General features: G+C 55.6%; 20 protein-coding genes (1 of these 20 running past the window's edge). 7 read left to right on the top strand and 13 right to left on the bottom strand.

What is annotated here, in order from left to right; all coding sequences use genetic code 11:
- The 6 genes from purH to ACUHMQ_RS04940 all read left to right on the top strand — a co-directional run.
- A protein-coding gene (purH, locus tag ACUHMQ_RS04965; RefSeq protein ID WP_445294341.1) for a bifunctional phosphoribosylaminoimidazolecarboxamide formyltransferase/IMP cyclohydrolase crosses the window boundary here: on the top strand, window positions 1–1,334 show its 3' portion. It extends 229 nt beyond the left edge of the window; 1,334 of the gene's 1,563 nt are visible here — the last part of the coding sequence; the start codon falls outside the window, past its left edge; its stop codon occupies window positions 1,332–1,334.
- 185 nt (window positions 1,335–1,519) lie between these two features.
- A complete protein-coding gene (gene purD / locus ACUHMQ_RS04960) occupies window positions 1,520–2,809 on the top strand; it encodes a phosphoribosylamine--glycine ligase (RefSeq protein WP_445294340.1) in 1,290 nt (429 codons plus the stop codon).
- A 143-nt stretch (window positions 2,810–2,952) separates the two neighbouring features.
- A complete protein-coding gene (locus tag ACUHMQ_RS04955) occupies window positions 2,953–3,753 on the top strand; it encodes a transporter substrate-binding domain-containing protein (RefSeq protein ID WP_445294339.1) in 801 nt (266 codons plus the stop codon).
- Window positions 3,754–3,893: 140 nt separating this feature from the next.
- Window positions 3,894–5,147 (top strand): glutamyl-tRNA reductase, encoded by a 1,254-nt coding sequence (gene hemA / locus ACUHMQ_RS04950; RefSeq protein ID WP_445294338.1) that lies wholly within the window; start codon window positions 3,894–3,896, stop codon window positions 5,145–5,147.
- Between the two features lie 122 nt (window positions 5,148–5,269).
- Window positions 5,270–6,352 carry a peptide chain release factor 1 gene (gene prfA, locus ACUHMQ_RS04945; protein ID WP_445294337.1) on the top strand — a complete coding sequence of 361 codons (1,083 nt, stop codon included), beginning with the start codon at window positions 5,270–5,272 and terminating at the stop codon, window positions 6,350–6,352.
- A gap of 420 nt (window positions 6,353–6,772) precedes the next feature.
- A complete protein-coding gene (locus ACUHMQ_RS04940; protein WP_445294336.1) occupies window positions 6,773–9,205 on the top strand; it encodes a putative bifunctional diguanylate cyclase/phosphodiesterase in 2,433 nt (810 codons plus the stop codon).
- Between the two features lie 225 nt (window positions 9,206–9,430).
- Here ACUHMQ_RS04940 and ACUHMQ_RS04935 read toward each other — a convergent pair whose 3' ends face one another.
- The 12 genes from ACUHMQ_RS04935 to ACUHMQ_RS04880 all read right to left on the bottom strand — a co-directional run bounded on the left by ACUHMQ_RS04935 (window position 9,431) and on the right by ACUHMQ_RS04880 (window position 56,338).
- Window positions 9,431–10,285 carry a PA4780 family RIO1-like protein kinase gene (locus ACUHMQ_RS04935; RefSeq protein WP_445294335.1) on the bottom strand — a complete coding sequence of 285 codons (855 nt, stop codon included), beginning with the start codon at window positions 10,283–10,285 and terminating at the stop codon, window positions 9,431–9,433.
- A 100-nt stretch (window positions 10,286–10,385) separates the two neighbouring features.
- On the bottom strand, window positions 10,386–12,356 hold the full coding sequence (locus tag ACUHMQ_RS04930; protein ID WP_445294334.1) for a helicase-related protein: 1,971 nt from the start codon (window positions 12,354–12,356) through the stop codon (window positions 10,386–10,388).
- 698 nt (window positions 12,357–13,054) lie between these two features.
- Window positions 13,055–13,690 carry a hypothetical protein gene (locus ACUHMQ_RS04925; protein ID WP_445294333.1) on the bottom strand — a complete coding sequence of 212 codons (636 nt, stop codon included), beginning with the start codon at window positions 13,688–13,690 and terminating at the stop codon, window positions 13,055–13,057.
- Window positions 13,691–13,836: 146 nt separating this feature from the next.
- Entirely contained in the window at window positions 13,837–15,270 is a 1,434-nt protein-coding gene (locus tag ACUHMQ_RS04920) for a polysaccharide pyruvyl transferase family protein (protein WP_445294332.1), read from the bottom strand.
- Window positions 15,270–15,980: a 4'-phosphopantetheinyl transferase family protein gene (locus ACUHMQ_RS04915; protein ID WP_445294331.1), complete on the bottom strand. Its 711-nt coding sequence runs from the start codon at window positions 15,978–15,980 to the stop codon at window positions 15,270–15,272. Before ACUHMQ_RS04915 ends, ACUHMQ_RS04920 begins: the two co-directional genes overlap by 1 nt.
- Complete coding sequence (locus tag ACUHMQ_RS04910; protein ID WP_445294330.1) at window positions 15,980–16,702, bottom strand: thioesterase II family protein; 723 nt, start codon at window positions 16,700–16,702, stop codon at window positions 15,980–15,982. The genes ACUHMQ_RS04915 and ACUHMQ_RS04910 overlap by 1 nt, the downstream gene beginning before the upstream one ends.
- An 88-nt stretch (window positions 16,703–16,790) precedes the next feature.
- Window positions 16,791–18,503: a PfaD family polyunsaturated fatty acid/polyketide biosynthesis protein gene (locus ACUHMQ_RS04905; protein ID WP_445294329.1), complete on the bottom strand. Its 1,713-nt coding sequence runs from the start codon at window positions 18,501–18,503 to the stop codon at window positions 16,791–16,793.
- Window positions 18,500–23,881, bottom strand: a complete 5,382-nt coding sequence (locus ACUHMQ_RS04900) for a beta-ketoacyl synthase N-terminal-like domain-containing protein (protein ID WP_445294328.1) — start codon at window positions 23,879–23,881, stop codon at window positions 18,500–18,502. Before ACUHMQ_RS04900 ends, ACUHMQ_RS04905 begins: the two co-directional genes overlap by 4 nt.
- Window positions 23,882–24,010: 129 nt before the next feature.
- Complete coding sequence (locus ACUHMQ_RS04895; protein ID WP_445294327.1) at window positions 24,011–30,235, bottom strand: SDR family NAD(P)-dependent oxidoreductase; 6,225 nt, start codon at window positions 30,233–30,235, stop codon at window positions 24,011–24,013.
- A 77-nt stretch (window positions 30,236–30,312) separates the two neighbouring features.
- Window positions 30,313–37,341, bottom strand: coding sequence for a non-ribosomal peptide synthetase (locus tag ACUHMQ_RS04890; protein ID WP_445294326.1), 7,029 nt, complete (start codon window positions 37,339–37,341; stop codon window positions 30,313–30,315).
- Window positions 37,338–47,948: a non-ribosomal peptide synthetase gene (locus ACUHMQ_RS04885; RefSeq protein WP_445294325.1), complete on the bottom strand. Its 10,611-nt coding sequence runs from the start codon at window positions 47,946–47,948 to the stop codon at window positions 37,338–37,340. The genes ACUHMQ_RS04890 and ACUHMQ_RS04885 overlap by 4 nt, the downstream gene beginning before the upstream one ends.
- Window positions 47,945–56,338, bottom strand: coding sequence for a hybrid non-ribosomal peptide synthetase/type I polyketide synthase (locus ACUHMQ_RS04880; protein WP_445294324.1), 8,394 nt, complete (start codon window positions 56,336–56,338; stop codon window positions 47,945–47,947). The genes ACUHMQ_RS04885 and ACUHMQ_RS04880 overlap by 4 nt, the downstream gene beginning before the upstream one ends.
- A gap of 781 nt (window positions 56,339–57,119) precedes the next feature.
- On the opposite strand from ACUHMQ_RS04880, the gene ACUHMQ_RS04875 reads away from it, so the two are divergent.
- A complete protein-coding gene (locus ACUHMQ_RS04875) occupies window positions 57,120–57,347 on the top strand; it encodes a hypothetical protein (protein WP_445294323.1) in 228 nt (75 codons plus the stop codon).
- A 55-nt stretch (window positions 57,348–57,402) separates the two neighbouring features.
- Here ACUHMQ_RS04875 and ACUHMQ_RS04870 read toward each other — a convergent pair.
- Window positions 57,403–57,671, bottom strand: a 269-nt coding sequence (locus tag ACUHMQ_RS04870; protein ID WP_445294322.1) for a DUF2695 domain-containing protein, incomplete at its 5' end; no start/stop codon positions are given.

The following is a 57,671-nucleotide window of genomic DNA, read 5'->3' as shown; positions in this document are numbered from 1 at the left end:
TCGGCAGGCGTGACCTCCCTGAGCATGTAGCCACGATGCAAGAGCACAATATTGGCACCATCGATTTGGTTTGCGTGAATCTTTATCCATTCGAAGCCACCATTGCCAAACCCGGCTGCAACTTTGCAGATGCGATTGAGAACATCGATATCGGTGGCCCGGCAATGGTGCGCTCAAGCGCGAAAAACCATGCTTTTGTCGCTATCGTTACTGATGCCGCTGATTACAAGAACCTGATAGCGGAAATGAAGGCTGCAAACGGCAGCCTCGGACCAATTACCCGCCGCAAACTGGCACAAAAAGCCTTCAGCCATACTGCCGCTTACGATGGCGCCATAAGCAACTACCTGACCGGCTTGACTGATGAAGGCGAAAAACTGGCCTACCCCCAAAGACTGAACTTACAGTTCGAAAAAGTGCAGGACATGCGCTATGGCGAAAATCCACACCAAAGCGCGGCGTTCTACCGAGATCTGGCTCCAGCCATTGGGAGCTTGGCGAACTACCGTCAGCTGCAAGGTAAAGAGCTCAGTTACAACAACATCGCTGACTCAGATGCCGCTTGGGAAGCCGTCAAAGCATTCGATGAGCCCGCCTGCGTCATCGTCAAGCACGCAAACCCTTGCGGCGTAGCAATTGCAGCAGATACCCTGACCGCCTATAAATTAGCCTTTACCACGGACACCACGTCAGCGTTCGGCGGCATCATTGCTTTCAACCGTGAAGTCGATGCACCAACTGTTGAAGCCGTAACCGGACAGTTCCTGGAAGTACTGATCGCCCCCGCGTTCAGTGAAGAGGCCAAAGCCATCATCGCAGCCAAAAAGAATGTGCGCGTACTGGAGATTCCACTTCAGACAGGAGCCAATCTATTTGATTTGAAGCGTGTAGGTGGCGGCCTGCTCGTACAGACACCAGATATCCACCGCATTACTGAAGCGGACTTCAAAAGTGTGACGAAGAAAGCACCCACCGCACAGCAACTTAAAGACTTGCTGTTTGCGTGGCGTGTAGCCCAATTTGTTAAGTCGAACGCAATCGTCTTCTGTGGCAACGGTCAAACACTTGGCGTAGGTGCTGGTCAGATGAGCCGAGTCGACTCAACCAAGATTGCAGCTATCAAAGCCAAGAATGCCGGGTTGGCGTTGAAGGGCTCAGTTTGTGCCTCTGATGCCTTCTTCCCCTTCCGCGATGGTGTGGATGTGATTGCAGAAAATGGCGTTTCCGCAATTATCCAACCGGGCGGTTCAATGCGCGATGAAGAAGTTATCGCGGCAGCCGATGAGCATGGTATTGCCATGGTGGTGACCGGTATTCGCCATTTCAGGCACTAAAATCCAATACGGAGCCGGAACGGCACTAACGCTAGCGTATCGTCAGTATCGTTGTTGGTTATAGCGACTCCAAGTACGAGCTGTATGGCCAAGTACAGCTAGGTTTCACATGAAACAGCGAGGTGCAGGATGCAAGAGATACAAGCTACTTACATCGCATCCTCCACCCCAATCGAGGTAAAGCAATGAACATTCTCCTAATCGGTTCCGGTGGTCGTGAGCACGCACTGGCCTGGAAAATTGCCCAATCGCCACGTGTTGGCAAAGTCTTTGTGGCACCAGGCAACCCCGGTACGGCACGTGAGGTAGGACTGACTAACGTCCCCATCACAGACATTGCCAAACTGATTGAATTTGCCAAGCAGGAAAATGTCGCCCTGACCGTTGTAGGCCCTGAAGCCCCCTTGGCGGCAGGTATCGTCGATGCTTTTCGCAATGCGGGCCTGAAAATCTTTGGACCAACCAAAGCTGCAGCTCAGCTTGAATCATCGAAGGATTTTGCCAAGGCCTTCATGGCACGACACAACATACCTACGGCAAAGTACCAGACCTTTTCCGATGCGACACAAGCTCATGCCTATGTGAATGACCGCAGCGCTCCCATAGTGATCAAGGCCGATGGCTTGGCTGCGGGCAAAGGTGTGGTGGTAGCAATGACCTTGGATGAAGCGCATGCTTCGATCGACAGCATGTTGCTCGACAACAAAATGGGCGACGCAGGTGCCCGTGTAGTTATTGAAGACTTCCTAAAAGGCGAGGAAGCCAGCTTTATCGTCATGGTTGACGGTAAAAACGTATTGCCATTGGCCAGCAGCCAAGACCACAAGCGTCTCCTGGACAATGATATGGGACCGAATACTGGCGGTATGGGTGCTTATTCCCCAGCTCCAGTGGTAACACCTGCTATTCATGCCAAAGCCATGCGTGAGGTGATCTTGCCGACCATCTCCGCCATGGCCAAGGATGGCCTGCCCTACACCGGCTTCTTGTATGCAGGCCTCATGGTGTCAGACGATGGGGCCGTCAATGTTGTCGAATTCAATTGCCGCATGGGTGACCCGGAAACACAACCTATCATGGCACGGTTGAAATCCGACTTGGTGGGGCTGCTGGAACATGCAGTGAATGGCACGCTTGATACAGCCGAAGCAGAATGGGACCGCCGAGTAGCACTGGGCGTCGTACTTGCTGCTGGTGGCTACCCGGATGCACCTCAGAAAGGCGACGCCATCCACGGGCTACCCACACAGCACGCAGATGATGTCTTTGTTTTCCATGCTGGTACCGCACAAGAGGGGGACGGAATAGTCACCAGTGGCGGTAGAGTCCTTTGCGTAACGGCATTAGGCGATAGTGTCAGGCAGGCACAAAAGCTTGCTTATGATGTCATCAGCCAGATCCATTTCAATAGTATGCAGTTCCGGCGAGATATTGGTTTCCGTGCACTGGCCCGCAAGCCTGGCAGTAGCAATTAGGCAACACCATAAGGCCCCTATAACAGTAGGGGCCTTATTCATTATGGCTTCGTGGTGAAAAGAATCATGCTGAGGGCATAGTGCCCATGCCTATAATGCCCTCAGCGTTTTACTGCCCATCTCTACCCCCTGGAGAATTAACCGTGAAACTGAATTTTTTGTTATCTGCCTTTCTTGGCCTTTCTTTAATCGGCTCAGCATTCGCCGATGATCTGGATGAAATTAAGAAACGCGGCACACTGGTCGTCGGTGTAACTTCCGACCCACCTTTTGCCCAGCTTGATACCAAAAAACAGTCTTACACGGGCTATGACGTGGACTTTGCTGTCGCCATCGCCAAGCAGTTGGGTGTAAAGGTAGTAATCAAGGACATCACAACAGCAGACCGTATTCCTAAATTGCAATCGAAGGATGTCGATATCCTCATCGCTACGCTGACCAAGAACGCGGAGCGCGAAAAAATCATCGACTTCAGCTACGGCTATTTTGTCACCGGCCAAAAATTCATCGTCCGCAAAGGTAAGGTCAAAGCCATTGAAGACCTTACCACCGCCACCATTGGTACCATCAATGGCTCAACTTCTGAGAAACAGCTCCGCCGTGAAATGCCCAAAGCCAAAGTGATGTTATTCCCCGAAGCTGATGCAGGCTTTGTTGCCCTGGATAAAGGCCAGATTGATGCCTTCAGTACCGATGAACCGATTCTTGCTTCGCTCTATAACAAGATGCCGAACAAGAGCCAATTCGAGATCCCAAATATCTCTATTTCCCTGGAGGTATATGGCATCGGTATGCGGAAGGGTGAGAAACGCCTTCAGGAAACTATCGACAAAACTATCGTAGCCATGGAGCAATCGGGCGAAGCCAAGCAGATTTTCGACCGCTGGTTTGGGCCTAACAGCACCATTCCACTTACCCGTTTATTCACAATCAGCGCGAAATAAATATTCAATTAACGAATAAAAGCCCGGCCAAGTCGGGCTTTTGCTTATTGGGAGCCAAGTACTTGTCGAATAAGCCTTTCTGGCTGAACAGGCCTGCACTGGGGTAAAATTCAGCCCTTTCCTCTGGCTCGCTTCCCTGCATGGCGCTGTTTACCCTCGGCCTCAACTATGAGACCGCACCGATTTCTGTGCGGGAAAAGCTTGCCTTTGCGCAGCACGAGCTAGGTACTGCCGTCGCTGAACTGGTGACTATTCATGGTATTGGCGAAGCAGCCATCGTTTCTACATGCAACCGTACTGAGTTGTATGCCACCGTTAAAGACGAGACTTCCTTACTGAGTTGGCTGGCAAAATCCCGTCAGCTTCAGCCGGAAGAAATCACACCTTATCTTTATCGCTTACCTGATCGCGACGCTGCCCGGCATGTATTCCGTGTAGCAGCGGGCCTGGACTCCATGGTACTCGGTGAGACCCAGATACTCGGGCAACTCAAGGATGCTGTGCGGGAAGCCCAGGATGCTGGTGGACTTGGTCCTTCATTGAATGGGTTATTCCAAAAAGCGTTTTCGGTAGCAAAGGAAGTTCGCAGCCAAACTGCTATCGGTGCCAATTCCGTTTCTTTAGCGGCTGCAGCCGTTAAATTAGCGGAACGCCTTTTTCCCGATATTGCTGATTTGAACGTTCTGTTTATCGGTGCTGGCGAAATGATCGAGCTTTGCGCCACCCATTTTGCTGGACGTAAACCTCGCCGCATGACCGTAGCAAACCGTACCTTGGAAAGAGGCCAAGCACTCGCAGCCCAAATTGGTGGCGATACTTTCGCTCTTTCCGAGCTGCCGAACCGGCTGGCCCAGTACGATATCGTCGTCACAAGCACGGCCAGCCAACTCCCCATCATTGGCCTCGGCGCAGTCGAGCGTGCCATCAAAGCCCGTAAGCACAGACCGATCTTCATGGTCGATCTGGCTGTACCTCGTGATGTGGAACCGGAAGTTGGGGCACTGCCAGACGTCTATCTCTACACCGTCGATGATTTGGCCGAAGTGGTACGCCAGGGCCGTGCCGAAAGACAACAGGCGGTGGAGGAAGCCGATGCCATCATCGAGCGATGTACCGATGAATTCATGCAGTGGCTGGGTAACCGTGCCCTAGTTCCAACCATACGTGCTTTGAAGGACCAGGCTGAACGGTTACGGCGGCATGAGCTGGAGCGTGCCAACAAACTGCTAGCCAAGGGTGAAGACCCTGCAGCAGTGCTCGAGTCACTTTCGCTCAGCCTTAGCAACAAGCTCTTACATGCGCCTTTGGCTGCATTGAACCAAGCCAATTCGGGGCACCATGCCAATCTGATCGACACCGTACGTCATCTATATCATCTGCATGACGAAGAATAGCGACAATCACTACGCTATTGGGAGGGTGAGAATCGAGATTGACCTCCTGCCTATACGTCCAGCCGCTCTCAACGCATGTACATAGCGGCATAATTCCAAATATCCATCCGTAGCGCACAATAATGAAACCCAGCATCGCAAACAAACTCGCCCAATTAGCCGACCGGCTCGAAGAAGTCGGACATCTGCTCGCCAGCGAGGAGGCCACCCGCGATATGGATAGCTTCCGTAAGCTGAGCCGAGAGCACGCCGAACTGACTCCGGTAGTCGAGCTCTATCAGCGCTTCCAACAAACCGAAGCAGATTTGGCCACCGCGCGTGAATTGCTTACCGACCCGGACATGAAAGAACTGGCCGAAGCGGAACTAGCAGAGGGCGCCGAGCGTATCGAGGTGCTGGAAACCGAGTTGCAGAAAGCATTGTTGCCGCGTGATCCGAACGATGAGCGCAATATCTATCTGGAAATCCGTGCAGGCACGGGTGGAGATGAATCCGCACTATTTGCAGCCGATCTGTTTCGCATGTATAGCCGTTTTGCGGAACGTAACCGCTGGCAGGTGGAAATTGTTTCAGCTTCCGAAAGTGACCTGGGTGGTTTTAAGGAAGTCATTGCCCGTATCGTTGGCCAGAGTGCCTATTCCAAGCTCAAGTTTGAAAGCGGCGGGCATCGCGTACAACGTGTACCGGCTACCGAGACCCAAGGCCGGATTCATACCTCTGCATGTACGGTTGCCGTCATGCCAGAAGCCGACGAATTGGAAGAGGTGAATATCAACCCTACGGATATCCGTATCGATACTTTCCGTGCAAGCGGCGCCGGCGGGCAACATATCAACAAAACGGATTCCGCAATCCGGATTACCCATTTTCCTACAGGCTTGGTAGTGGAATGCCAGGATGGTCGTTCCCAGCATCAGAACAAAGCACGTGCCATGCAGGTATTGGCTGCACGTATCAAAGACAAACAGGAACGGGAAGCTCACGCCAAAGAAGCGGCAATGCGTAAATCCCTGGTTGGTTCTGGCGACCGCAGTGAACGGATTCGTACCTACAACTTTCCACAAGGTCGGATCACCGACCATCGCATCAACCTTACGCTCTACAAGCTTGATTACGTCATGGATGGCGACTTGTTCGAGTTGACCAATGCGCTATTGGCGGAACACCAAGCTGAACTGTTGGCAGCCATGGCAGAGCAGGGTTAAGCGTCTATTCAAAGACTTTTACGCATTAATGGTACTGCGTTGAAAGCCCCCTCGGAATGCTCACTTACCACTTCTAAACGCCGCTTCTGCTACCGCTCTCAATTGACTTCACACTGGCTTACAAGAATTTGACCAGGTTCTGAAGGTATATCGACCTTAGAGCTTGTTAAACGTCTCGCGAGCTAGAGCAAGGCAAGGTGAAAACAGCCGAGGAAGTGGAGTTTACGTGTGGTAAATGCGCATTCCGAGGCTGTTTTTAACGCCGTACTGCTGACGCGTAGCAGACTTCGAACAGGTTCTTAAACCCTCTCTCTTGATTTCTTGAAAATCCAGGGATACCAGCGCAACACAGCCCCCTTGTGGACTTATCTCATGCGCCTAGTTTTTACGCTTCGCTGCGTATGTCTTCTGCTATTCACCGTGTTAGCTCTGTTTGCCCATTCGGCAGAGGGTTCAATCCAATACCGGTGCCAACCTGGCCAAGTTGATTGGAAGAGTCTTAAGAACGGTGACAAGTTCTACATGCTGGAGAGGGACCTCACAACAAAGCTGCATTGTGAAGTGCACGTCAAGCTCAGCGGTAATTACAGCCAGCAATGGCTGACTTTAAAAGGCATAGTGCAATCCAGCGCTGCCAGCCTTTCACCTCAGCCGGGTCAATCACCCGCACCTGTTGTATGGCGAAGTTCCCGCAGCATTGCGCTAGTACCCAATGCTCAAGGAGAAGCACGGGTCCAACTCCAAGCCCATCTCCCGATACGCAGCGAGATTCAGGTACAACTATCAGCACCGATCGCTTTTCTTAGCGACGATGCGATTGAAGCCCAATTTCGCACGGGCCTTCTTCTATTGTTGTTTTCCATGGGCGTAGTAAGCGGCCTGTTTGCCTATGCCATGCGCGATAGCACAATTGCCTGGTATAGCGGTTTCACGCTTGCTGTAGCTGTTTTCTGGGCGATGCTGACCGGCAATGCCATCAGCCCAACTGGCATCGCATTGCACTACCCCTTATTCAGTCAAAACCTGTTACTCGCCAGCTACGGGTTCAGCCTGTTCTGCGGACTCTGCTTTTCAATACAATTTTGTAATCTGGCCCAGATCAGTCCATGGCTATACCGTTGCCAATTCGTATTAAGTGTGGTGATTCTGGCTTTCACCTTGCTTGGCTTTGTGCCGGCGTTATTCCCGTTGATCATCAATTATTTCAACTGGGTAGCACTGATTACATTACTGGTGACCTTCCTGCCTGGCATCGTATGCCTGGTCCGGCGGGATTGGCGCACAGGAGGGGTATATCTTGCAGGCTGGTCACCCGTCATTCTGACCTGGGTCAGTTTGCTGCTACTGTCTGTTCCCCGCATGGCTGGCAGTCCGGTTTGGCTGGAACAGGTTATCAACCATCTTCAAGCCATCGGCTTCTTTCCAGACTGGTTAAGGTCGCCGCTTAGCCGACAGACCGCCCTGGTGACCCAAGCCTGCATTTTCGCTCTGGCAGTGGCCTACCGTACTGCCCAATCACGGAAGAAGCGTGAACAACAAGCGCTGACCGACAAAGCAACCAACTTACCTAACCGTGCTCATTTTCTATTACGTGGAAATCAGATACTGGCAAAACATCGCCAGCAACGCCATGCACTGTTGATGTTTGAAATCACGGACTTCTCCACCATCAATGGCACCCTGGGTTACGACAGCGGGGATCAGGTACTTTATGAAGCTGGCCAACACCTGAAAGAAAAACTGGGTAAAGCAGTTTTGCTTGCACGGGTTGGGAATAAGCAATTTGCCGCTCTTCTCAACGAACAACCTGATGAATACGACTTGACCCTGCTGGCCAACGATTTGGCAAGAAAGTCCTTCTGTGTTGCAGGCCAGCCTTTGGACATTCGCCTGCGCTGCGCTGGGACGCATAATTCACCACACAATACCGACTTGGAAGCCCTAATGCGCCAGGCAGAAATTGCACTGGAAGCAACGCAACAGGGAAATCAGACTGCTCGGCTTTATCATCCTGGTTTAGAGCAAGCTCAGTTTTTTCAGCTGAGTTTATTCTCCGCCATACGCACTGCTATTACCGAGCAGCAGCTGATCATTTTTCTACAGCCAAAGGCTTACAGCCAAACCGGCAAGATCAGTGGTGCAGAGATATTGTTACGCTGGCAACACCCTGAATATGGGTTGATTTCACCCAATCAATTCCTGCCTTTTGCTGAAAAAACCGGTTTGATTGTTGAGTTGACCCGCTGGATGCTTTTAGAAGCGTTGAAATTGGCCAAACGCTGGCAAGAACAAGGTATCGATCTGCATCTGTCTCTGAATTTGTCAGCTGCCGATCTGGCAGATCCGAATCTGCCAGCCTATATGGCTGAGTTTCTGAACACTACTCGTGCCGACTCACACTTACTGACGTTGGAAATAACGGAAAGCGAAGTAATGCAGAATCCCAAACTGGCTATCAACAGCATGCAGGCGTTGAATATCCTGGGTTTTAAATTATCGCTTGATGACTTTGGCACAGGTAACTGCACGCTGGCCTATTTACAGGATATGCCAGTAAGCGAACTCAAAATCGATCGGTCATTTGTGGTCAATGCCAATCGAAGCAAACAAGGCAAAGTACTGCTCAAATCAATTATTACGCTGGCAAAAACGTTAAAACTGCACACGGTGGCAGAAGGTGTGGAAACAACGATTGAGTGGCAGATGCTATATGAGGCCGGATGTGATGAAATCCAGGGTTACCTGCTGGCAGCACCAATGCCAATAGCAGATTTCGAAGCCTGGTTACCCAGGCACGTATTTATCACCCCGCCTTCGCCAGAGCCTCTTCACAACCTCGCTACACAGATGTAACCGGGCTGTTTTCTGTTCATAAACAGGTTTTAGCCCAAGCTCCCTGACTAATCTCGCAACATCTACTTGCGAGCCAAGTCGGCGGTACTGGATAGCTTATGCACACGTTATCCACAGGCAAAATGTGCCTAAGCCATACTGACCTGTTAGCAGCTCAGGTAAGCAGCTATCTTACCCAGCAAGCATTCACAAAATACTTTGCCTCGTAAATAGCCCTTAAAGCCCTTACACGTCTCTCGACTCTGCTTGGTAGCGACGGCGCTCTTCTTCTTCTTTACGCACGGTTTCCACCTCGTTCAGCACTGCACGGACATCAACCGGCCGGTTGTCTCGTTTCACTCGACCCGTCAGGACCACTTCCGGGGTTAAAACGCCAGCCTGATACAAACCCCAGATTTCTTTTCCGTACTCGCTTTTAGCCAGCGAAGGCGCAAATTGGCTGAAGTAAATGCGTAAGTTATCCACATCCCGTTGCAACATTTTGCCGGCGCTGTTATTCCCGGCAGCATCCACTGCTTGTGGCAAATCGATAATCACCGGCCCATCAGCATCAACCAGGATGTTGTACTCAGACAAATCACCATGAACAACACCTGCGCATAGCATCAGCACAACTTGCTGTAACAGCTGCTGGTGGTAATCGAGCGCCAGGGCTTCGCTCATTTCAACATCGTTCAAACGGGGAGCAACGTCGCCACTCGCGTCCGTTACCAGCTCCATCAGCAGTACGCCTTCAAAGCAGATATATGGCTCGGGTACACGTACACCGGCATGTGCTAACCGATACAGCGCATCCACCTCTGCTGTTTGCCATGCTTCTTCCTGTACTTCCCGACCATATTTGCTGCCTTTGGCAATGGCTCGTGCCTGGCGACTGTTTTTGACCCGACGACCTTCCGTATAGGCTGACGCTTGCTTAAAGCTTCGTTGATTTGCTTCCTTGTATACCTTGGCGCAGCGTATTTCATCGCCACAACGCACGACATACACCTTGGCCTCTTTGCCGCTCATTAGCTGACGCAGTACTTCGTCTACTAAGCCATCTTCTATCAGCGGTTCTAGTCTTTTTGGCGTCTTCATGCAGGCCTGGCTGGGTAAAAAGGAAAGATTTGGAATCTACTCACAGTGTTGCTACGCAATTGCAAACAAATTCCGATTGAATCAGCTTACTAAACCGATGCTAACTTCGACGGCTAAATTTGCTGCCTTTGCGTCGAACTTGCTTTGCATGCTTGCTTTGCCGTTGACGGGTGTTTTGCACTTGCAACAGTTTGTCGATTTTGTCTGAGGTCGATTGCATCATCATTTGTGCCATATCGCCATCGGGGAAAGTATCCGGCATGCGATAAGCCAACCAGGCATAAGCCGCATAGCGTTTACAACTGTCTTCGTAAAATTGCAGCTCATTACGGCCAGCATAGCCATCAAGCTGCAATACATTGGCTGCCCGCTTATGAGCCCTACATTTCGCCCAATCTTGTAACGCTTGTTCCAACAACGGAATTTTGGTGGAAATTGGGCACAGGCTTAACGTAAAGCGGTCTGCCAACGTTAATGGCAATGAATCAAGCCACCGTGCTTTTTCCATTTGATCGGACAAATTCGACGGCAGAAAGAATTCGTCGTGCACGTTGATGTGCTTTGCAAACAGCTCCAATAGCGCATGTAGACGGTTTTCACCGGTGGCTTTAGCGATTTGTTGCAGGTAATCCAGATTTGGCGCAACAAAGAACCCGCTATCTGGCAAAGGTTCTGGTTTTTGCCTTAGCAATGCAGCAATGGTTTTATGGGTGTAACTGTCCAAACCTGCGACATAACCTGCTGCGTGTTCACCAAAACGCCCAGCACGGCCTGCAATCTGTTTGGCCAGTGGTGCAGCGATCATGCCTTCGGTGTAACCATCCCACTTGTTTGAAGTTGTGAAGATCACTCGACGAGCAGGGGTATTCAATCCCATGCCTATTGCGTCAGTGCCTACAACAATTTGAGTTTCGCCATTGATAAACCGCTCGGCTTGAGCTTGGCGGACTTCTGGCGAGAGACTGCCGTAAATTGCAGAAACGCTAAAACCTGCTGCGATGACTTGATCGCGCCAGTTCAATACTTCCCTACGTGAAAAAGCGATCAGTACATCGCCAGGCTTCAGGTTTTTCAACGAGCCAAGTGGCTGCTTATCCATTTCCAATGGGGACTTTCGCTGTAATTCGCGAGTTTCCAAAGTCCCGCCAACACGTTTTACTAGTGATTCGATCGCTTCTTTTGCTTCCAATGCACCCAATAAATACACAGTGTTGGCTGGTACACCGCATACCGCTGCGGTCCAAGCTGCACCACGGTCTGGATCATCCAGTAATTGAATTTCGTCGATTACTGCAACGTCAATTACCCGGTTTGGATTAAGCATTTCCACAGTACTGGCTACATGCGTAGCTTCTGGGTGCAATTTGCGTTGTTCACCGGTTATCAAGCTGACTGCTACACCAGCATTCTGCAGTCGAGTGTAGTTTTCCAAGGCAAGTAATCGTAATGGTGCGAGATAAGCACCTGATTTTGCACGTGCCAAATGTTCCATTGCCGCATGGGTTTTACCTGAATTGGTTGGTCCTAACACAGCGATGAAATGCCGCTTCATACCTTGGGCGACAGTGAATGATTCTGGGTAAAGCGAGAGATTTACTGCACTACGCGTTTTTTCTGCTCTTTGTGTTTCAGCACGATTGCCTTTCGCTGCGTTGATTCGATCAATCGCCAAGGTGCAACGAAAGCGTGCAAGTTCGTATTTGGCAACCAATGCATGTAATGCGCTGCTCGGATCCAGTTCGAATTCATGCGCGGTAGTGACAACAACTTCAGCGCACTTTTGCAGTTGTGTTTCCAGTTTGGATTTAGCTGCTTCGTTCCAACGTTCTTGTAGTAAGGCGAAACGCTCACCGATATCCAATTTGCGCCATTTGCTCGTTTTCCCAAGAAAACCTTCGTCTGGCACGAGGTGGTAAGGCACAACACGTTTGCCAACGAGAATCTCACCATGCACTGACACTGCATAACTGCCATCAGTTGTGACCAGGGTCGCGTTATGGGCTTCCAGATAGCTGGTCAGCAAAGCGGCTTCAGTTTGGTTTTCTACGGTCGCGGTGCTGCTGTTGGTCATAGGTTTTCGTTCAAGTATTGCTTTGTCTGAACCTGTTCATGGTCTTACTGCACAGCAGCAGTCAGAACTTCATGTGCTACTCGAATCTGACTTCTGTGTTGTGCTTCACTCTGCTGAGCATTGTGCGTGGCAGGTCGTAAACAGGTTCTAAAAGGATGAAAAATCGCGATTTTATGCTTTGTAAGGGGCTGCATTATCCATGTACTTGTTTCTGAGCATGGTGTTGTTCTGCTCAATGGCAATTAATTTGTTGATGAGATAGGTACTTCCATAGCTGATTTGTCGTTTTCTTTAGGGTTGAGCAGCTGTTTCTACAACGCGTTAAATGGGTAGTTCTGTGTTTGTAGAGAGAAGTAGCGATTTTGGTGCGAAGCCGTTTAGTGATGTGTGATGAACAGTGATTGGAGGGAAATTTATATCAGTGAATTTAATAAGTAATGTTTGGTAGTAGATAAATAAGGGCTACACAATGCTGTGGATAACTGAAATTCCTAAATTGGAACAACAAGTTGTGAAAATTCAGCCTTGTGGATAGTACGAAACAGGGCCTGTGCATAGTTTGTGACCGCTTTTTTTCCTCTGGTTTGGAACCCTAGTTGTCCACACTGTTAATGAATCTATACATCAGGCTGTGTAGTACTGATTTTCCGCTTACGTAGTTCTTGGTTAAGCAATAAATATTTATTTATTTCAATGAGTTAAGAAATAGACTCGTTGCTTGGGAAATCGCATGTGGACTGGGTTGAATTACTGTGGGTTTCGCCAAATAGTGCGTAGTTCAGTTGTGAGAAGAAACAGGTGTAGATGGCGCCATCATGTATGGTTGTGGTGCGGGAATCGCCATTGGTATCCCATACTGTTATATCGAAACGTGCACGCACGAGAGGCACATCGGCTGGTTTGCCTGGCCGGATAGAAACAAATGCCCGGATACTTTCGTGGTCGGGTTTGCCTTTTAGTGGGATGCCTTTGGCTTTCAACATGGCACGGATAGCCATACGCCAACGTATGCTCACCACCTTGTTGCGTTCCCCCTCGATTTGCTGAAGATCCGTGTCCGCTTTGACCGGAGCAAAGCCCATCTTGCTTAGCGCTACCACGCTTGCATTGACCACATCAAGCTCGCTGGCCGATATGATATGGCGATCTTGTACCTTGGCGAGGGCTTGGCGTTCTTCCTGGGTTAGATCGACCGTTACCTGATGGGAACTGACCCTTAGAAGGCGATTACCGCCATTGCCTGTTACGCGCTCATTGGGGTTCTTGTGCGCGCAAGCAACGGTCAGGGTGGCAATGGCTAAATGGGTAAATAGCCGTTGTATGGTTGGCTGCATCCGATGTAATCCTTCGCATGTCTCCTGTTTCCTGTACAGCATGGAGCGCAGTGGTTTCAAATGGCTACAGAGAATCCGCCCACAACACATCGCACCGAGCAGTTGAATACCCGGTGACTATGCAGACAATGTCGGGCTAGAGCCTGTCAGCCGTAACGTGTGATGAGTTCCGCCTGTCTGATGCTTAAGGGAGGCAAATATCGATCCCATTCGCTATGGGCTACGGGAAGGGGCATATCCGGGTGAAATTGCCGTACTTCATCAGCAAAGCGCTTGCCCATTTCCGCCATGGCAAGCAGGTTTCTGGCAACCTTGGCTTGTGTTTGCTGTGAGATTGTTTTGCGCTCCGTTTCGACGAATCTCAGCGCTTCAACCAGCTGAACAGCAAGATCAGGTGCATCGACCTTCAATAGGCAATGACCTGCATTGTCGTGCCCCAGGAGATTTGCGATCCGTTCGTCCATGCTGACGCCAATTGCAGGCACACCCGCTTCCATACTGGCCACTATGGCGTGAAAACGTGAGCTGATCATCAAATCGGCGCTGCGTAGCAAACCTACGATAGCTGTGGGTGGTACATCACCACTGACGACGATAGACGCTGGCAGAACCAGGCGTTTCGCCAAATCATTGCAAGCTGTTCTGTCTACTTTATCCATGCCAATGACGACAACACTGCCGTTATTCGCTTTTTGCCATGTATTGGCAGCACTGGCCAAGCCATCGAGATAATGGTGATAACGCTGCTGGATGGATGCATCGTCTGGATGAAAGAGAATGCTGCCGAAATGTAGTTCCTGGTGGGCACCGGTCTGCTGCATCTCCATTGCTTTCGCCAAGTCGGGACGCACCGGCCACCAGAATGGGTTCATGGGACATACAACCAGAATTGGATGCTTATCCACACCCAATGCGGCAAGGCGTTGTTGGGTATCAGCTAGCGGCTCGGCTTGATAAGTCCAGGCTGTATCTGCACCATCGGCAACACGCATACCCATGGGTTCAAGCACAGCACGGGATTCCACATTACGGCACAGAATAAGCGGCTGCTTGCCCAGGCTGGCGATAAATGCTTTCAAGTCGGGCTCCATCCGGCCAGCCTCTGCACCATAGCCAATGGCCAGCTTGCCTGCGGCCGCGGCCATTCCCAGTGCGCCACCCATCATGGCGGAGAGCATGCAGCAAAGGTTGGATTTGAACATTGAACCATCGCAGGCGATCACGCCGTCATACCGGTCTATGGTTCGCGCCAGGAATTCTGGGAAGTAATCGAGCACCACTTCCAGTTCAATATCATCCTGCAGATCGGGCGGCAGTGCGTCCCCACTCACCACAAGGCCGATGCGGACTTGTTCGCGACCCAGAACAGCGCGAACCTGGCGGATCATCTCCGCAACACGAATATCTGCGCCGGTATTGCCGCCACCTGCGTAACCAACGAACAGCAGCCTGAGCGGTTCACCGGGTGTACGCGTATGCCGAGGTTTTGCTGCAGCCGCGTCTATCAAGGTTTGAAGTTGGCGATAGAGCACTGGGTAGGCGGCATTGGCCAGCATGAATTCTTCAAGCAATTTGGACATCACTTTTCCTCGATCAATTGAAACGTGTCGGCAGTGTTTTGCAAGCACCACTGGCGAATGGTGCGGGGTGGTCCATCGTGAGCAATGGCTACTGGGTGATTACCGGCAACGCTGAAAGTGTGTAGCTGCCAAACGAGGTGCGTTGTGGATAACAAGCGAGGTTTGCCCTGCGTGTCGATAGTCAGCTCAACCGATTCCAATGCCGAAAGACCACTGCCAATTGCTTTGAGTACGGCTTCTTTTGCTGTCCAGAGCTGTAAGAAACAGGCTGCACCATCGTGGGCGGAATCTATTAGGCGGCGCTCAGCCGGGCTGAAATAGCTTTCTGCGATGCCGCGCCAATCGAATTTGCGCCGGCAGTGTTCTACATCGACACCAACTCCGGCGCCCCGGCCCAGTGCAATTACTGCAATGTCTTCCGAGTGGGAGAGGTTGAAACCAATATCCGGGTAGGCAGGCAACATAGGCTTGCCGGCGGCTTCATTGCGGAATACCAGTCCGGCAGGTGAGACATTTGATGCCAAGCCCAGTACAAACCGAAGCGCCGCATGTGCCACAGTAAAGCGTTCGCCATGTATGCGTTGGACGAAGCGGCTTGCGCGCTGTTTTTCCTCATCTGACAGGGTTGTGCTGTAGTTTCCACCGCTTTCCAGCACCACGGTGACAAGATGCAGCTCAGTATCAATTAAAGATAACGGTGGATTTGTCATCAGTGTTCCACCGTTGCAGCCAGTGTGGTTGCCACGTGCTGAATGACTTCAATTTCACTGTCGCGCACAAAAAAGTGTGCGCCGTCAAAGAGCTGCCTTGTAAACCGTGCTTGAGTCAGCCCCTGCCAGGCATCCAAAGCTGGCAGCGGTACGTGACGATCGTCGCACCCACCCAATGCGGTAATGGGAATCTGTGAAAGCGGTGCGTTTGCGGTGTAGCCATCATTCAGCGCCAAGTCTGCACGTAACAGCTCGAATACGGTCTCTTTCAATTCGGCGTCGGAGAAGACAATGTCAGGCGTGCCGCCCAGATCACGCAGATAGGCTTCCAGAGCCGGGTCGCTGAGGCGATGTAATGCAGTGGTGTAGACCGATAGCGGCGCGCGGCGGCCGGAAGCGAACAGATGTACAACCTGCTGACTCTGTTGCTCCAGTTTGGCTGCGGTAGCAAAGGCCAATGCAGCCCCCATGCTATGGCCGAATAATGCGACCGGCAGATCGAGCAGCGGCTTAATCGCATTGAGTAGCGTGTCGACCAGCATATCAACAGACCGGAAAGGCGCTTCACCATACCGATTACCACGTCCTGTCAGTTGCACGGGGCAGACGTCGATGAAGGGTGGCATGCGATCCACCCAGCTGCGATAAGCCAGTGCGGCCCCACCAGCATGGTGAAAGCACAGCAGCCGTACTCTTGCATGCGGCCGTGGCTTACGAAACATCAACCAATTTTCAGCTGTTGTCGTTGATGAAATCGGGCGATTTAAAAGTGTGGTCGTATTCATCGGGCCGTCCTTCGCCTGGTCGGCCTCACGCTAGTTCCTGTACTTGCGACATCTGAAACAGACGCTCAGCCAACTTCTCGATGGTCGGGTAGTTCCAGATCAGGGTTGGGGATAACTTAAGCGACAGCTTTGCTTCCAGCCGGGTCAGAATCAACAATGCACGGGCCGAATCGAGCGCATAGCTCTCGAATGTACGGCGTGGATCAATATCGTCGGCAGTCACATCAAGCTGGGTTGCGACTTGCTCCATCAACCAGTCGCGAATTGATTCGGCGTCCTCGACTTGGATGTGTTGAGTTACTTTTGAAGTCTGTGCAGCGACGGTGGGGGCAGTAATGACAGGGCCAATAACAACCGCTGGAATGCTGGTCGGTCCTTCTGCAGTAGTGGATATTTGCTGTGCTGCTGCAGTCATCAATGCCTCTGCTACATCCGCTGCACGGCGCATCTCGACCTGGGCAAACGGTGTGTCTGCCGCCCAGACATTGAAGGCTCCCATCGCCGGACCGCACCAGACTTGGTAATCCATCGCGCGTTCAGGCACACCCTCGATTGCCCAACGCGATGACTGACCCAGATACCAACGGAATATCAGCCCCATCATCACTTTGGGGTCCTGCTGAGCGCGGGCAGCCATAGCCGGATTACGCTCCCGCCAGAAAGCCTCGGTCTGGATCTGTACGGTGGTCAGCGGCAGTTTGAAAAAGTCTTTCTCCAGCCGGTCACGCTCGGTTTGTGGCAGTGCCTCCAGACTTGGATAGTTACGGTAAAGCATCCACAGTGCGCCGGCACGGCTCGCAAACAGTGTGCCCCGTTTGAGCACCTGAACCTGCACGCCCAGCTCGAACATATCGGCCGCAGGGGCCATCGCGACATCGGCAAGGTCGGCACCGGCCAGTAAACGCCGGATTGCAGGCGAGGTGTTTGATTCGATACAAGCCTGGTTGATCGAACCCGTCACAACATAGTCCGCCCCCATCGCAAAAGCTGCGCGAATTGCCGCTGGTGTGCTGATACCGCCGGCTGCGCCCAAGCCGACATTCGCCGCTGGCGCAAAGCTATGGGCGACACGCGCACGCAGCAACATCAGCGCTGGCAATGCGCAAACGAGGGATTGGCGGTCGGTATGTCCACCTGAATCCGCTTCCACCGTGATGTCGTCTGCCATTGGCAATAGTCTTGCCGCTGCAGCTTCTGCGTCAGTCAGCGCGCCTTCTGCCAGCAATGCGTTCAATAATGACTCTGGCGCGGGTCGCATAAAGGGCTCGGCTACTTCACGGCGCGATACTTTGGCGATAACGCGTTGCTGCGCCACTGCACGACCTGAAGCATCGATGTGTGCACCACGTGCCCGATAGAGCACGATCGCCGATGTCAGCGCCATAAAGGCTGATGCTTCAATCACCTCGATGCCTGTGGACAGATACAGCTCGACCAGATTACGTTCCAATGCTGGGTCGTCGGGCGTGTGGATAAGGTTGAAGCACAGTGGCCGCCCGGGTAGTGACTGGCGCAAGCGGCCGATTGCCGCACTGACACGTGGCAGCGATAAGCCGGCTGCACCAAAGCTGGCCAGGCAACCTGCCCGGGTCAGGCTCTCGACCAGTGCTTCACCAGCAATACCATTGGCCATGGCGCCTGCCATATAAGCCAAACGTAAGTTGTAGCGTTGGCGAAACGCAGCACTGCCAAGTTTTTCGGCAGCCGGGGGAAGGTTGAAGGAAATAGCCTGGTTCATGCGAGGATTCCAGCAAGTTGTGACGTGACGGGAGAAGTGGCGACAGCTTGACCGACAAGACGAATACCCAGGCCTTCGACGCGACCTGCTACCCGACCGTTGTCGATCAGGTCGATATCGGCGATCAGGTAAGGCTCGGCGCCGAGACCGATTTCGACGATGTCAGCCCGGTAACGGAAGATTTGGTTCTGCGGCGTTACCTGGGCACGGAAACGCACCAGGACCGGCCGATTGACCATAGGTTGGAAGCGTGCTCCGGTCATGGAGATTTGCAAACCCAGCGCCAGCGCATGTGTCTGTAACAGTTGCATCGCGCCTTCGAGCATGCATGGGCCGGGGAATACCGGATCATCCTTGAAATGCGCCCGAATAGCCCAATGCTGCGGGTCGATACGCCACTCGGCTTCGCTGTAACCCAGGCCACATGCGCCCCCTGTAGCTTCGATGCGGACAATACGATCTATGAACTGAATGACTGGCGGCGGCAGGCGTAGCGAAGGGTTGCGTCCACCACTGGCGTGAGCTGGAGACATGACGGTATCGATTTCGCCACGTGCGAGTGCAAGTAGGTCCGTTTGTTCCAGTGATCTTGCCGGTGGTATCAAAGGTGCGACAAACGCTGTAGCCGTGGGTTGGCGTTTTGTACGGTGCTGGTCGGTGATGCCTGCACCCTTGGCCAATTCGTCGTAAGTGAAGAAACCGGCTGTGCAATGGTCGATTTTCAACACGGGTTGACCATCAACATGCGCCATGAAGTCGGTACGGAACAAGGTCGCATCGCCATTGCGGAAGGATTGCACGATGTGGATATCGTATTCCACACGCTGCCCGGCACGCGGCATATTGCCCAGATAGGTGAGTTGAGCATCGAGCCAACGATAGGCACGATTACCCTGGTTTTCGAAGTCGATGCCTAACCACCCGGCCAGGAACAATACGCCCTGAGCATCAAGCGACAAATACGAAGCCTGCCCATCGATTGAATTGAAGGCTGGATCGGGAATGTCATACTCGGTACGAATACGGCTGCCTTCAAGCTTGCCGTAGGTACCCGAAAGATGCGTGATGCGGCTTACCGCCATGAAGGGCGGGCCAGGAATGCGCACACGGCGCGGCATGGCGTCGATAGGTGCGTACTTTGGGCCTAGCACATTGGCGACACGGCCTTCGGCAAATTCCATTACATCGGCTTCGTTGAATAGCACCTCGCGTGGTGGTATCCCAATCGGGGTGGATGAAGGAAATGAGGTGGCAAGATTCAATGATGGGTTTACAAGAGCCGGTGTTTGAACGGGTATTGGATTCACCGCTTTAGGCAGGCGAGGCCGCGCCAATGCCTGGTCCAGCCCGTGTTGCCTTAGCGCATCTACCAGCTTGGTACGTATAGACGGCTTGCCGAATACCAGGTCTTTGAGCAATGCCGGTTTCTTCGGTGCAGGTGGCGGTAGACGCAATGCAGCGGATAGATCAAACGGTACCCGGTGAGTCAGCAGCAGGGACAACAGTTTGCCAAACATCACCGCGTCATTTTGGTCACGACGGCACAGTGCAAAACTGGCGTGTGGCTTACCGTGCAGGGTCTTATTTATCCAACGACTGCAATTTGCCCCTGGCCCGACTTCAAGAAAGAGTCGCACACCCTGGCTGTAAACACGTTCCACCAGTGCAGGGAAGTCGAGCGGGGAGACCGCGTCTGCAGCGATGCGTTCGGCAACGGCTTCAGGCGTCCAATCGCGTGGCGCCCCGCCGGCAAATTGCAGACCAGCAGGTTGTGTGAGCAATGGCACCGTGAAATGCGCTGCGATGGCCTGTTCCTCCTGCGCAGCCGGTGCGCAATGCATCACCAGACTGTCCGGTGCGGGTACTGCATCTGCGCCCAGTGCAGTGATGATTCGGGTACACGCGGCACGGTCACCAACCAGCACCACCTCATCAGGTGCATTGATCAGGCTCACATAGGCTTGTGGCTCTTGCTGCACAGCGGCGATTAAACGCTGGGCCGGTGCAAGTACCAGCAGATTTGTCCAATCTATGGATGCTTCATCTGGCAGCCCCCAGGTCGCACGAACAGCGGGCAGATCGCCCGACAAACGATCGAGGCTGCCACCTAGCGTGACTAATCGTTGGGTCCATGTATCGTCAGGTTGCCACGCGCCACTGGCGAACAGCATGTTGAATTGGCCCAGGCTGTGGCCGAATCTGGCAGCAGGTTGCAAGCCAATTCGCTCAGTCAGCAACTGGGTGTACTGCCAGCTGGTAATCACACCGGCTTTGATCAAAGCATCATTGTCGGCCAACAGTTTTTCTTCCAGCACCATGCGCTGCTCGGGGCTGATCGGCATCAGCTGCTTCGGATACAGCTGTACTGTGTCGGCGGCGATATCGACATGATTGTTGGTCAGCGCATCGATACTGCCGGGTACCAGTTGCCCAATTGAAGAGGCGATGCCGGTAAATGCGGTACTGAGCGGCGAGTAGACGAAAGCAACGCCGCCATCACGCCCGAGTGGATGTGCAGTGAAACGGCTTCCGCGCGGTGATTGCCACTCCGAAGAAACGCTAGGTAACTGGACCAAGGCTGCACGTACTTCGTCGCGCAGACCACTGGTATCTTCCGCTACCAGTACCAGCGCCAGTGGCGCTTGGGCTTGGTAGGCACGAACGGCTTCCAGACACAGCGTGGCGGCATTCGCACCAGCTTCCAGGTTCTGCAGATGAATAGCCAGCTCCGCCACAATGGCATTGCGGCTTTCCCCGGCAATAGGCAGCAACAACGGTAAAGCGGGTTCGACCGGCTTTGTGGCGATATCTGCCGGGGCTTCTGCCAGCAATGCCTGGGCGGCGCTGCCATCATTATCTTGCGCCAACACTGCGGCGATACGGTAACCTGCGCGTGGACGCAGCCAGGGGCGCGGTTCGGTCGGCACATAGGCTGCACTACCGGCAAGACCCTGTGTATGTGCTGATTCGCGCCAACCAGCCCAGGCTGGCAACTGTCTAGCATTCAGTGATAGTGCTGCATGTAGCGTACCCAGCAGTGGGGCGACCATGCGGCAGTGCCCGAATACTGCACCGGCGTTCCCCAAGGCTGGTTGACCATGGAGACTGGCTTCGGCAGGCCAGCCGGCACTGGTTTCAACCAGCGCTATCGCGTCGACTTTGCTGTTGGCCAGCACGGTTGTTGAAGCTGCTTCCGGCGTATCGGCAAAACCAGCGCCACGCCATTGTGCATAAGCGGTTCCACCACGTTGGCGCAGTGTTTCTGCTGGTTCCATTACGATGGCGACAGCGCCTTCACCCACCGGTTCAGTAGGGTCTATACCATGCGCTTGGCGCACCAGCATGTTTTCTATCGCACCTGCCAAGTCGACAGCACCGACCAATACGGCATCTGCTTCACCATTGGCCAGCAGCTTTGCACCAAGGTCCATAGCGCGAACAGCACCGGTCTCGTCACCCGTCAGCATAAAGGCGGGGCCGTTTAGGTCCCAGGTGGCGGCGATGCGGCTAGCCAGCAGGCTGCCGACATAACTCAGCATGACTACTGCATCGACTGGGTTATGCAAGGCTTCGCGCACCAGTTTGCTAAGGGTGCTGCGTTCTTCATCGCTTAATGCAAAGCCGGCTGCGTCCAGGCTGTCTTCCAAGCGCCAGGCGGACTCCCAACGTGCCATCAGCCTGTGGCCGACATGGTCCATTGCACCCGCGATAATCACTGCGGTACGGCTGCCTGGTTGAATACCTGCGTCACGCAGCGCTGCGTCACCCACTGCCAACATCAACAGCTGCTGTGGATACATGCGGTCGATGTCATTCGGTGGTACACGTAGGCGCAGGGCATCGATTGCGACACGGTCGAGGTAGGCTCCATTAGGCGCTTTGAAATCCAGGCCGGCATGCCGTTCAGCAGGTAATGGGCGCAACCGTGGCTCACCCTTGGCCAGGGCTTGCGCCACGCTGGCCAGGTCGGGGCAGTCGCCAATCGCAGCGCCGAGGCCACTCAACAATATGGGCGCAACCGGTTGTTTGGCGGCTGGGGTTTCCGGTGCGGTTTGATCGAGAGCGTCAAGTATTAGATGGGCATTGACGCCGCCAAAGCCAAACGCATTAATCGCAGCACGCCGATAAGGGCTGGGCCACGGGGCGGCCTCGGTCAGCACATTTGGCTTGCCAGCGATTTCCGCTGCTAACGATTGCTCGATACCTACTGTGGCCGGGATGACACCTTCACGCATGGCAAGCAGGGTTTTGACGAGGCCTGCAACCCCAGCGGCGGTAAGCAGATGGCCGACATTGGATTTGACCGTGCCGACAGCTTGCCCTTCACCAAACACTTTGGCGATGGTTTCCAGTTCGACCCGATCACCGAGCTTGGTACCTGTGGCATGGCATTCCACATAGGCCACACTCTTGGGGTCGATACCCGATGCAGCATATGCCCGCTCACAGGCAAGTTGCTGTCCTTTGGGGTTGGGTGCTGTCAGTGTCTGGCCACGGCCGTCACTGGATAGCCCGATCGCGCGTACCACGCCGTAGACACGCTGGCGGTGTGAATTCGGACGACGTAATATCAGCGCAACGGCGCCATCGGCCGGTGCAACACCATCCGATCGGGCATCGAATGGCCGATTGGGGCTGCCATCTGGCAGGGCTTGTGTAGCAGCGAATCCAAAGGTGGCGTAAAGCGTATCGAAAGCATTGGCGGCGACCACGACCATGGCATCGGCCTCGCCCGCGGCAAGATGGAGCGCAGCAAGGTGTATGGCATAGAGCGACGTGGCGCAGGCTGCGTCAATGGCATAGCGTGGTCCGCCCAAACCCAATGCATGCGCCAGTGTGGTGGTGATGCCGCCAGAAATCCGTGCCGATTCAGGATGTGTGCTGGGCGTAGGACGGCCAACGGTTAACTTCAGTGGGTCGTTTGGTGTGACTTCAGCAAAAGCCTGCGCCAATGCGTCGTCGTAGAGCGGCCGGGTAAGTGCATCGCTGGCTGAACCGGCAGCCCAGGCATAGCTGCCCAGCACCAGTCCTACCCGTTTCAAATCCTGGCCGGACCACATGTCAGCGTCGACCAATGCCTGGCGCGCCACATGCAGGGGCCACTGGATGCAACGGTCCTGTGCCGCGAGGAATTCAGCTGGCAAATGGTAGCCGTTCGGGTCGAAAACAAAGTCACGCGGTTTGGCGAGCTCCAGGCTCGACACATGGTCGGCAACACCGCGGCCTGGGGCAAGAAAGCGGGTAGGTTCGACACCCCAGTCGGCAGCATCGGCACTACGGATCGAACGCTTGCCGTTGAGGAGATTCTGCCAAAAGGTGGCAGTGTCCTTGGCGTCAGGAACCAGACAGGCAAGGCCGGTGATATCAAGCGGAAACATGTTCATTCCTAAATTTGATCGTTATGCGGCTAAGAGTCTGTCTACGATCTTGCTGCGCAGCTGTGGTCAGGACCAATGTGCAGTTCTGCACCCTGCTGACAGCTGCTCGCGACAGATCGTAAACAGGCCCTAAGCCAGGATGGGAGCGGGTTGATTGGCTGTGTTCACCGGCTTGGTGCCTTCTGCCGGCATCGTGTCGCCAACAACAAACTGGTAGCCACCGGCCGCACACCCCATAGCCGCATCGGCAAACAAGGCTGCGCCATCGACCGTGGGCAACAAGCCGATACCGCGTTCCGCAAACAGCTTTTTCAATGCAGGTGTCACCATTCCGCCTTCCCATGGTCCCCAGGCCAGGGCCACAGCACGAACGCCGTGCCAGCGCCGGGCAAGCTGGAAGGCCAGTTTGCTGAGTGCTTCGTTTGCCATGGCGTAGTCGGATTGGCCGGTATTGCCCGAGAAGCCGGCTGTCGATGAGAAAAGCAGAACGCGCTGTGGCGGCGTGTCATTGAGCGCTTCTATCAGCGTCAACATGCCATCGAGCTTGGGGCGGAATACGGTCTCGATGTCCTGCGCGGTTTTGTCGGCAATACGTCTGTCCGCCAATGCCCCGGCACCATGCACCAGCGCGGCGACCCGGCCATACTGGGCAGTCAGCGTAGCAATGGCTGCTCGGGTTGCGGTGATATCGCCAAGGTCGAGCGCCAGATAACTTACCTTGGCCCCGGTTGTCGCCAAAGCCTGCATGTTCTGGCGCACTTCGCGACCAGCCAACACGCTTTGACACATGGATTCGACCGCACGGGGCGTAGGCATGCCGCCTTCAGCACGTAATTGCTGCAAAGCCTGAGCTTTGAGTGCTGCCATATCGGAGATACCCACAGCCCAGTCAGGGTCGGCCGGGGCCAAGGGTGTGCGGCCTATCAACACAAAGTGAGCCGGTACCCGCGTTGCCAGTGCTTGTACACACTGTGCGGTTACACCTCGCGCACCACCGGTGACCAGTACCAGCTCACCGGCTTGCATGGGTGCGATACTCGCAGTGGGTGCTTGGTTGCGGGGTTCACCACAGGCCAGGGTACAACGACTGTTCTGACGCCAGCCTGTTTCCGCAGGTTGCAAGGCAGTATCGCCGATCTCATCGAGCAGGAATGTTGCGGCAAGCTCGGGTGGTAGATCTGCAGCCAGGTCGACAAAGCGGGCATGTACCGTCGGCAGTTCGTGACGCAGTGTTTTCACCAATCCCGCCAAACCACCGGCGACGGCATCTCCTCCACCTTGTAATCCAAGCTGGCCATCCAACCGCGCTGCAGCAAACAGGCGGGCGCCATTGCCCAGCATCGGAAGCAGCGTACGTACCGCGAGCAAAGCAATACCTAATCGTTGGCGACTGTTACGGGCATTGTCGGGCGTTTGCAGCATCACCACGACATCGGGCCGGCCAAACTCGCTGGTAATGGTTTCCAGGCATGCACCCAGTGTGTCCAACGAGGTAGAGCGCTGTGGCCAGGCCTGTCCTTCGCTTACCGCGCTCGATGGCACCCAGCCTTCCAGCCGGACCAGCACAGGGCGGTAACCGAGTTGCGTCATCCGTACAGAAAGCATCGTTGTCAGCGGTGTGCCATCGGTGAATATCACGGCAGTCTGACCGGGCTGACGAAGTGGTTCATGCGCAGCAGGCGCTTTTAACGCAACCGGTATAACGGGTAATGGTTGCCAACGTGATGAAATGGATGGCGCTGCTACTGGCTTATTCAGCAAGGGTTGTTTTGCATGACTGGCTATTTCTGCCAACTTTGCGGCTAATTCGGCCAGTGTTGCTGCACTACGTAAGTCATCACTGCCGGTGTCGGTTGTCACGCCCAGCGTATCGCGCACAGCAGCCAGAATTTCGACCCGCTTGATCGAATCGACACCGAGGTCGCCTTCCAATCGCATATCGATCGACAACATCTCAACCGGGTAGCCTGTCTTGTCGGCTACGGTCTGTAATAACAAGCGAGCCATGCCAGTTGTGTCGATAGCGCTATTTGTTACCGGCGTGACAGGAAGGGAGGGTGGGGTCGGCGTTGCTTGGGGCAGTGGTGCAGGTACAATGGTATTCGCCATCTCAATCTTGACAGCTGAAGCGATATTGGCGACTTCCACCCCGCCTTGCAGTAAAGCTGCGATCTCACCAAGGGTAGCGGCACTGCGCAGTTCGTCACTGGCGGTAGCGGTGGATAACCCGAGCGCATCGCGCATGCTGGCAAGGATTTCAACCCGCTTGATGGAGTCCACACCCAAATCGCCTTCCAGTCGCATTTCCAGCGATAGCATTTCGACTGGGTAACCTGTCTTGTCAGCCACTGTTTGTAAAAGCAATGCCCCAGCATCGATGCCGGCGTGGTTTGGCAGCTCTACAGGTTCGGGAACTGGTATATGAGTAACAGGAACAATCGGCGCTGCGGATATAGCAAAATCAGCTGGCTGCACACCCTGGCCCATGGCATTCAACAATGTGGCGATTTCGGCCAAAGTACCGGCGCTACGCAAAGCATCGCTGGCCGTGGTTTCAGTCAGCCCAAGTGCATCACGTACAGCAGCCAGAATTTCGACGCGCTTGATCGAATCCACACCCAGGTCGCCCTCTAAGCGCATTTCCAGCGTTAGCAGGTCGACTGGGAAGCCGGTTTTATCAGCCACTGTGCGAAGCAGCAACTGCGCTACATCGGTAGAGGGGGCGGATTGAGTTGCGTCGGAGAGTACCGGTGCAATGGGTGCTGCCACCGTATTCGGTGTTGGCTCGGGTGTAACTGCCAGTGGAGTCAAACCAACCAGCAACGCCACAATATCGGCCAAGGTGCCGGCACTGCGCAGCGAATCGCTTGCTGAAGCTTCAGCTAGCCCCAGCTCATCGCGCATAGCAGCCAGAATTTCGACACGCTTGATCGAATCGACACCAAGGTCGGCTTCCAGGCGCATTTCCAGTGTGAGCATTTCAACCGGGTAGCCTGTCTTATCGGCCACGGTGCGTAAAAGTAATGCGCCCAAGGTGGCTTGCGTGCTGGCGGTAGTTACGGCTGGAACTGTTACAGCAATGGCTGGCGTGGCGGGTACAACCAACCCGGTTTGCTGCTGCACTGGCTGTTGGAACTGCGCGATGCACTGTGCCAGCTCTGCCAGATTCTGCGTAGCGGCCATGGCCTCATTCGTTGGCAGGTTGCCAAAGACATCGCGCATAACCGAGAGAATCTCCACCCGCTTGATCGAGTCGATACCGAGATCGCCCTCAACAGACATATGCGGTTCGATAAGCGACACAGGAAAGCCGGTTTTGTCGGCTACAACTTCGATCAAACGAGCGAGCACATCTGCTGTCAATGTCGCTGCTTGTGCAGGCTGTGAGGCAACTTGAACGATGGCATCCTGTATCCGGGCTATGGGCTGTGTTGTAACAAAGGGTTCGTCAGCTGGCGAATTCACTTTCAAAGCGGTTTGCCCCGTACGTACGCCATTGCGAACCGCGGGCCAGTCACCCTCGCCACGCGGGCGGATTACGGCTGTGTTGATGCGGATTTCCAGCGGACCCGCCGGTGGCGGCATTACTGTTGTGTTACGTAGCTGTATCGGTAGACCCAGCACTGCCAGCCGCACTAACGCTTCGTCGAGCTGACGGCTGTCGTTACCCGCAGGGTCTTGCGAGACAGGCAGTACAGTGTGGGGGCGGTCGCCCAGAATGTCGCCGATCAACCGGGTAAGAATGGCGCGTGGGCCGATTTCGACGAAAACCCGTCCGCCTGCAGCATAGGTTGCTTCGATCTGTTGCCGGAATTGCACGGCATTGAAGGGCTGGTGTGCCAACAGATGGCGAATACCAGCCTCATCGGCCGGATAGGCTTGCGCTGTGAGGTTGGCAAGCACAGGGAAACGTGGCGCTGCCAACGGCAGACTTGTTAGAGCTGTTTGCCATGGTGCTTGTGCATAACTGACCAGATTGGTGTGGAATGCAGCAGCCACTGGAATACGTACGGCGTTGATGCCAACTTGGCTCAGTATTTTTATTGCGTGCTCAATCGCCTGCGTGCTACCGCCTGCAACGGTTTGCTTGGGGCTGTTGAGGTTTGCCAGCGCGATGCCAGGCAAATGGCCCAATAAAGGTTGCAGCTGTTCCGCAGACGCGCTGATGGCAATCAACCCGCCTACATCGCTGCCGGCCGGTGGAGTAAGCGCCAAACCACGCGCCAATACGGCGCTTCGGTAAGCGTCATCACTGAATACACCTGCTGCCCACAGTGCCGACAGCTCACCGAAGCTGTGGCCCAGCGCCATATCGGGGCAAAACCCGGCACGCTGCATCAGCCCATAAAGCGCCATGTTGTAAGCACCGATGGCAGTTTGCGCGTTAAGCGTGTGGGTCAATGCTGTGCGTTGCGCATCGGCACGGGCAGCATCAAAGGTATCGGTTGGAAATACCAGGCTTGAAATAGGAGCAAGGCCACGGGCTTGACCGGCGACATCAAATGCCTCAAAGCAGTGGCGCACGTCCGGGTGGTCGATGCTCAAGCGGGCACCCATACCAACGGTTTGCGAGCCTTGGCCACTGAAGACAGCAACGGTACGTCCACCCGCTTCAATACCGCGGTTGCGGTAATGCACGCCATTCGGCAGTGACCATGCGGCTTCCATTGAGCGGCGGTTGATTTGCTCGGCCGCGTTACGCAGCAGTGCAGGCGCATCCTCAAAAGAACGCGCCAACAAGCCGATACGTGGCTGGTTCGGGTGCAGCGGTCCTGGGGGCCACAACACCGCAGTGGCCTCACCACGTGCAATCTGCTCAGCCAGGTTCTGGCAACGTTGCGCCAATGCAGTGGGGTTCTCCGCCGCGAGCAATATCACAATGCTTCTGTTGTGGCTGGGCTGAGGGTGGTTTTTGCTGTATTCCTCCAGCACCACGTGGACATTGGCCCCACCAAACCCAAACACGCTGACACCTGCCCGACGCGGTAATCCGGTGGAGGCCAACCAGGGCTTGGCGTGCCTTGGCAGATAGAACGGCCGCTCACTGGTGCTGAGTCGTGCGTTGGGTTTGGATACATTAAGTGTGGGTGGGATCACCTTGTGGTAAAGCGCCAGCAGGGTTTTGATCAAGCTTGCGGCGCCGGCAGCCGCTTTGGTATGGCCGATCTGTGCTTTCACGCTGCCTAATGCGATTGGCGATTCGGTTTTTCCCAGTACCGCTTCCAATGCTTCAATCTCAACAGCATCGCCCACGACAGTACCGGTTGCATGCGCTTCCACCAGTCCGATGCTGGCAGGAGCAATACCGGCGTCGTTGTAGGCAGTGTGTAACGCACGTTCCTGTCCTGCGCGATTGGGTGCGAAAATCGCGCCACCGGCACCGTCGGTCGAAGCGCCCAAACCACGGATTACACCGTAGATGCGATCGCCATCTGCTACTGCGTCGTCCAGCCGTTTGAGCACGAGCATGCCAACGCCCTCGCTGATCATGGTGCCATCCGCATCGGCATCGAACGCGCGCACCTTGCCTGATTTGGACAGGGCAGGTGTTTTGCTAAAGCTCAGGTAAGCGATATTGGAATTGTCGGTATCCACACCGCCGGTCAACATCACATCAGCCGCGCCGCTACGCAGCTCCAAACAGGCAAGCCGGACTGCGGCCAGTGAGCTTGCACAGGCCGCATCCACTGTGTGGCTGGCTGCGCCAAGGCCAAAGCGGTTGGCAATGCGGCCCGCCACTACATTGGCAAGGAAGCCGGGAAAGGTGTCTTCGCTCCAATCGGGGTAATGGCGACGCATCGTATCGGCCACTTCGCCGACGATGCTGTCATCTATCCCAGCCTGACGCAGCACATCAACCCATTTGGCGATATCAGCCCGCTTGCCCATCTCGGAGGTGAGCTTCATGGTATTGCCCGATACACCCAACACGATACCGGTGCGCGCCATGGGTAAACGCCGGCCTGTACTTGTCTGGTCTGGCGCATAACCTGCATCGAGCAACGCTTGCCGGCCAACTGCCATCGCATAAAGCTGTGCGGCATCGGTCGAAGTCAGGATATTGGGTGGCATGCCATAGCGCAGCGGGTCGAACTGAAGATCGGGAACAAACCCGCCTTTGTTGGCATAAGTGCAATCGGCAGCTTTGGGGTCGGGGTTGTAGTACGCATCCGTGCGCCAGCGACTGGCGGGAACGGGTTCCAGACAATCCGTCTCATCAAGGATATTGCGCCAATACTCAGCAAGATCTTTTGCACGCGGCATCATTGCCGCCATGCCGATCACTGCGATGGGGATAGATTCAGTAGGGGACCTGGATGCGGTTCGATCGGATTGGGTGGGCTGATTAGACATTGCAGCTTCTCTTTGTGAATCGTATGTGGAGCGAGAGTCGTTATCGGGCTGTGCGGAAGAAGGGTGGGCGCTCATGTTCAAGCACTCCTGATGGATTGGCATGCGGCAATTGCTTCAGCCAGGCGGTCTGCCAGCATTGGGGCATGGGGTTCGGTCACCATGGTGATATGGTCACCCGAGGTTGCCAGGGTGGTCCCTATCCGCGCACAGTGCGCAATCCAACCAAGGCTTGGGTCGGCAGGTTGCGGTGTGGTATCGGCGTGGATGACACTCAGGGTGCCGGGCCAATGCCCAGGCCGATAATTGGCCAAGGCAGCTACGCTATGCCGGTAGCTCAATAACAGGCTGTCGATGACCTCAATCGAGGCGCTGGCGGCGAGCGCCCCTGCTGCCTGTAGGCGTTCCAACATCAGCTGCCGTCTTGCTGCGCTCTCGAGCTCTACCAGCTCGGTGCGCTCAATCAGCACCGGTTGGGCGAAATACGAACCTGCCGCTTCTGCAATGGCGACTATCCAGTCGCTCTCGTCGTAATCGGCAAAAGCCTTGCCGCCATCGGGTACTGCGGTGTCGATCAACACCAGGGCTGCGACATGTCGGCCTGCTTTACTGAGCTTGCACGCAGCTTCAAACGCGACGATGGCCCCGAATGAATGGCCTGTAAGATAGAGCGACCCTTCCGGTTGCTGCAGCCCAATAGCGTTGGCCAATTCAGCCGCCATGGCTTCTATGCTTGCCGGTTGTGCCGGGTCGTGTTCCGGTTGAGCACCGACCAGGGCAAACCGGCCGGACAGTGAACGGGCCAATGCCTGATAAGCCATCGGGTTGCCGCTTGCACCGGGTACAAGGTAAAGCGGTGCACCATCTTCACCTAACTGCAGCAAAGAAACGGCGGTATGTTTTGCCTTACCTTCAAGTAACGTAGCCAAGCCAGCCACAGTGGGGTGACGTAAAAATGCGGTAAACGGTAAGCTGCGAGTAAAACGGGTACGCAACCGGTTCATCAGGTCCAGCACCAGGAGCGAATGCCCCCCCAAGGCAAAGAAGTCGTCGTGGATGCTGACTTCAGGAGTTGCGAGCAACGCTTGCCACATCTGCACCAGTTCCAGTTCCAACGGGCTACGTGGTAGTACACGTTGCCGCTCGGGCAGCCTACAGAGACGTGGCGTCTGGGCTGGCAGGTCTGCCAGCGCTTTGGCAATGTCGATGCCCTCGTCCACCACTGCTGCTGCCAGTTGGGCGAAAGCATCGAGTAAGTGTTGCCCTTCACCTGCTGGCATATAGGCTTCGTTACACACCAGCTCGCAACGCCAACCGTCATCGAGCACGATCAACAGCGTGACGGGGAAGTGGGTGCGGGCCCCATGGCCAGCCACAGCTACGATGCTGGCTGTACTGCCTTCGCCAGATTGCGGCGTATTTGGGTAGTTCTCGAAAATAAGCAGGCTGTCACACAGCGGTTGGCTGGGCGGCAGACCAGACCAGCTGTGGATATCCCCTCCAGCGCACCATTCGAAAGGCGATTGCGCGGCAGCTTGAAGGCTGGCTTCTGCCAACCAGGACCAGGCCGACCCGGTGCTGGGCAGTTTTAGACGTAAAGGCAGGCTGTTGATAAACAGCCCAACCCAGTTTTCGCTGCCTACAATTTCAGCTGGCCGGCCAGATACCGTGCGCGCGAACACAACATCATGGCGACGCGTTGCCCAGGCGATTGCCATGCCCCATAAGCCTTGCGCAAGGGCAGCCGGCGTCATCTGCCAGCGATGTGCCAACTGCGTGAGCTGTTGAACGACATTAGCCGGTACACGTGTGCGTAGGTCAGCGTACCCATGGCCCTGCGGCAGGTTTTCATCACGCTGGCCTGCCGTGGTAGGTACTGGGGCATCGGCAAGCGCTTTGTGCCAGAAGCTTTCCGCGGCTTCGCGGTCACGTGCCATCAGCCAACGGACATGATCGCGAGCATGGGTAGGTGATGTACCTGATCCATTCGGCGACATAGCTTCGTTAAGCAGGTGCGCAACGCTCCAGCCATCCAGAAGGGCGTGGTGGTAGGTCCAGACGAACAACCAATGCTCGTCGGACAGCTGGATGGTCGCGAAACGTAATGGCGGCCTGATGCCATCAAAACCAGCCAGCCTGTCCCGTTCCAACCAATGTGCGGTGTTCTGATTCGCTTGCGTACGCCAATCCAGGTGTTGCCACACAGGGTTGGCTTGCTCGAATACCACGCATAAAGGCTCGTTATCCTGTCGCCAGAGAAAACCGCTGCGTAGCGCTTCATGGCGTGTAATCAGGCGCGACCAGGTTTGCATCAGCGCTTCACGATCAAATGCGCCGTTGAATGTGGCGACGAATTGCTCGATATGCATGCCCGACCCAGGATAGGCCATGCTTTCAAGTAACATGCCGCGTTGCTGTGGTGTAACGGGCAGCAGGTCGGCAACCTCGCTGGCCTTCAAACCATGCTCGCGTAACAAGGCATCGAGTTCCGGCTGGCGGTGAATACCAGCCAGCGGGAAGTCACAAGGCGCACGGCCGGCCACACCCAGTGTGGACAAGTGGATGAGCAGCTCATGTAGCGCGTGCCGGGTAGCCGCAACCCATGCGTTTACGGTAGCGGGTTTGATCTGGTCTTCACTGAAACGGAAATCGATACGCAGTACATTGCTCTCAACCACAGCAACGATTTCGAGTGGGTAAGGCCGTTTTCCCTCAGGGTCGGTTGAGTTGCCGCAACCGGCCGTAACCGGCCGGAATGGGCCATCCGCAGGAACTACGTTGTCAAAGCGGCCTAGGTAGTTGAATGCTACGGCGGGACCTTCACCCACCTGCTGTGTCATCAAACGTGGCGCACTGCGAACAGCTTGCTTGATTGCCAATACGGCTGTGCCCATATCCGGCGATGCAATCACTTCCAACAGCACGGGGGTAATGGCCGTGAACCAGCCCACCGTGCCGGATAGATCAACACCCTCCACCTCGCGACCATGGCGTTCAAGCGCTACCGTGAGGCGAGATTGCCCAATTGCGCGTTGCAAGCCCAGCATCACCGCAGCTAACAGAAGTTCCGTCGGTTCGCTGCGATATGCCAAGTTGGCTGAGCCAAGCAGTGCGATGGTATCGCTGCCCGATAGCGACAATGTCACCAGCTGGGTTTGAGATTCGAGATTGCTTCCGTCCGGGTCTGCAATTGGCGGCCATACAGGGTCTGCGGCAATGGATATTGGTGCTTGCGCTTCAGAAGCCTGATGCCCAGCCCAATCCGCAAAGCTCAAGGTGGCCGGTGGAATGGGGTTGCCTGCCACAGCCAGTGTTAAGTCTTCGATCAGCACCCGCCAAGACACGCCATCGACAACAAGATGATGGGCAATCAACACCAGATGCGGCCAATCATCGTGCGGGCCTTCAATCAACAAAGCACACCAGACCGGCCCGGTTGCGATATTCAAACTGCGTTGCGCCGCTTCAATGCAGGCTAATGCTTCCTCCTCATTTACCGCACTACAGTGACGCAACGGTGCATCATTGGGTGAGACAGCCTGCAAGCGCCAGCCTTGGTCTGTAAGTAGAAATCGTAGGCGCAATGCATCATGTGCAGCTTCCAAGGCGGCCACAGCTTGGCCCAGTCGTGGTAACGACGAAGGGTTTACCGCAAGGCGTACAGCCTGGTTCCAATGATGTGGATTCGCGAGACCCAGCGAGAAGAACCAGGATTGAATCGGCGTGATGGGCTGCGGTACATCACTTGCCCGCCTGACAACGCTCGTTGTTTGGCGTTGCATCAATCCGCTTTGTGCCTGCAGGGTAGGGTGCTTGAGCATGTCCTGCGGCCGCAAACTCCAGCCTTGGCGGGCCAGCCGCATCGACACCTGCATGGCCATGATGGAATCGCCGCCCAGCGTGTAGAAGTTATCTTCCATCACAACCTGGTCTTGCTGCAGCACGGCCTGCCATATTCTGGCCAGAATCTGTGCTGGTTCGCCTTCCGGCAAGGTACAGGCTGTTGCTTCGGCATAGTCAGGCGCTGGCAATGCATTACGGTCCAGCTTACCGTTGCGGGTTAGTGGCAGCGCATCCAAGCAGACCAGCGCAGTCGGCACCATGTACTTGGGCAAACGCGCCGCCAGAAATGCCTGCATATCAGCGGTATCAATAGACTCGATGCCTTGCTTGGGCACGATGTACGCCACCAGGCGCAATCCATTGGGTGACTCCCTGGCATCCACCGCTGCCTGGGCTGCTGCCGGATGCATACCCAGATGCGCTTCAATTTCGCCCAGCTCGATACGGAAACCGCGGATTTTGACCTGCCGGTCAGCCCGACCAAGGAATTCAAGTACGCCATCGTCTCGCCAGCGTACAAGATCGCCGGTCCGGTACATGCGTGCTTCGGACGTTGCAGTAAATGGATCGGGAAGGAAACGTTCCTCGGTCAGATCTGGCCGGTTGATGTACCCAAGCCCGACATTGCCGCCACCGATATACAGCTCGCCAATCACCCCTGCTGGTACCAACTCGCGATGTGCGTCCAATACGTACAGGCGGGAACTGCCATACGGTGGGCCGATGGGTATGGCGCCAACACCGTCGGCAACATCCTGGCTCTCCACCAAATGAACGGCAGAGAATACGGTTGCTTCTGTTGGGCCATATACGTTGTAAAGTCGGGCGCGGCCCCCTTGTACCAATACGTTGCGGGCTGCCGCTACGGGCATCCGATCTCCGCCAGACATCAGAATGTCGAGCCCAGCCAAGGTCTGCGGCCTTGCCTTGCTCAGTTGCACGAACACGCCAACTGTTAATACGCTAACGTTAACGGCGTACGTTTCCATCAAATCAGCCAATGCATCAAATCCGGGTAGCCCGGGCGGTGCGATGACCAGTTGCGCGCCAGTTAACAAGGCTCCCCAGATTTCCATTACCGAGGCATCGAAACTGCTGGGTGCAAAATGCAGGAAAACCGGTTGGCCTTCTTTATGACAAAGCGGCAGTCCGGCGACAAAATGCAGCACATTGGCGTGGCTGATCTGTACGCCTTTGGGCCGACCGGTCGAACCGGAAGTGAATATGACGTAAGCAGCTTGTTCTGCAGCGGTTTGTACCGCTCGCAACTGGCTTGTTTCCTCAGTAACGAGCGTTGTCAGATCGATAATGCTGGTGAAATAGGCGGAGAGTGCCGCGCTGGCGGTGTCACATGCCAACATGATGCTGGCGCCACTGTCTTCCAGCATCTCGGCAATGCGGGCCTCGGGCAGATCAGGTGCAAGCGGCATATATGTGCCGCCAGCCACCAGCACCGCCAGCATGGCTTCGACAAAAGCCATTGAACGGTCACCCACGACTGCAACCACATCGCCTTGTCGCAAACCACTGCGTTGCAATGCCGCAGCGATGGTTTCGGCGCGCTGCCAGAGCTGGCCATAACTGCACGACACCGTTTGGGCATCACCCCAGCGTAGTGGCGAAAGCATAGCCGGCCTGTCCGGATCGGTAAGCGCTATGCGGCGTACACGCTGTGGCAATGTCTCGGCGGGTTCAATATGAACATCGGGCTGAGTTGCCAACAACGCAGCGCGTTCAGCAGGTAATAGCATTGCCAAACGGGTGATAGGCAAATCGGGTGTAGCAACAACTGCTTTAGCCAAGCGCAGCAAATGGTCCAGCAGGGCTTGCATACGCGGGGCATCAAATCGTGCGGTGGCGTATTCCAGGCCCAATGTGAGTGCGTCGCCCGCTTCGTCAATCGCCAGGAAGAGCTCGAACTTGGCGGTATTGCTGGCAATCGGCAGCATCTCCACTTCCAGGCCGGCAAAGCGCAAACTGCTGCGCACTGCGTTTTGCAGCGCAATCATTACCTGGAACAATGATTCACGTGAATCAACCGCAACTGCAGTGGCGAGAATGCGTTCTGCCGGTACCTCGGCATGAGAAAGCGCGCTGGCTGTTGAACGCGCTACCCGGCCGATCAGTTCCTGAAAGCTGGGCTCACCGCTTAAATCAAGCCGCAAAGGCAGGCGACCGGCAAATAGGCCGACAACTTCTTCCAGTTCGACTCTGCCACGCCCTGCGTTGGCAGTACCCATTACAACGTCGGACTGGCCGGTATAACGATAAAGCAGCGTGGCAAATAGTGCGGTAAGTGCACTGAATAAAGTGGTGCCAGCCTGGGCTGCGATATGACGCAAGCCTTGTGAAGTCGCCACAGGCAGCGTGGCCTGCAATGAAGCGCCAGCAAAAGCACCGTCGTGAACAACCGCTTGTTTGGTCGGTAGCTCAAGCGGTGGAGGCAAATGCGTCAGCGTATTACGCCAGTAGTCGAGGTCAGCGCTGTCTTCGCCACGGGCACTACGACCCTCCTGCCACACGGCAAAGTCGGCATAGCCTAGCGGTGGGTTAACCCCTGCACTGGTATCGATACCACCCTCTGGTCGATAGGACTCGCTGAGTTCGCGCACCATGATGTCGATGCTCCAGCCATCGGCAACAATATGATGTGGGGTCAGCAACAGCACATGTTCATTAGCAGCCATGGCGACGAGACAGGCCCGCAGCAGGGGTGCGTGGGTCAAATCGAACAGTTGGCGCGCTTCATTGTCCAGCAGCTGTACAAGTTCTGATGTCCGTTCTATGTTTGTCAGGCCAGTCCAATCAAGCCGCGGCATATCAAAATGTACGCTAGGCAGCACAAACTGCATCGGCTCATCGTCAACCAACCGTATGGCTGTACGGAAGGCCTCATGCCGGTTCACCATGGTCTGCAAAGCATCACGCAGCGCATCAGCTTGAAGCGGGCCGCGGATACGTAATGCGCCCGGTATCAGGTAGGCAGCCCCACCGCCTTGCTGTTCCGCCATCCAGACAGCGCGCTGCTGAATCGAAAGCGGTGCCGGTACATCTGCGGGCCCTGGGCGACGTTCAATGGCCGTATCGGTTTTACCTGCCTCGCCCAACAACGCCAGCAATGCCGCACGATGTTGGGTCAACTCTACTTTGAGCGCATCGGTAAGCCGCCCCTTGGGGGAGCGAAAACGCAGCTGGCCGTCCTCTGCCCACACTGTGATGCCAATGTTGTTCAGTTCCGCCAGCAAGCGGATAGCGTCGCCACTCATATCGCCCCCTCCTCGTATTCATCGGCATCTCCCTCTACAGTGGGTGCCGATGAGCCCTGCATCGCCCGGATCGCAACCGCCAGCAGATGAACCGTTGGCGCCTGCAGCATCAATCCAACCGACAATGGCAAACCTGTCGTACTACGCAGTCGGGCAATAACCCGGGTTGCTACCAAGCTGTCGCCACCCAATGAGAAGAAGTCATCATCAGGGCCGATGGCATCCAATGCCAATGTGTCGGCAATCGCTTGGGCAACCATGGCTTCCAAGGGATCGTCATAGCCGGCTATAGGGGCTGGGTGCTCGGTGCTTACACTGGCTGGCGCTTCTTCAAGCAGGGCATTCCAGCGATCAAGGCGTACCTGCAATTCACCGGCAGAGACCAATATGCGGCCATCCAGCCCCCCCGCCAACGCGCGTTCCGATAACGCAACCGCAGTAGTGGCCGACAGCGCATGCTGTGCCGGTGGTTGACCATCGAAGTGCCAACCGTCGTATGCCAGTGCCAGCCATTGGGTGCCGCTGTTACGTGCCTGTTGTTCTGCAAATACTTCCATCCAGCGGTTGCCTGCCGCATAGGCAGCGAAGCCCAACCCACCCAGCACGGTGGAGATCGAAGAACACAGCAAAACATGGCGTACGGCGATGCCATTGAGTGCAGCAGCAAGCTGCATCGTTCCACGCAGTTTGGCTGCCTGGATCTGCTCGCTGATGGCACTGTCGCATTCGAGTACGGGTTGGTGGGCGGTCTCACCGGCGATACCGGCGGCATGGATAACACCGTCGAGCCGGCTGAAATGCTGCAACGCCGCCCTGACGGCGCTTTGAGCAACACCTTCGGCACAAATGTCGCCCTGCAATATCAGCACCTCTGCACCCAGCTTGCGTAAAGCCTGGATACGGGAATCGTCCTGCGATGGCGCATTACGGCCCAACAACACCAGGCGGGATCTGGGAAGGGCTGCCAGATGGCGGGCGAAAGCCATACCCACATTGCCGAATGCGCCGGTAATTAACACTACCGCGCCCTCCCGCCACGGTGATGCGGCATCCGCCACAGTAAGCGGTTCAATCACGGGCAACCGGCGTCGACCATCACGCAGCACGACGCTGGATTGCCCGTCAGCCAGGCACTCCGAAGCCAATGCAGCCAATTGGCGACGGTTGATCGGTCCGGAAAGATCAATCTGACATAACTGCAGCTCCGGCAGCTCCTGCCTTAGCGAAGGTATTGCCGCGGCCACGCGCGCGGCTTCCGCATCGGTTGCCTCGTCGGCTTCCTGAGCATTACGGGTGATTACCAGCAATTTACTGCTGGCTTGGCCAGCCAAGCGTTTGACGATGCCCAGCAAACTATCGAAGCCCGGGTTCAACACAATCAACCGCTCGGCCATCGGTGGCGCCGAAAATTCATCCCAGTCCAGCACAACTGCGCCGGCTGCAGCCAGTTGCGCTGGCAAACCTGCCAACGTGCTGCCTTTTGCACCATACACGGCTACACGCAGACCCATATACGGCAGGACTGGCTCGGCATAGCGCCAGTCGAGCATCGCCAACGTCGGCATAGCCTGTGTACTCGCTACGGGCTGGTTTTCCACCGACAACCAGTGCCGATTACGTGCGAAAGGATAAGTCGGCAGCGCAATGCGGCGTGGTGGTTGATCGCCATGTAACGCTTTCCAGTTCGCAGTGACACCCAATTGCCAGAGTTTGCCCACTGCGTTAAGCAAGTTAGTTCGGCCACCTTCACGACCCAGCATGGATACAGCATGTACCCCGGCAACACGTGCAAACGCTGTCAGCGTTGTACCTGGCCCCACTTCCACAAGCAGCGTGTCTGGTTGATCAAGCTGCGCCAGGGCAGACGCAAACTGCACTGGCGCGCTCAATTGGCGCATCCAGCGCCCGGCATCCAGCGCCTCCGCTTCACTCATCCACTCACCGCTTAGGTTGGACAAGAGGGGCAGATCGGGTGTCTGAAGCTTCAGGGTTGTAAGCAGTGGCTGCAACTGAGCTGCAGCCGCATTCATCAAAGGCGAGTGGAACGCATAGTTGGTGCGCAGACGCTGCCAGCCTATGCCTTGCTGTTCCAATGTGGCTGCGAACTGCTCAATAGCTGCTACTGGACCGGCCACCACTGTCAATGCAGGTGCGTTAAGCGCTGCGATGGCCAGCGTATCCGGTAACCGAATGGCCAATGCTGGGGCAGACAGTTCGACCTGCAGCATCGCGCCTTCAGCACTTTCATGCATCAACCTGCCACGCAATACAACCAGGCGCATTGCATCGGCCAGGGGGAACATACCGGCAACGGCCGCGGCGGTGATTTCACCAAGACTGTGGCCGACCAAACCAGCGGGCTGGATACCCCATTCAATCAACAGCTGCGCCAGCGCATATTCGAAGATGAACAAGGCTGGTTGGGCCACATCGGTACGCGCCAGCAGCGCCTCGCTGTCAGCATCATGCAACTCGGCAAAGGCCGTGGTGCGTACAAATCCGGCCAATTCCGGCGGTAGTTCGGCAAGGCATTGGTCAACCACCTTGCGGAAGGTGGGTTCGGTGGCGTAAAGCTCGCTTCCCATGCCGACACGTTGGCTGCCCTGACCTGGGAAGGCGAAATACAGTTTGGGGCGGTTGATAGGACTGGGCGAGGATGGCAATGCCGCAGCCGATAACACCTTCTTCGCTTCTGCGGGTTCGGTTACGGCAACGGCAACGGCAAGTCGCCAGGGCAATTCACGGCGACCGCTTTGCAATGTCCAGGCAACCGCAGCCACTTCAATATCGTCACCATCCAACCCGCTGACCAACTTTTGGCGGTAACGATCCAACGCAGCAGCGTCGTTGGCTGACAGTAGTAACAGCTGTTGGCGTTTTTCAGCAGTGGCTGCTCTCAATGCTGGCGGTTGCTCGACAATACAGTGCGCATTGGTGCCACCAATGCCGAAGGAGCTGATGCCTGCACGACGAGGCAGGTTCTTGCTTGGCCAAAGCGTGGTTTCGGTCACCACACGGAAACGCGCTTCTGCCTGGCTTAGCAAAGCATTAGGTTGCGTTACATTGAGGCTGGATGGAATCACACCGCGTTCCACAATCAGCGCGGCCTTGATCAAACCTGCCACACCGGCTGCGGCATCAAGGTGGCCCAGGTTGGATTTGAGCGAACCAATCAGGCAATGCTGCCCATCATCCGCCTGGCCAAAAGCGCCGGCCAAAGCAGTCAGCTCGACCTCATCCCCCAACCTTGTACCTGTGCCATGGGTTTCGACGTATCCGATATCGCTCCCGGTAATGCCAGCCTTGTTCAAGGCTGCCTGCAGCACTGCTTCCTGACCACCAACCGATGGTGCAGAGAAGCCAACTTTTTCCGCACCGTCGTTATTGATAGCCATGCCACGGATAACAGCCCGGATTGGGTCACCATCGGCCAGTGCTGCCGACAGACGCTTAAGCACCACCACACCAACCCCATTGCCAGGTACCGTACCTGCCGCATCATGGCCGAAGGCGCGACAATGCCCATCTGGCGACATGATCGAACCTTCTTCATACAGGTAACCGACCCTGTGCGGTACAGATATGGACGAACCACCCGCCAGTACGACATCACATTCATGGCTTTGCAAAGCGCGAACAGCCAGGGCGACTGCCACCATTGATGTCGAGCAAGCCGTCTGCACGCCAACAGCAGGGCCCTTCAGACCGAGCTTGTAAGCGACTCGGCTCGCTAAATAATCTTTATCGTTGGCGAACAGAACACGGAAGAGTTCGGTATCAACCACAGCAGGGCCACGTAGCGCAGACAACACATAGGAGCTGATTGAGCCACCCGCATAAACTCCTATGCGCCCGTTGGTACGGTCTGGGTCGATACCCGCGGTTTCGAGCGCCTCCCACGCACACTCAAGAAAAAGGCGGCCTTGCGGGTCGATCAACGCTGCATCGGCTGGGCTGTAGTTGAAGAGTTTCTCGTCGAACAGGTCAATGCCTTCAAGCGTGCCGGCATAGGGTACATAACCAGCGTGGTCCAGCATGGCGAGGTCCGCGCCGTCCGCCAGCGATTCCTCTCGGCTGATCTCACGCACGCCGGTATGGCCATCGAGCAGATTACGCCATAACGCTTCCACATCCGCAGCGCCAGGAAAGCGGCCGGACATGCCGATGATGGCAATCGCGTCGTCCTTATCCCCTTCCTTCTGCTGGGCCGCTAGCTTAGGTGCTGGCACATTGACTTGCTGTAGATGTGCTGCCAGCGCAGTTACCGTAGGAAAGCGGAACAAATCGACAAGCTGTGGTGCTGGGTTGAACAGTTGTTTAAGGCGAGCCTGTACACGCATCAGCAACAGCGAATTACCACCGGCCTCGAAAAAATTGCTGCGTGTATCGACCGAGGGGACATCAAGCACTTCACACCAGATGGCGGCAATCTGCTGTTCGATATCATTCATTGCCCTGCTGCTCGCAATTGCGGTGTTTGTCGGCAACAGCGCCAACAACGCACGGCGGTCGGTCTTGCCACTGCTGGTAAGCGGAAAGCTGGAACAGGGCTGAAGTACTGCCGGCACCATGATGGTTGGCAGATGCACACCAAGCTGTTCGCGAAGTTTGGCAACATCAAGCGCCGCATCGGTCAGCAGAAATCCAACCAGACGTTGCGATTCAACCTGCTCGCCCTGAAGCAATACCACGGCATCGCGCACTTCTGGGTGCTGGCGCAGTACGGATTCAATTTCGCCCAGCTCGATGCGGGTACCACGCAGTTTGATCTGGTTGTCGCTACGGCCAAGGTATTCAACTTCGCCATCATCGGTCCAGCGACCGATATCACCTGTGCGGTAAAGCCGCCCGCCGGTTTGGAGGCTGAGGGTATCCGGCACAAAGCGCTCAGCGCTCAAATCCGGCCGGTTCAGATAACCGCGTGCAACCTGAATACCGGCAACACAGATTTCACCCGGCACACCAATGGGCACTTCCTGCCCCAGTGCATCGAGAACATGGATGCGGCAGTTGGCGATAGGACGCCCAATCGGCTGCGGTTGGCCACGTTCGATCTCGTCGCAACGAGAACAGGTGACTTCAATCGTTACTTCGGTCGGGCCATACAGGTCAGCCAGTTGCGCCTTGATGCCGCTATCGAAAAATTGGTCACGCAACCTGGGCGATAGTGCCTCACCACTGGTCAATACATAGCGCAAGGTGTTGCAACGGCTGGCTTCAGTGCTGTGCAGGAAGATTTCCAACATCGATGCCACGAAATGGGCGACGGTGATGCCGGAACGCTCAACGAGTTCGCAAAGGTAAGTCGGGTCGCGCTGCCCTCCGGGGCGGGCCAACACCAGCGTTGCACCACTGATCAAAGGCCAGAAAAGCTCCCAAACCGAAACATCGAAACCAATGCTGGTTTTTTGCAGGACCTTGTCCCTGCCATTCAATGGAAAGGCAGATTGTCCCCATAGCAGACGGTTGACCACCCCGTCGTGCTGCACCATCACCCCTTTGGGTTTACCGGTGGAGCCCGAGGTATAGATTACATAGGCAAGATTATCGGCGCCATGCTGCAGTACCGACGCAGGCAACTGGTTGACCGGCGCAACTGGCGACAACACAGGTATGGCGGTCGCTAGCCAGTCTGTACTGCCAGCCTGCGCGATGATCGCAACCGGTACCGCATCTTCAACCATATAGTTGAGTCGTTCGCTGGGTAGGTCTGGATCAAGCGGCAGATAGGCTGCGCCCGAGCGCAAAATGGCCACAAGTGCTACGGGCAAATCGACGCCGCGTTGCAGATGTACCGCCACAGTGCGGTTTGGTCCCGCCCCCTGTAGCAACAGAAGTGCGGCCAGGGCATCGGCCCGCGTCATCAGTTCCGTGTAGCTGAGCTGGCCATCTTCCGCCTCAACCGCCAAGGCGTCGGGTGTACGTAGCGCCTGGGTTGCAATCAGTTCATCTATCGTCGTCGCAGGGCCAAAATCGACGGCGGTGTCGTTCCATGCAGCCAGCGACTCCCGGTCTGCATCGTGTAGCAATGGGGTGTGGAAGGGGAAGTGTGTCGGCGTACCGGTGTCTTCCAGCAAGCGCAGGAGGGCTGCAACCATGCGCTCTGCCGTAGCGGCCTTGAACAAGTCGCTGCGGTAGACCAGCCGGGCGCTAAGACCATCGGGATGTTCTTCAGCATAAAGACCCAGATCGAACTGCGCCCTGTCGCTTTCCACCTCCAGTGCTTCTGCATGCAGACCGGCCCAGTCGTGCTGTTGGGGTTCAATATGTTGGTAATTGAACAGCACCTGGAACAAGGGGTGCCGGCTTGGATCGTGCGCGGGCCGCAGCGTATCCACCAGCCGTTTGAATGGCATGGCCTGATGGGCAAACGCATTGCGGCAACGTTCTTTCACCCGTTGCAGCAACGTGCGGAAGTCCGGATCACCATCAAGCCCAGTCCGAATCACCACCGTGTTGACGAAACAACCGACAACATCATGCGTTTCCAACGCATCACGGCCCGAAACCGGCACACCGATTGCAAAGTCACGTTGGTTGCTCCAACGAGCGAGCAACACTTGAAAAGCCGCCATCATGACCATGAACCGGCTTGCACCGACACTGTGTGCCAGTTGGTCCATGTATCCACACAACCGGGCTGGAATATCGAAACGCAGATATCCCGCAGGGTTGGCCGATTGCAAGGGACGAGGGTAATCCGTAGGCAGCGTCAGCACAGGCAAGTCTTGCAGCGCACCCTGCCAAAAGATGATGTCGGTAGCGGTGGTGGTATCGGCGAATCCTACTGCCTCGACCTGCACAAAATCTGCGTACTGCAGAGCCGGCTCCAGCTGGGGAGCCCTGTTTTCCTGCAAAGCGGTGTAGATATGCACCAGTTCGTGCCAAAGAATACCGAGCGACCAGCCATCAGCGATGATGTGATGCAGTGTAAGGCTCAGTACATGTTGGTCTGGCCCCAATACCAGCAACTTGGCGCGCAACAGCGGTGCCTGTGTGAGGTTAAACGGCCGGCGAGCTTCAGCATCAATATGGCCGCGCAGCTCGATTTCCTGCTGACCAGACTCAAATTGGCTGAGGACTTCAACGGGCAGCGCAATACCGGTAGGTTCAACAACACGTTGTTGCGGGACGCCATCGACTTCATGAAAAGCCGTGCGCAGTACCTGGTGCCGTTGTTGTAGTAGATCCAGCGTATTCGACAGTACGCTGTGCTGAAGCGGCCCTTCGATGCGGACCGCGCCGGAGAGCACATAGGCTGTGCTGCCAGGGTCAAGCTGTTGGATAAACCAAAGCCCAAGCTGAGAAGCCGATAACGGCATATCCCGGTTCGTCGCGGCAACAGGCTGCGTTTTACCGATTTCGATTGCGCATGAATCACTATTTGCCGAAGCAACACGGGTATCGATATTGGCTGCCAACGCGGCCAATATCGGGGTATCGAACAAGGTCGACATCGGTAAGCGAACACCAAAGCGCTTGCTCAACCGCGAGCTGACTTTGGTTGCCAGCAGGGAATGGCCACCCAAAGCGAAGAAGTCATCGTGGCGGCTTACCTGTGGCACAGCCAACAGGGTTTGCCACAACTCGGCAATACATTGTTCGGTTTCACCCTGCGGCGCTTCATATAACTGGGTTGCTAAGGCGCTTATGTCTGGTGCGGGCAGGGCATGCCAATCGAGCTTGCCATTTGCTGTCATCGGGAAGGCATCGAGGCAGACAAAAGCGCTCGGCACCATGATTTCCGCCAATTTTGTCGCCAGTTCGCTACGCAGGGTTGTCACGGACAGGTCGGTACCCGACTCAACCAGCATATAAGCTACCAGACGCTTATCACCCGCCACGTCTTCGCGCACCATAACGACAGCATCCCGTACATCAGCACACAGGCAAAGCTTGCGTTCGATTTCACTCAGCTCGATACGGTGGCCGCGAAGCTTTACCTGCTTATCGCTTCTACCCAAGTACTCAAGCTCACCGTTCGGCAGCCAGCGGGCCAGGTCGCCACTGCGGTACAAACGCGCTGTGGTATCTGTAGAAAACGGGTCGGTAACAAAGCGCTCTGCGGTCAATTCCGGGCGGTTCAGGTAACCCCGCGCCACACCTGAACCACCGATATGGATTTCACCAACTTCACCCGGTGCTAGCAGCTGCCTATCCGGGTCAAGGATATAAATCTGAGTGTTGGCCAACGGCCGGCCTACTACCGGTGTATCACCAGCATCTTGCAAGGCGCTGCCTGTAGCGTCCACCGTGCATTCGGTAGGGCCATAGACGTTGTAGAAACGCGTGCCAACCGCGTGACGCATGGTCCACCAGCTTCGCCGCGAAATGACTTCTCCGCCCACCAGCACACATCTTGGTCGGTACGATGAGGACGAGGTGAAACCGGCTGCCAGCAGCAACTCCACCACCACTGGTGTGCAATCGAATACATCGACACGATTTGCCGCCAGAAAATCCAGCAGCGCCGCACCGTCAGCCCGCAGTTCCTGTGGAATCAATATCAAGTGATGGCCAGACAGCAGCTGCAGCAGAGACTGCAACGACGCGTCAAACGAAAGCGTTGCGTTGAGCCCGATATTGGCTTGTTCCGGTAAACCAGCCAGGAGTGGTTTGAGCGCCACCCACAGATTGGTAACCGAGCGATGTTCGACCATTACCCCCTTGGGTTGGCCGGTCGAACCCGAAGTGTAAATAACATAAGCCAGGTGCCCCGCATGCAAACCGATACCTGCTGGGTCAAGGTTATGTTCTGGCTGCGCGGCCAGTAAGGCAGCAGATTCGGCTGCATCCAAGCAGAGCGTGGGAATGCCCTCTGTATTGAACCGGGGCAGGGCAGCTGATTCAGTCAACAGTACGACTGCAGCACTGTCGCCAAGCATGTAGTCCAGTCGCTCTGCTGGGTAGGCCGGGTCAAGTGGTACGTATGCGCCGCCAGCCTTGAGAATTGCCCACAGGCCAACCAGCTGTGGCAAACCACGTTCACAGCACAGCGCCACTCGTTGGTCGGGCCCTACACCCAGGCTGCGCAGATAATGTGCGAGCTGATTGGCACGGCGATTAAGCGCGTCAAAGGTCAGCGATTCACCGAGGTAAGTCAGCGCCAACGCAGCTGGAGTTCGCACCACCTGCATCTCAAACAGTCGATGCAGCAATAACTCATCGGGCAGGTCTTGCGCGGTACGGTTGAAATCATGCAGCAGTTGTCTTTCAGCCTCATTTGCTACACGCGCTTGCACACTAAGCGGCATTGCGGGCAAGGCAACAAACACAGACCTGACTGACCGCGACTGCTCACCTACGACAGCCACCAGCATTTCAATGAAGCGTTCGGCAACTGCGGTTATGGTGCTGGGTTGGAACAGCGCGCTATCGTAGTCGAGCATCGCGACATAACTCTGCGTGCCATCTGTGATCTCCAGTACCACATCTGCTTTGGCTTCCCCACTGCGCATGGGCGATGGCACAGCCGTCAACCCCGCCATATCAATGGCGCTTGCAGATGGATTCAACGAAAACAGAGTTTGAATCAGCGGCGTGCGGCTACGATCCTGCGGGCGTTTCAGACGCTGTACCAGGCGGTCGAACGGCGTACCGGCATAGGCCAGCGAGTCACGCCATACATCACGTACCTGGCGTAACAGCTTACCGATACTAGGGTCGCCATCCACCTGAAAACGCAAAGCGGCTGTTTCAGCAAACAGGCCGACAACACCCGCCAATGCAGGGTCGTTACGGCTGGTGACCGGTGTGCCAATGGCAAAATCATCCTGCTGTGACCAACTGGCCAGCGTCATCCCCCATGCGGCGAGCAGTACAGCAAATGGGGTTGCGCCAAGTTCACGGCCAACTTCGCCCACCGCGCTATATAACGATGCCGGCAGATGGAAGGTATGGCGAGCCCCCTTGGCAACACGTAGTGGCGGGCGTTCACCATTGGTAGGCAGTACAAGGTCGGGCACACCAGCCAGCCGTGTTTCCCAACTGGCCAATAGCGCTTCGGTTTCCGGCTTGGCGAGCTGTTCCAGTTGCCACTCGGCGAAGTCGGCAAACTGTAGTACCAACTCGTCGGCTTCCGGAAGGTTGGCGTCAACCCGATGGCTGTAAGCCTGGGCCAAGTCGGCCATCAGAATCGCCAACGACGGGCCATCACAGACGATGTGATGGATGGCCAAGGCCAACAGCCAATCACTATCGTGCAATTTGAACAACTGCACCCGCACCAGCGGGGGTTTGGCCAAGTCAAAGGGGCGCTGCGCCATCGTTTCAGCAGCAGCTATAGCATGTGCTAAACGCGCTTCCTGCGACAGATCGTGTAGATCGGAAACATCGAGCTGCAATGCAGCACTTGGCTCAATCGCCTGCATCGGGCTGCCATCGATTTCCACAAAACCGGTTCGCAAACCCTCGTGCCGAGCCAGACAATCGTTCAACGCGGCTTGAAGTAAGCCCGGTTGCAATTGCCCTGTAATACGCAATGTGCCGGCAATAGTGTAATTGGCCGAATTTTGTTCCAGCCCACACACCAACCAAAGGCGTTGCTGTGCGGCGGAGGCATTACAAAGAAATACGTCGCCATCCAGGTTCTGTACCAGCGTATTCATTCTGCCCCCCCTTCCACTTCACTCAACATATCGCCAGACAACGCTTCACGTTTCACACGGCGTCGGCTACGCGATGTCAAACCGCTGTCCGCCGCTGGCGCAGCGTCATTCGCCAGGGCCGATTCAATCAGCACGCCTAGCTGAGACAACGTGGGGTTTTCAAAGAATGCCCTTAACGCCAACCTTACCGACCAGTGTTGCTGTACCCAGGTAATGAGTTGTGCGGCAGCAAGCGACTGCCCACCGGCAGAGAAGAAATTCTCGTCAACCCCGGCGATTGCGATCTTCAAGGTGTTGTGGGCATAAGCCAGCAACTCGGTCTCTACAGCCGTACGTGGGGCTTGTGCTTTGGCGGCATCTACAAGGAACTCGGGTTCGATCAAGGCGCCGCGGTCGACCTTGCCATGGCGGCTGATGGGCAGGGTTGCCACCGTCACGAACTGCGTAGGCATCATGTACACAGGCAGATATGCCTTTACCCAGTCCTGCAAGACATCATTGGAAACAGGCTGCTCACCCGTTCGGTATACCAGCCATGCAACCAGCCGTTGGTGCACCGCCTCCTTACCACGTAAATCGACCACTGCTTCCTGCACTGCGGGGTGGTGCCGTAACACATGCTCGATCGCGCCGACTTCAATACGCAGACCCCGTAGCTTCACCTGACCATCAACACGGCCCAGATATTCCACCGCACCATCTGGCCGCCAGCGGGCTCTGTCACCAGAGCGATAAAGGCGTGCTCCATTAACAAATGGGTCGTCGATAAAGGACTTGGCACTCTGTTCGGGGCGGTTGAGGTAACCACGTGCCAAGGCGTTGCCACCGATAAGCAATTCGCCCTCCATACCCACGCCAACCGGTCGGCCTTGGCCATCCACAATGCGCATATAGGTATTGGTAATCGGGTAGCCGATCGGTACAGGCCCGGTGTCATCTGGCAGGCACTGGCAGTGCGTCACCAGAATACAGGTCTCGGTCGGCCCATACAGGTTGTGCAGCTCGGCAGGTAGACCAAGCTTGAAGAAAGCCTCGCAAAGACTGGTGTGCAGAGCCTCACCACCAGCGAACACATAGCGTAGTGAACGACAAGTAGCCGATTCTGGCTCGGCAATAAATGCTTCCAACATGGCAGGCACAAACTGGACAACGGTGACGCGTTCGAGATTGATCAGACCCACGAGGTAAATCGGGTCGCGATGGCCTTCCGGGGCAACCACCACCAAGCGTGCGCCAGCCGCCAATGGCAGACTCATTTCCCACACCGAAATATCAAAGGTGTAAGGCGCTTTCAGCAGCACAGCATCGTTTTCATCGAGCCCGAAGCGCTGTTGGGACCACGCCAACAGGTTCGCCAGACTACCGTGGCTGCACTGCACACCCTTTGGCTTGTTGGTTGAACCGGAGGTGTAGATAACAAAAGCCAGCTGCTCAAACCCGATCTGCGCAGGTTCCGTCTTCGCCTCCGGCATCGCGGCCATGACTTCGGGTGGTTCCGCAATCAGGATCGGGCAGGGCGCCGTTACTCGTGCAAGGACTTCACCTGTTGTAACCAGTGCTACCGGTTTTGACTCGGCAAAAATTTCTTCGCGGCGTTGAATTGGCTCGTTCGGGTCGAGCGGCATATAGGCTGCACCGGCATAGAAAATACCGAGTACGGTAGTAACCAGTTCCAACGAACGCGGTAACATCACCGCCACTATCCGGTCTGGCCCTGCGCCAAGTTCAAGCAAATTCCCGGCAACCGCGCGGGCTGCAAGATCAAGCGTGCGGTAGTCGATTCGCTTGCCATCGGCGGTCACAGCAATACGGTCTGGATATCTAGCCGCTATCTGGGCAACCTGCGCTGGCATGGGCAGCAAAGTGTCCAGGTCCTGCTTAGGCCCATTGAAACCGTGCAGAAGCTGAATCAGCTCCGGCGCCGTCAACGCGTTGCTGTTATCCAGCACGCTATCGGGCATGGCTGCCATACGTGCCGCCCAATCCATCCAACGCCGGCCAAACTGCACAATATCTTCACGGCTATGACGCTGGCTTTGGTAATCCAGGTCAAGCAGCCAACCTGCGTCGGACTGCAACAGGTTGATGGCAAGATCAATCTTTACTGCTACCACCGGCGCATCGAGCAGCTTTGTCGGCATGCCGTCAAAAGTAGGCTTGCGGATGCGGTCGAGATTGAACGTTACCGTCAGTGCACCTGGGCGGTCGTCACCACCTGCCAGTACAGGTTCCAGAATCCGCGCCAGCGGGTAGGCCTGGTAATTGGACATCGCTTCAAGCTCATCCCCCAACCAGTCCAGCAGACCTTGGAATTGCACACCGCGTTGCAAGCGTGAACGCAGCGGCATGATTTGCGCGGCTTGTCCCACCATGCGTTCCAGCCCATCGAACCGGCCATGGGTCGGTACACCGATCAAGACATCATCCTGATCACACAGACTGTGGAGGAAAGAAAGGGTCACCCCCAACGCAGCCGTGAACAAGGTTGTTTTTTGTCTGACTGCCAGGCTGGTCAAGGCTTCGGCAAGCTCGGGAGGAACAGGCAACCGCAGGCGTTCACCTTCCCAACGGCTGCTTTGCGTTGTAACGCTGATAGACGAAGACGGCGTCAATACCAATGGTGTCGGTGCATCGGCTGTCCGTTCGCACCAGAACGCTTCGGCCGCTATATCCTGCGTTGCGAGTAAGCCATCAAGCTGGCGTCTGAACGGCAACGCAGCAGGCAGTACCGCACCTGACGTAGGGCAACACAATGCGCCCAGTTCCTCAACAATCAAAGCTAACGACCAGCCATCAATCAACGCATGGTGAGCTCTTAAAGCCAATACATGGCGATTTTCCGCCAGCTTGAGCAAGCCCACTTGCAAAGGGCCGGCGTCTGTAAACGCGAAAGGCTCGGTAGCGAATTGTCGCAGCCAGGTATCCACCTCCGTCCGTTCGGCATAGCGAAGCGGTATCTTCAACGTGGGCAACACCGTTTGCGTGCCGGTTTCGGCATCCAGCGTGGTGCGTAGCGCTTCATGGCGCAGACTCAGCTGGGTCAGTGCGCGTTCAATCATCGCAGCGTTGATATCACCGTCGATTTCCAACGCCACTGTCTCGCAATAAGCATTGGCACCAGCCGGGTCGAGCAAGGCCGCCAGGCAGATCTGGCGTTGGGTATCCGACATCGGCAGGGTATTGCTTTGCGGGCAAGTAGCGAATCTGCTTGGGGTAGAAACCGCTTTGGCAGGCAGATAGTCGCCATCTCGCAATGCGGCGACGGATTCCATCACACCATCAACAATGGCATTGATCTCTGCTTCGCCATGCGCATCGCACAGGAAGCAGTTACGCCCCTCCCAGACGAACAGGCCACGGTGCAACAAGTGGTAATAGAGCAGGTCGAGATTACCGGTATGCTTGAAACGGAATACCGACCCGAATCGGGTCATCGACAACGGCACGCCATCGGTAGCAAACCTGGCGTTAAGCCGTTCCGTCAGCATTTCGGTGCGGCCGTTCAGATCTTCCTGGAAACCCGGCCCGCGTCGCTTCAGTTCACTCAGCACCGCATGCGATAGTGCAAAACCAAGCGGATGATTGTTGAAAGTACCGGCAAAGAAGGTAGTGTTGGCATCTGGGGCGGAGTGGTCGCCAAAACGCCAGATGCCGCCATCAATGCCATCAAGCAACCGGCCACGTGCCGCTAACGCAGCCATTGGCACACCGCCACCCAAGGTTTTGCCGTAGGTGACCAAGTCGGCCTCGACACCAAACACCTGTTGCGCACCACCCGGAGCAGTGCGAAAGCCAGTAATCATTTCATCGAAGATGAGCAGAATGCCGTGCCGTGCGGTCAGTTCCCGCAGGCGTTGCAGAAACTCACGGGGTTGTACATCCAAAGCACGGCTTTGTACCGGTTCCACCAATACCGCTGCCAACTCGTCGGCATGAGCCGCAATCGATGCCAGCGCCGCATCGCTGTCGTAGTCGAGCACCAGCAGGTCCGACACAAAATTCGGCAGAATGCCCGGAGTGACGGGTTCGGCCCATTCGCCAGCAGCGGCACGGTCACCCAGTACGCCATCGAAATGCCCATGGTAGGACTTGCGGAACACTGCAATTTTGGAGCGTTCGCGCAACAGCCTTGCCAAGCGCAGCGCAGTCATTACCGATTCACTGCCGGATTGGCAGAACAGCACGCGGTCCATACCTGTCATTTCGCACAGCATTTGCGATACATCTGCCGCCAGCGGCGAGCGGGTACCCAGCGCCAAACCAAGATCAGCCTGGCGTTTGATGGCATCAGTCAGAATCTGTGCACCATGCCCAAACAGATTGACGCCAAAGTCCATCGACAAATCGACGTATTGATTGCCGTCTACATCCCAAAGGTACGCACCTTTCGCTCTTTCCCCGCTGATGGGGTACACCATTTCCTTGAGTGAGGGACGAAAACCTGCTGATGCCCGCACATCAGCCAAGCACAAACGACGTTCGTCCGCCATGCGCTTGGACGTTGCTGTTCGTGCGACGTAAGCTTCAGTGAACGCTTCCAGATGAGCCTGCTGTTTTACAGTGGTTGAAGTCCGTGCTGCCGAGACGGGCACAGCCGTAGCTTTTGCCGACAACCCTGTTGGCTGGCTGGCAGGTAAAGACTGGGCAACACTTGCAACCGGTGCTGCACCCAGCATTGCCAACTGGCTGTTGATAACCTGTTGTACCAGTTGCAGCTGCTGTTGGAACAACCCTGCGTATTCCGTCGGCACCCCGTTTGGCAGCGCGGCCATTGTTGGTAACGCATTGTTTGCTTGTGGCAATGCTTCCTTGGCTGCTGTGGCAGGCACCGTGTGCTTAGCCAGATGCTGACTTAACGCGTCGATGGTGTTGAGGTCATTTAATAGCTGCCGCGCGCTGATTTTCACCCCATAGGTCGCCTGGATGCTGCGCATCGCCTCAGCCATCATCACCGAATCGGCACCCATTTCGATGAAAGGACGCTCAGTAGGTAAATTGCTCGCAGACTCACCCAACGCCTTGGCAATCTGGTTAACAACGTCGGTACGTACGGTTTGAAGATGGGCTTCAAACATCTCGACAGGTTGCGAAGCTGGAGTGGTGCTGGCGGGTAACATGGAAACTTCCTGGCGTAGATCGGTGTTCTTGTTGTTATGACTGGTTGACGTACTGTGCTGTGGAGGTGAGCTAAAGGCAGCCCAGTCGACATCGGCACCCTGCTGATAAAGGCAAGCGAGGCTGTCGCAGATACTCATCCAGTCGTAACCTGGGCCATCGAGCGAGCTGAGCCAGATCGCATCGGTACCGTTGTTTTGAGTAGCACCCAGATTGACCAATGACGCTTGCGGACCGAGTTCAACAAATACGCGGTGGCCTGAGGACAGCAGAGTGTCTATGCCTTCACGGTAACGCACTGTGTTGCGGGCATGGTTTACCCAATACTGGGCATCTGGCGCTTTGTCGAAAAAGTAGCCGGTCAGGTTGGAAATCAACGGCAGCTTCGGTGCATGCCAATCGATTGCGTGGGTAAGCGCAAAAAGCCGATCGAGAATTGGCTCCATCAATGGCGAATGAAAAGCCGCCGATACATCAAGCAAGCGGTTGCGAATACCTTGCGCAGCCAGTTGCTCTGCCAAGATATTCACTGCATCGGCATCACCCGCCACCACACAACTGGAATGGCCATTGTCTGCAGCCAGTGCGAAGTTCGACGTGCCCTCCAACAGAGGGGCAACAGTCTCAGCCGCAGCCTTAACCACCAGCATGCCGGCGTTGTGGGATGTTTCCTGCATCAACGCGCCACGACGCGCCACCATCGGCAGGACTTGTTCAAGCGGCGCCATGTCTGCCAACACAGCGGCGACGTATTCACCCAAACTATGCCCAATCAACGCTGCAGGGCGTACCCCCCAGGCTGTCCACAGCTGTGCCAATGACCAGGCCAGCGCAAACTGGGCCGGCTGGGCGTAGCGAGTCTGCCGCATCAATGATGCGCTCTGGGTGCTGTCGAACAAAAGGGTGGTCAGTGGTACATCGAGAAGACCATCGAGCAAGGCTGAGCAGCGATTAATTGCAACCCGAAAAACCGGCACATCACGATACAGTTCAGCCCCAGCGCCGGGGGCCACACTGCCTTGACCGGTAACGATGAACACCACGCCTTGTTCAATGTGGCTAGTTACGACAGGAACATCGATCTGCACCTGTAACAAGCCCTGTCGCAACTCGTCACGCGTCGAAGCGGGAATCGCTACACGTAACTTACCTTGTCTGGCTTGTAGATTCGTGTGCCAGCAAAGGTCTGCCAAAGCGGGTGGCGTTACGTGATCAAGCTGGGTAAGTACTGCTGCAGCCTGGGCGAACAAGGTCTCACGATCATCGGCTGCCAAGGCCAACACTTCGCGTGGTCGGGTTTGCAGTGCGATAGCATCTTCGGTGAACCAACAACGACGGCGCTGCCAAGGGTAGGCGGGCAGATCAACCACCTGCCCGGACAGTGACACCGCATTCCAATCCAGCGCATGGCCCAACACATAAAGCATCGCACCTGTAGCCAGCAGGCCGTCTTCAAGTGCAGATACCTTGGTGAAGCTACGTAGGCGGTCCGGCAATTCAGTTGCAGTGATATCACCGGCCTGCAAAACATCCCAACGGCCATTCAATTGCTCAGCAATACCATCCTGCGATGTGAGCACAGCTGCAACGTTGACTCCCCATTGCCGTATCTGCATTTCACATTTCGCCGTATAGCCTACCAATGCGAGGCGACGGGGCCCGGTTGCGGGTCTATTCCCTCGTAGTAAGAAAGGGTGAGTACCACCTACGGCCGCTGCAGCCAATGCATCGATCAACACCGGCAAGGTACCGAATACTGCGAGGCGATGGTCCATATGGTCTCGCCGTATTGACGCGGTGTAGACAATATCAGGCAGCACCGCTGGGTCGGCTTTCACCAGATACGCATGTATCTGTGCCGCTTGTGCTGTCAGTGCTTCAGCAGAAGCTGCCGACAACGGTAAAAGCCAAGCTTGATCTGTCGCAGCTGGCACACTCGGTTTATCGCTTTGCGGTGCTGATTCCAACACGACATGGGCATTGGTACCCCCAAAACCAAAGCTGCTGATGCCGATACGTGCTGGTCGTCCATCTGCAGCCAATGGCTGTTCACTTGTCGCCACTGCAAGGCGTAAAACATCGAGTTCGATATTGGGGTTAGCGTGTTGGAAGTTCAGCGATGGCGGCAAGCGGCCTGCATGCAGCGCAACCGTGGCTTTGATCAACCCTGCAATACCTGCTGCAGCCTCCAGGTGACCGATATTGGTCTTGATTGAGCCAACCATCAGCGGATGTTGGCGATGCGCAGCAAACACGTCGCCCAATGCCTGTGCTTCGATAGGATCACCCAGCGGCGTGCCTGTTCCATGCAGTTCGATAGCGTCAATGTCGGATGGTTGCAGGCCAGCGTCTGCCAATGCTGCGCGAATCACCGCTGCCTGTGCCGGCCCGCTGGGTGCAGTAAGCCCATTGGTACGCCCATCCTGGTTTATTGCAGAACCTGCGATATGCGCCAGTTGCCGATCCCCAACTGTGGCAGCATCTTCTGCACGGCGAAGAATAACAACACCACAACCTTCACCGCGGACGTACCCATCGGCTTTTTCATCGAAGGTTTTACAACGGCCATCGGGGGCCAGCATATTCGCGCCGGCAAATACCTGCATCAATTCATGCGACAGCAGCAGGTTCACCCCGCCTACAATCGCGAAATCAATCTCACCGCTACGCAGTGCCTGCACTGCCAGATGTACCGCTGTGAGAGAAGAAGAACAGGCGGTATCCACCGCCATACTTGGCCCGGCAAGGTTGAGAAAATAGGAAACACGATTGGCTGCGATACTGAACGCGTTGCCAGTACCAGAATACAAGTCACCCGACTCCTGGCGCTGCATTTGCAGCCGGCTGTAGTCGTAGGTGGCAATGCCGATGTAAACACCCGTCTTGCTACCAGACAGAGAAGTGCGTGGAATACCGGCAGACTCCAAAGCCTCAACCACCAACTCCATCACCAGCCGTTGTTGTGGGTCCATGTGGTTGGCTTCGCGCTGTGCAATGCCAAAGAACTGCGGGTCGAAAAGTTCAGGTGCATCAATCAGACCAGCACGTTCAATTTCCGCAGTCGCAATCGAGGGGCGCAACAAGGGAATCGCACCGATAGCCTCTTGGCCGGCAAACAAGACATCGCTTAATGCCTGCAAATTCTCAGCGCCAGGAAAGCGGCAGGCCGCACCGATAAGCGCGATACGCCCGGTCGGATAAGAGGAGGGGGTTATCGAATTAAATATCGTGCTGGAAGAACCCAGCACCCCAAAAGCCTGCTCTTTCGTCGCCATAATCTTCTACCGTCCAAACACGTTTCGGCGACACGGCCCATCTGACCACGAATTAGCGCAGCAACAGTCCGTACCGGCCCGAAAAGAATCCTTCGAGCCAACACTCTACCCTGCCTGCAAGTGAGACTTAAACCGCTGAAACCCGCACCAAATGGCCGTTTTAGCAAATTTTAAATTTAATAATTTTCTGAAAGAAGAATAAAATCAGGGGGTATAACGGGGTAACAAGACGAGGGCATACACAAACACGCTCAATATGAATAATGAGAATGTGTTGTATTAATGGCTAAATTCTGTCCCTAGTACATGTGTAGCAGAACTCAAGCTTCTGGTACGAAGTTCGACTGGGTTGTTGTTTTGTGCAAGCGGAAGGCAGTTTCAAATACTTCGTAAGGGCGCCAGCCACTCGGCCTGAACCTTCAACAACCAGGAGGAAGGTATCTTCTTCCGGCATAGCCGTGTCGAGCACAAACTTGCATCGTGATGCATCCACAACGCAGGATTGCTGAATACTATTCGGTGAAAAGTTGCTGAGTAAAAACGAGCTGATGCATACCTAAACCGGTGCACCTAGCTTCTGCGCCGCGAAATGTCCGATTTTTGTTTATACTTTGTCCGTAAATGGGCGTACAACAGTCCAGGACACCCAGTGACACAGGTTTATGGGCCCGCATAGCCCTTAGTGTCCTCTGCTTAAGTCAGGAATATTCCTGCCAAATCGACAAAGTTGCTTATTCATTTTGCCCTTCTGGGTCCCCCAACGCACCAAAAGAGGCAAGCGATGAATGCGAAAGTGACGCGGCAATTTGCCGCACAAGATGTTTTTGGCAACAGTTATTCTGTGCTCGAAATTACCGATACAGTGAGCTTTGCGCGCTTAGGCGAAGAACTGAAAGAGCGTAAGGCAGGGGTGCGATACCAGCTCAAAAACGGACTGCCCGTTATGCTACTCAGTCATGGCCACTTTTACCTGCCAGAGACGTCTATTGTCATTGCCATCATTCAATAAAGCGTAGCGGGAAGAATGGTGACAACAGAATTGGGTGGCCGTGCCAAGTGACATCTCACAGCACCACGTTGGCTAAGACTTCACAGTCGCAGTAGCCGCCCCTATCACCCATAGCCTCAAGTACTGAATTGATCTTATGTGGTGCATACTCAGCTAGCCACAAACGCGTGTATTCCAGCGTGTCATCACATGTCGTCTCTAAGAACCTGTTCAAAGTCTTTTCATCTAGCCCCAAACCGGCGATGCTTGCCCAATGAGAACCGCTTACCCCAGCGACGTCAGTCGCGAACAATTTGAAACCATTCGCCCACTGCTGGAAAGTGC

This window comes from Chitinimonas violaceus, assembly GCF_052601015.1.
Note: the sequence above shows the minus strand (reverse complement) of the source record. Positions and strands in the feature narration are given on the sequence as shown.

Coding starts and splice junctions, on each gene's coding strand:
- purD (WP_445294340.1), top strand. CDS start 1,520: ATGAACATTCTCCTAATCGGTTCCGGTGGTCGTGAGCACGCACTGGCC.
- hemA (WP_445294338.1), top strand. CDS start 3,894: ATGGCGCTGTTTACCCTCGGCCTCAACTATGAGACCGCACCGATTTCT.
- prfA (WP_445294337.1), top strand. CDS start 5,270: ATGAAACCCAGCATCGCAAACAAACTCGCCCAATTAGCCGACCGGCTC.
- ACUHMQ_RS04935 (WP_445294335.1), bottom strand. CDS start 10,285: ATGAAGACGCCAAAAAGACTAGAACCGCTGATAGAAGATGGCTTAGTA.
- ACUHMQ_RS04930 (WP_445294334.1), bottom strand. CDS start 12,356: ATGACCAACAGCAGCACCGCGACCGTAGAAAACCAAACTGAAGCCGCT.
- ACUHMQ_RS04925 (WP_445294333.1), bottom strand. CDS start 13,690: ATGCAGCCAACCATACAACGGCTATTTACCCATTTAGCCATTGCCACC.
- ACUHMQ_RS04920 (WP_445294332.1), bottom strand. CDS start 15,270: ATGTCCAAATTGCTTGAAGAATTCATGCTGGCCAATGCCGCCTACCCA.
- ACUHMQ_RS04915 (WP_445294331.1), bottom strand. CDS start 15,980: ATGACAAATCCACCGTTATCTTTAATTGATACTGAGCTGCATCTTGTC.
- ACUHMQ_RS04910 (WP_445294330.1), bottom strand. CDS start 16,702: ATGTTTCGTAAGCCACGGCCGCATGCAAGAGTACGGCTGCTGTGCTTT.
- ACUHMQ_RS04905 (WP_445294329.1), bottom strand. CDS start 18,503: ATGAACCAGGCTATTTCCTTCAACCTTCCCCCGGCTGCCGAAAAACTT.
- ACUHMQ_RS04900 (WP_445294328.1), bottom strand. CDS start 23,881: ATGTTTCCGCTTGATATCACCGGCCTTGCCTGTCTGGTTCCTGACGCC.
- ACUHMQ_RS04895 (WP_445294327.1), bottom strand. CDS start 30,235: ATGTCTAATCAGCCCACCCAATCCGATCGAACCGCATCCAGGTCCCCT.
- ACUHMQ_RS04890 (WP_445294326.1), bottom strand. CDS start 37,341: ATGAGTGGCGACGCTATCCGCTTGCTGGCGGAACTGAACAACATTGGC.
- ACUHMQ_RS04885 (WP_445294325.1), bottom strand. CDS start 47,948: ATGAATACGCTGGTACAGAACCTGGATGGCGACGTATTTCTTTGTAAT.
- ACUHMQ_RS04880 (WP_445294324.1), bottom strand. CDS start 56,338: ATGGCGACGAAAGAGCAGGCTTTTGGGGTGCTGGGTTCTTCCAGCACG.
- ACUHMQ_RS04875 (WP_445294323.1), top strand. CDS start 57,120: ATGAATGCGAAAGTGACGCGGCAATTTGCCGCACAAGATGTTTTTGGC.